Source organism: Streptomyces fuscigenes (assembly GCF_021556455.1).
In the GTDB taxonomy this organism is placed as follows: Bacteria; Actinomycetota; Actinomycetes; order Streptomycetales; family Streptomycetaceae; genus Streptomyces; species Streptomyces fuscigenes.
In genome coordinates this window covers 1-56,239 of the sequence record NZ_JAKGCV010000005.1, presented here as the reverse complement: position 1 = coordinate 56,239, position 56,239 = coordinate 1, and the positions used below count along the sequence as shown (strand labels likewise).

At 68.3% G+C, this 56,239-nt stretch carries 57 protein-coding genes, 1 tRNA gene and 1 pseudogene (1 of these 59 cut by a window edge); 24 read left to right on the top strand and 35 right to left on the bottom strand.

Annotated features, from left to right (window positions below; genetic code table 11):
* Window positions 1–404, top strand: the end of a protein-coding gene (locus tag L1885_RS01690) for a (Fe-S)-binding protein (RefSeq protein ID WP_235795120.1). The gene continues 1,897 nt to the left of window position 1, outside the view; the window shows 404 of its 2,301 coding nt (coding positions 1,898–2,301); its start codon lies off the left edge, out of view; it ends in the stop codon at window positions 402–404.
* Between the two features lie 453 nt (window positions 405–857).
* Here the strand turns inward: L1885_RS01690 and L1885_RS01685 are convergent, their stop codons facing one another.
* Entirely contained in the window at window positions 858–1,391 is a 534-nt protein-coding gene (locus tag L1885_RS01685; protein WP_235795119.1) for a ricin-type beta-trefoil lectin domain protein, read from the bottom strand.
* A gap of 192 nt (window positions 1,392–1,583) precedes the next feature.
* Between L1885_RS01685 and L1885_RS01680 the strand changes: the two genes are divergently transcribed.
* The 3 genes from L1885_RS01680 to L1885_RS01670 all read left to right on the top strand — a co-directional run bounded on the left by L1885_RS01680 (window position 1,584) and on the right by L1885_RS01670 (window position 5,375).
* Window positions 1,584–2,609, top strand: a complete 1,026-nt coding sequence (locus L1885_RS01680; RefSeq protein ID WP_235795118.1) for a Yip1 family protein — start codon at window positions 1,584–1,586, stop codon at window positions 2,607–2,609.
* 308 nt (window positions 2,610–2,917) lie between these two features.
* Window positions 2,918–3,703, top strand: a complete 786-nt coding sequence (gene thyX, locus L1885_RS01675; RefSeq protein WP_235795117.1) for an FAD-dependent thymidylate synthase — start codon at window positions 2,918–2,920, stop codon at window positions 3,701–3,703.
* Between the two features lie 238 nt (window positions 3,704–3,941).
* The gene (locus tag L1885_RS01670) at window positions 3,942–5,375 is read left to right on the top strand and encodes a recombinase family protein (protein ID WP_235795116.1); all 1,434 of its coding nucleotides are present in this window, start codon (window positions 3,942–3,944) and stop codon (window positions 5,373–5,375) included.
* Between the two features lie 151 nt (window positions 5,376–5,526).
* Here L1885_RS01670 and repSA read toward each other — a convergent pair whose 3' ends face one another.
* The 10 genes from repSA to L1885_RS01620 all read right to left on the bottom strand — a co-directional run bounded on the left by repSA (window position 5,527) and on the right by L1885_RS01620 (window position 11,184).
* Window positions 5,527–6,918, bottom strand: a complete 1,392-nt coding sequence (repSA, locus tag L1885_RS01665) for a replication initiator protein RepSA (RefSeq protein ID WP_235795115.1) — start codon at window positions 6,916–6,918, stop codon at window positions 5,527–5,529.
* A complete protein-coding gene (locus L1885_RS01660; protein WP_235795114.1) occupies window positions 6,915–7,085 on the bottom strand; it encodes a hypothetical protein in 171 nt (56 codons plus the stop codon). The genes repSA and L1885_RS01660 overlap by 4 nt, the downstream gene beginning before the upstream one ends.
* 5 nt (window positions 7,086–7,090) lie before the next feature.
* The gene (locus L1885_RS01655; RefSeq protein ID WP_235795121.1) at window positions 7,091–7,273 is read right to left on the bottom strand and encodes a hypothetical protein; all 183 of its coding nucleotides are present in this window, start codon (window positions 7,271–7,273) and stop codon (window positions 7,091–7,093) included.
* Window positions 7,274–7,367: 94 nt separating this feature from the next.
* Complete coding sequence (locus L1885_RS01650) at window positions 7,368–7,910, bottom strand: GGDEF domain-containing protein (RefSeq protein WP_235795113.1); 543 nt, start codon at window positions 7,908–7,910, stop codon at window positions 7,368–7,370.
* 5 nt (window positions 7,911–7,915) lie between these two features.
* Window positions 7,916–8,257 carry a SpdD protein gene (locus L1885_RS01645; RefSeq protein WP_235795112.1) on the bottom strand — a complete coding sequence of 114 codons (342 nt, stop codon included), beginning with the start codon at window positions 8,255–8,257 and terminating at the stop codon, window positions 7,916–7,918.
* Window positions 8,258–8,276: 19 nt separating this feature from the next.
* Window positions 8,277–8,465, bottom strand: coding sequence for a mobile element transfer protein (locus tag L1885_RS01640; RefSeq protein WP_235795111.1), 189 nt, complete (start codon window positions 8,463–8,465; stop codon window positions 8,277–8,279).
* 17 nt (window positions 8,466–8,482) lie between these two features.
* Window positions 8,483–9,163 carry a DUF2637 domain-containing protein gene (locus L1885_RS01635; RefSeq protein WP_235795110.1) on the bottom strand — a complete coding sequence of 227 codons (681 nt, stop codon included), beginning with the start codon at window positions 9,161–9,163 and terminating at the stop codon, window positions 8,483–8,485.
* Between the two features lie 67 nt (window positions 9,164–9,230).
* Window positions 9,231–9,416 carry a hypothetical protein gene (locus L1885_RS01630; RefSeq protein ID WP_235795109.1) on the bottom strand — a complete coding sequence of 62 codons (186 nt, stop codon included), beginning with the start codon at window positions 9,414–9,416 and terminating at the stop codon, window positions 9,231–9,233.
* A gap of 83 nt (window positions 9,417–9,499) precedes the next feature.
* Complete coding sequence (locus L1885_RS01625; RefSeq protein WP_235795108.1) at window positions 9,500–10,849, bottom strand: FtsK/SpoIIIE domain-containing protein; 1,350 nt, start codon at window positions 10,847–10,849, stop codon at window positions 9,500–9,502.
* A 5-nt stretch (window positions 10,850–10,854) separates the two neighbouring features.
* On the bottom strand, window positions 10,855–11,184 hold the full coding sequence (locus L1885_RS01620; protein ID WP_235795107.1) for an SCO3933 family regulatory protein: 330 nt from the start codon (window positions 11,182–11,184) through the stop codon (window positions 10,855–10,857).
* Between the two features lie 135 nt (window positions 11,185–11,319).
* Between L1885_RS01620 and L1885_RS01615 the strand changes: the two genes are divergently transcribed.
* The 4 genes from L1885_RS01615 to L1885_RS29340 all read left to right on the top strand — a co-directional run bounded on the left by L1885_RS01615 (window position 11,320) and on the right by L1885_RS29340 (window position 14,351).
* Window positions 11,320–12,186: a GntR family transcriptional regulator gene (locus L1885_RS01615; RefSeq protein ID WP_235795106.1), complete on the top strand. Its 867-nt coding sequence runs from the start codon at window positions 11,320–11,322 to the stop codon at window positions 12,184–12,186.
* Window positions 12,173–12,871 carry an HAD family hydrolase gene (locus L1885_RS01610; RefSeq protein WP_235795105.1) on the top strand — a complete coding sequence of 233 codons (699 nt, stop codon included), beginning with the start codon at window positions 12,173–12,175 and terminating at the stop codon, window positions 12,869–12,871. Before L1885_RS01615 ends, L1885_RS01610 begins: the two co-directional genes overlap by 14 nt.
* 43 nt (window positions 12,872–12,914) lie before the next feature.
* Window positions 12,915–13,211: a hypothetical protein gene (locus L1885_RS01605; protein ID WP_235795104.1), complete on the top strand. Its 297-nt coding sequence runs from the start codon at window positions 12,915–12,917 to the stop codon at window positions 13,209–13,211.
* Between the two features lie 900 nt (window positions 13,212–14,111).
* Window positions 14,112–14,351: a DUF2188 domain-containing protein gene (locus L1885_RS29340; RefSeq protein ID WP_235795103.1), complete on the top strand. Its 240-nt coding sequence runs from the start codon at window positions 14,112–14,114 to the stop codon at window positions 14,349–14,351.
* A 230-nt stretch (window positions 14,352–14,581) separates the two neighbouring features.
* Here L1885_RS29340 and L1885_RS01595 read toward each other — a convergent pair whose 3' ends face one another.
* A complete protein-coding gene (locus L1885_RS01595) occupies window positions 14,582–15,181 on the bottom strand; it encodes a hypothetical protein (protein WP_235795102.1) in 600 nt (199 codons plus the stop codon).
* A gap of 234 nt (window positions 15,182–15,415) precedes the next feature.
* Between L1885_RS01595 and L1885_RS01590 the strand changes: the two genes are divergently transcribed.
* Window positions 15,416–16,354, top strand: a complete 939-nt coding sequence (locus tag L1885_RS01590; RefSeq protein ID WP_235795101.1) for an SRA domain-containing endonuclease — start codon at window positions 15,416–15,418, stop codon at window positions 16,352–16,354.
* 776 nt (window positions 16,355–17,130) lie between these two features.
* Here the strand turns inward: L1885_RS01590 and L1885_RS01585 are convergent.
* The 3 genes from L1885_RS01585 to L1885_RS01575 all read right to left on the bottom strand — a co-directional run bounded on the left by L1885_RS01585 (window position 17,131) and on the right by L1885_RS01575 (window position 18,731).
* A complete protein-coding gene (locus L1885_RS01585) occupies window positions 17,131–17,640 on the bottom strand; it encodes a phosphoribosyltransferase (RefSeq protein ID WP_235795100.1) in 510 nt (169 codons plus the stop codon).
* Window positions 17,641–17,658: 18 nt separating this feature from the next.
* A complete protein-coding gene (gene dcd / locus L1885_RS01580) occupies window positions 17,659–18,234 on the bottom strand; it encodes a dCTP deaminase (protein WP_235795099.1) in 576 nt (191 codons plus the stop codon).
* Between the two features lie 254 nt (window positions 18,235–18,488).
* Window positions 18,489–18,731 (bottom strand): hypothetical protein, encoded by a 243-nt coding sequence (locus L1885_RS01575; protein WP_235795122.1) that lies wholly within the window; start codon window positions 18,729–18,731, stop codon window positions 18,489–18,491.
* Window positions 18,732–19,090: 359 nt separating this feature from the next.
* Here L1885_RS01575 and L1885_RS01570 point away from each other — a divergent pair.
* Window positions 19,091–19,164, top strand: a tRNA-Gly gene (locus L1885_RS01570).
* Between the two features lie 51 nt (window positions 19,165–19,215).
* On the opposite strand, the gene L1885_RS01565 is transcribed toward L1885_RS01570, so the two are convergent.
* The 7 genes and pseudogenes from L1885_RS01565 to L1885_RS01535 form a co-directional block, all read right to left on the bottom strand.
* Complete coding sequence (locus L1885_RS01565) at window positions 19,216–20,397, bottom strand: tyrosine-type recombinase/integrase (protein WP_235795098.1); 1,182 nt, start codon at window positions 20,395–20,397, stop codon at window positions 19,216–19,218.
* Window positions 20,397–20,609 (bottom strand): excisionase family DNA-binding protein, encoded by a 213-nt coding sequence (locus L1885_RS01560; protein WP_235795097.1) that lies wholly within the window; start codon window positions 20,607–20,609, stop codon window positions 20,397–20,399. The genes L1885_RS01565 and L1885_RS01560 overlap by 1 nt, the downstream gene beginning before the upstream one ends.
* Window positions 20,606–21,964: a replication initiator gene (locus tag L1885_RS01555; RefSeq protein WP_235795096.1), complete on the bottom strand. Its 1,359-nt coding sequence runs from the start codon at window positions 21,962–21,964 to the stop codon at window positions 20,606–20,608. Before L1885_RS01555 ends, L1885_RS01560 begins: the two co-directional genes overlap by 4 nt.
* Before the next feature lie 346 nt (window positions 21,965–22,310).
* Window positions 22,311–22,601: a hypothetical protein gene (locus L1885_RS01550; RefSeq protein ID WP_235795095.1), complete on the bottom strand. Its 291-nt coding sequence runs from the start codon at window positions 22,599–22,601 to the stop codon at window positions 22,311–22,313.
* A gap of 18 nt (window positions 22,602–22,619) precedes the next feature.
* Window positions 22,620–22,814: a hypothetical protein gene (locus L1885_RS01545; RefSeq protein WP_235795094.1), complete on the bottom strand. Its 195-nt coding sequence runs from the start codon at window positions 22,812–22,814 to the stop codon at window positions 22,620–22,622.
* A gap of 12 nt (window positions 22,815–22,826) precedes the next feature.
* Window positions 22,827–24,211: pseudogene (locus L1885_RS01540) on the bottom strand (FtsK/SpoIIIE domain-containing protein).
* Window positions 24,208–24,549: an SCO3933 family regulatory protein gene (locus L1885_RS01535; protein ID WP_235795093.1), complete on the bottom strand. Its 342-nt coding sequence runs from the start codon at window positions 24,547–24,549 to the stop codon at window positions 24,208–24,210. Before L1885_RS01535 ends, L1885_RS01540 begins: the two are co-directional and overlap by 4 nt.
* Window positions 24,550–24,761: 212 nt before the next feature.
* On the opposite strand from L1885_RS01535, the gene L1885_RS01530 reads away from it, so the two are divergent.
* From L1885_RS01530 to L1885_RS01515, 4 genes are all read left to right on the top strand, one after another.
* Window positions 24,762–25,502 (top strand): GntR family transcriptional regulator, encoded by a 741-nt coding sequence (locus L1885_RS01530; protein WP_235795092.1) that lies wholly within the window; start codon window positions 24,762–24,764, stop codon window positions 25,500–25,502.
* Between the two features lie 315 nt (window positions 25,503–25,817).
* Window positions 25,818–27,002 (top strand): ABC-three component system protein, encoded by a 1,185-nt coding sequence (locus tag L1885_RS01525; protein ID WP_235795091.1) that lies wholly within the window; start codon window positions 25,818–25,820, stop codon window positions 27,000–27,002.
* Entirely contained in the window at window positions 26,999–27,505 is a 507-nt protein-coding gene (locus tag L1885_RS01520; RefSeq protein ID WP_235795090.1) for a three component ABC system middle component, read from the top strand. The genes L1885_RS01525 and L1885_RS01520 overlap by 4 nt, the downstream gene beginning before the upstream one ends.
* Window positions 27,502–29,442, top strand: a complete 1,941-nt coding sequence (locus L1885_RS01515; RefSeq protein WP_235795089.1) for a DUF3732 domain-containing protein — start codon at window positions 27,502–27,504, stop codon at window positions 29,440–29,442. The genes L1885_RS01520 and L1885_RS01515 overlap by 4 nt, the downstream gene beginning before the upstream one ends.
* 312 nt (window positions 29,443–29,754) lie before the next feature.
* Here L1885_RS01515 and L1885_RS01510 read toward each other — a convergent pair whose 3' ends face one another.
* The 4 genes from L1885_RS01510 to L1885_RS01495 form a co-directional block, all read right to left on the bottom strand.
* Window positions 29,755–30,480: a hypothetical protein gene (locus L1885_RS01510; RefSeq protein WP_235795088.1), complete on the bottom strand. Its 726-nt coding sequence runs from the start codon at window positions 30,478–30,480 to the stop codon at window positions 29,755–29,757.
* A gap of 785 nt (window positions 30,481–31,265) precedes the next feature.
* Entirely contained in the window at window positions 31,266–31,586 is a 321-nt protein-coding gene (locus L1885_RS01505) for a hypothetical protein (protein WP_235795087.1), read from the bottom strand.
* Between the two features lie 22 nt (window positions 31,587–31,608).
* On the bottom strand, window positions 31,609–31,905 hold the full coding sequence (locus L1885_RS01500; RefSeq protein WP_235795086.1) for a hypothetical protein: 297 nt from the start codon (window positions 31,903–31,905) through the stop codon (window positions 31,609–31,611).
* On the bottom strand, window positions 31,895–32,446 hold the full coding sequence (locus tag L1885_RS01495) for a bifunctional DNA primase/polymerase (protein WP_268983465.1): 552 nt from the start codon (window positions 32,444–32,446) through the stop codon (window positions 31,895–31,897). The genes L1885_RS01500 and L1885_RS01495 overlap by 11 nt, the downstream gene beginning before the upstream one ends.
* 208 nt (window positions 32,447–32,654) lie before the next feature.
* On the opposite strand from L1885_RS01495, the gene L1885_RS01490 reads away from it, so the two are divergent.
* Together L1885_RS01490 and L1885_RS01485 are read left to right on the top strand one after the other, a co-directional pair.
* Complete coding sequence (locus L1885_RS01490; protein ID WP_505016769.1) at window positions 32,655–34,073, top strand: NsdA family TPR-like regulatory protein; 1,419 nt, start codon at window positions 32,655–32,657, stop codon at window positions 34,071–34,073.
* Between the two features lie 89 nt (window positions 34,074–34,162).
* Window positions 34,163–34,684, top strand: coding sequence for a hypothetical protein (locus tag L1885_RS01485; protein WP_235795083.1), 522 nt, complete (start codon window positions 34,163–34,165; stop codon window positions 34,682–34,684).
* Window positions 34,685–34,693: 9 nt separating this feature from the next.
* On the opposite strand, the gene L1885_RS01480 is transcribed toward L1885_RS01485, so the two are convergent.
* Window positions 34,694–35,620 (bottom strand): phosphotransferase enzyme family protein, encoded by a 927-nt coding sequence (locus L1885_RS01480; protein WP_235795082.1) that lies wholly within the window; start codon window positions 35,618–35,620, stop codon window positions 34,694–34,696.
* Between the two features lie 1,644 nt (window positions 35,621–37,264).
* On the opposite strand from L1885_RS01480, the gene L1885_RS01475 reads away from it, so the two are divergent.
* Both L1885_RS01475 and L1885_RS01470 read left to right on the top strand, forming a co-directional pair.
* Window positions 37,265–37,534: a type II toxin-antitoxin system Phd/YefM family antitoxin gene (locus L1885_RS01475; protein WP_235795081.1), complete on the top strand. Its 270-nt coding sequence runs from the start codon at window positions 37,265–37,267 to the stop codon at window positions 37,532–37,534.
* Window positions 37,524–37,982, top strand: coding sequence for a type II toxin-antitoxin system VapC family toxin (locus L1885_RS01470; protein ID WP_235795080.1), 459 nt, complete (start codon window positions 37,524–37,526; stop codon window positions 37,980–37,982). The genes L1885_RS01475 and L1885_RS01470 overlap by 11 nt, the downstream gene beginning before the upstream one ends.
* A gap of 327 nt (window positions 37,983–38,309) precedes the next feature.
* Here the strand turns inward: L1885_RS01470 and L1885_RS01465 are convergent, their stop codons facing one another.
* Window positions 38,310–38,945, bottom strand: a complete 636-nt coding sequence (locus tag L1885_RS01465) for a TetR/AcrR family transcriptional regulator C-terminal domain-containing protein (protein ID WP_235795079.1) — start codon at window positions 38,943–38,945, stop codon at window positions 38,310–38,312.
* Between the two features lie 83 nt (window positions 38,946–39,028).
* Here L1885_RS01465 and L1885_RS01460 point away from each other — a divergent pair, with 83 nt between their 5' ends.
* On the top strand, window positions 39,029–40,537 hold the full coding sequence (locus L1885_RS01460; protein ID WP_235795078.1) for an FAD-dependent monooxygenase: 1,509 nt from the start codon (window positions 39,029–39,031) through the stop codon (window positions 40,535–40,537).
* A 120-nt stretch (window positions 40,538–40,657) separates the two neighbouring features.
* Here L1885_RS01460 and L1885_RS01455 read toward each other — a convergent pair whose 3' ends face one another.
* Complete coding sequence (locus tag L1885_RS01455; protein WP_235795077.1) at window positions 40,658–41,422, bottom strand: SDR family oxidoreductase; 765 nt, start codon at window positions 41,420–41,422, stop codon at window positions 40,658–40,660.
* Between the two features lie 52 nt (window positions 41,423–41,474).
* On the opposite strand from L1885_RS01455, the gene L1885_RS01450 reads away from it, so the two are divergent.
* On the top strand, window positions 41,475–42,107 hold the full coding sequence (locus L1885_RS01450) for a TetR/AcrR family transcriptional regulator (protein WP_235795076.1): 633 nt from the start codon (window positions 41,475–41,477) through the stop codon (window positions 42,105–42,107).
* A 116-nt stretch (window positions 42,108–42,223) separates the two neighbouring features.
* Here the strand turns inward: L1885_RS01450 and L1885_RS01445 are convergent, their stop codons facing one another.
* Window positions 42,224–43,501, bottom strand: coding sequence for a carbohydrate-binding protein (locus L1885_RS01445; protein WP_235795075.1), 1,278 nt, complete (start codon window positions 43,499–43,501; stop codon window positions 42,224–42,226).
* Between the two features lie 789 nt (window positions 43,502–44,290).
* Between L1885_RS01445 and L1885_RS01440 the strand changes: the two genes are divergently transcribed.
* Entirely contained in the window at window positions 44,291–45,769 is a 1,479-nt protein-coding gene (locus L1885_RS01440) for an MFS transporter (protein ID WP_235795074.1), read from the top strand.
* A 174-nt stretch (window positions 45,770–45,943) separates the two neighbouring features.
* On the opposite strand, the gene L1885_RS01435 is transcribed toward L1885_RS01440, so the two are convergent.
* Both L1885_RS01435 and L1885_RS01430 read right to left on the bottom strand, forming a co-directional pair.
* Window positions 45,944–47,266 (bottom strand): peptidase, encoded by a 1,323-nt coding sequence (locus tag L1885_RS01435; protein WP_235795073.1) that lies wholly within the window; start codon window positions 47,264–47,266, stop codon window positions 45,944–45,946.
* A gap of 475 nt (window positions 47,267–47,741) precedes the next feature.
* Window positions 47,742–49,253, bottom strand: coding sequence for an MFS transporter (locus L1885_RS01430; RefSeq protein WP_235795072.1), 1,512 nt, complete (start codon window positions 49,251–49,253; stop codon window positions 47,742–47,744).
* A 74-nt stretch (window positions 49,254–49,327) separates the two neighbouring features.
* Between L1885_RS01430 and L1885_RS01425 the strand changes: the two genes are divergently transcribed.
* On the top strand, window positions 49,328–49,729 hold the full coding sequence (locus tag L1885_RS01425) for a MarR family winged helix-turn-helix transcriptional regulator (protein ID WP_235795071.1): 402 nt from the start codon (window positions 49,328–49,330) through the stop codon (window positions 49,727–49,729).
* Between the two features lie 497 nt (window positions 49,730–50,226).
* Here the strand turns inward: L1885_RS01425 and L1885_RS01420 are convergent, their stop codons facing one another.
* From L1885_RS01420 to L1885_RS01410, 3 genes are all read right to left on the bottom strand, one after another.
* Window positions 50,227–51,588 carry a C1 family peptidase gene (locus L1885_RS01420; protein WP_235795070.1) on the bottom strand — a complete coding sequence of 454 codons (1,362 nt, stop codon included), beginning with the start codon at window positions 51,586–51,588 and terminating at the stop codon, window positions 50,227–50,229.
* Between the two features lie 288 nt (window positions 51,589–51,876).
* Window positions 51,877–52,524: a DUF1707 SHOCT-like domain-containing protein gene (locus L1885_RS01415; protein ID WP_235795069.1), complete on the bottom strand. Its 648-nt coding sequence runs from the start codon at window positions 52,522–52,524 to the stop codon at window positions 51,877–51,879.
* Window positions 52,525–52,572: 48 nt separating this feature from the next.
* Window positions 52,573–52,956, bottom strand: coding sequence for a hypothetical protein (locus L1885_RS01410; RefSeq protein WP_235795068.1), 384 nt, complete (start codon window positions 52,954–52,956; stop codon window positions 52,573–52,575).
* A gap of 235 nt (window positions 52,957–53,191) precedes the next feature.
* Here L1885_RS01410 and L1885_RS01405 point away from each other — a divergent pair, with 235 nt between their 5' ends.
* Window positions 53,192–54,865 carry an esterase-like activity of phytase family protein gene (locus tag L1885_RS01405; protein WP_235795067.1) on the top strand — a complete coding sequence of 558 codons (1,674 nt, stop codon included), beginning with the start codon at window positions 53,192–53,194 and terminating at the stop codon, window positions 54,863–54,865.
* 181 nt (window positions 54,866–55,046) lie between these two features.
* Window positions 55,047–56,239, top strand: a 1,193-nt coding sequence (locus tag L1885_RS01400; RefSeq protein WP_235795066.1) for an FAD-dependent oxidoreductase, incomplete at its 3' end; no start/stop codon positions are given.

Sequence of the window (56,239 nt, the reverse complement as noted above, 5' to 3'; positions counted from 1 at the left end):
GCTACCTGGGCCGGCACAACAAGGTCTACACGCCCCCGCGCGAGATCATCGCCAAGGTGCCCGGTCTCAGGAACGAGGAGATGCACCGCCACAAGGAGCGCGGCTTCTGCTGCGGCGCGGGCGGCGCGCGCATGTGGATGGAGGAGCGCATCGGCAAGCGCATCAACAACGAGCGCGTGGACGAGGCGCTGTCGCTGAACCCCGACATCGTCTCCACGGCCTGCCCGTTCTGCCTGGTGATGCTGACCGACTCCGTCAACGGCAAGAAGAACGATGGCAAGGCGAAGGAGTCGCTCCAGGTCGTCGACGTGGCGCAGCTCTTGCTCGACTCCGTCAGGACCCCGGCCGGCCCGGAGGACGCACCGCAGGAGGCGGACACGCCGGAGCCCGAACCGGCGAAGTAGCCGGGTCCTCCGGGACGAAGCAGCCGGGCCTTCCGGGGCGCGGTCGAACGGGCCCTTCGGGGCAGGGCGAGGGCCCGCAGGCGCGCGAGACGCGGCTGCGGGCCCTCGGCGCGTCCGGGGGACACGGGGAACACGGGGGACACGGGGCACCGGGGCACCGGGACACCGGGACACCGGGACACCGGGACACCGGGACACCGGGACACCGGGACGAGCGTGGCGGGAGTGGCCCAGCGGTGCGCCAGGGGCGCCTCCCTCCGGAGGCGGCCACCGGCGGCCGCCGCCCGCCGAGCCCGTCACCCGTCGAAGGGGCCGGTCACCCGCCGAAGGGCCGGTCACCCGCCGGCGGTGCCGGCCCCTCGTCGACGGGGCCGTGACCGGACGGCGGTACGGGTCACTCGTCGGCGGGGCCGCGGGCGGCCGGCCGTACGGGTCGCTCGCCGACGGGCCCGGTCACTTGTCGACCGGGTTGAGCACCCACACCGACGAGCTGTTGTTGCTCACCTGGACGGCGGTCCCGCGGATGGCGAGGCGCCCCGTCGGAGGGTAGGCGTGGGCGATGGTGACCGGGCCGTCGGCCCAGCCCTCGATGCGCCAGCGGTCGGCCAGCGCGGCCCGTTCCGCCGCGTCCGGCGACGGGTCCTTGAGGACCGTGGAGTCGCACGCCCTCAGCAGGACGTCGGCCGGATACGTCAGCGCGTCGGGCAGCGTCAGGCAGCGCGATCCCGCTGCGGCCTGCTGGAACTGGACCGTGCCGTCGCCGTGGTTGCGCAGGCTCCACTCCGTGCCGTCGCTGCCGCAGGTGGCGACCTCGTCCCCCGCGAGACAGCGGCCGGTGGCCGCGTCCTTGACGTAGTACGCGCCGTCCACCGCGCTGCCGCTGAGGGTCGTCGCGACGGGACGGGCCGTACCGCCCCTGGCGGCGGCCGGGAGCAGCAGAAGGGGCGCGGCCAGCGCGGCGGCGACGGCGGGCCGTACGAACGACATGGGACCTCCAGGGTGGGGGAACGGGCACCGGCTGCGAACACTCGACGTAGCGGAACCACTACCACGAGCGACGGCACGCGGACCGCAACGACTCCGGAAACCCCCAGGTGGATGTCACAGGACGGACGCAATGGCGTGCCCGTTCGCCGCCTGCGGCGCTCGCGCCGCGCCGGAGCGGGTACGTTCGAGGACGTGGCTGGATTCAGGAACGGACGCGGCCGGGACAACCGCGACCCGCGGCAGCAATCGCAACCTCCCTACCCGCAGGGGCAGGGCGGGCGGCGGCAGCAGCCCCCGCAGTGGCCGGGGACCGGTGCGCCGGCCGGCCAGGGGCAGTTCGGCGGCGGGCAGCAGTACAGCGGTGAGCCGGAGTACTTCGGCGACCAGCAGCAGTACCCGCCGCAGCAGCAGTCCTACGCCCCGCCGCGGGGCGCCTCGCCCCACCCCTACCAGCAGCAGCCCCCGCACCAGCAGGCCCAGTACCAGCAGGGCGGCCACCAGCAGGGCGGGCACCAGCAGCCGCGGTACGAGCCGCAGGGGCCCGTGCCGGGGGGCATACCGTCCGCCGACCCGAACCCCTCCGACAACAACCCGGGGCACACCCAGGTCTTCCGCACGGACGACCCGTACGGCGGCGGCGCGACCTACCGCGCGGGCGCCGCGCCCGCCCCGGTCGGCCCCCGGCTCGGCTGGCGGGACCTGCTCACGGGCATCGTGATGCGCCCCAGCGAGACGTTCCTGCAGATGCGGGACCACCCGGTGTGGGGCCCCGCCCTGATCGTCACGCTGATCTACGGCATGCTCGCGCTGTTCGGCTTCGACGACGCGCGCGACGACGTCATCGGCTCCACGCTGTCCACGGCGATCCCGTACGTCCTCATCACCGGCGCCGCCTTCGTGATCGGCGGGCTGATCCTCGGCGCGGTCACCCACACCCTCGCCCGCCAGCTCGGCGGCGACGGCTCCTGGCAGCCCACGGTCGGCCTCTCCATGCTGATCATGTCGCTGACGGACGCGCCGCGCCTGCTGTTCGCCGCGTTCCTCGGCGGCGACAACGGCTTCGTGCAGATCCTCGGCTGGCTGACCTGGCTGGCGGCGGGCGTGCTGATGACGGCCATGGTGCGCCGCTCGCACGACCTGCCGTGGCCCAAGGCGCTCGGCGCCTCGGCGATCGAGCTGCTGGCCCTGCTGTCCCTGCTGAAGCTCGGCACGTTCTGACGCTCTGACGTTCTGGCGCTCTGACGTTCTTACGTTCTGACGTTCTGACGCTCTGGCGCTCTGATGCTCTGACGTTGCGGAGGTGGGCGGCCCGCGCCGCTCACCGGGCCGGGCCGGGTGGCTCACCGGACCGGCGGCACGAGCGGAACGGCGCACGGGCGGAGGGGCTTCCCTTCGCCCGCTCGGAGGACGGGCCGCGTACGCTGCGGACGACCCACCGTCCCTCGCCTCCCGCACCCTGCCAGCCCTCCCCGCCCTGCCAGCCCTCACGGCCCGCACAGCCGTCACCGCACGAAGGACGCAGCCCCATGCGCGCAGCAACCCCGCAGGTCCACCTGATCGCCCGCCCGGAACTGGACTACGACGAGGTCGCCGCGTACCTGCACGACGTCGGCGGCGCCTCGTGGCTCGAGCGCGTGGACCGGGGCGAGATGGACGACGCGCAGAACCTGGCCGAGTTCGCCGGCCGGATCTGCTACCGCTCCTGGGAGCCGGGGCTCAACCCCAACGTGCGCCGCGTGCGCACCGACCAGTCCGCGTACCTCCAGAACATCCTGGCGTCCGCGCACGGCTCCGTCCTGGAGCACGTCAACTTCACGTTCGTCCTGCACGACGTCAGCCGGGTGGTCACCCACGAGCTCGTGCGCCACCGCGCCGGCACCGCCGTCTCGCAGGAGTCGCTGCGCTTCGTCCGCCTGGACGACCTGCCGTTCTGGTTCCCCGACTGGGCCGAGGAGGACACCGAGCTGCGCGAGCGGGCCGCCGAGCTGCTGGGCCGCATGGAGGAGTTCCAGCGCTGGATGGCGGGCCACTTCGGCCTCGACGAGGAGGGCGTGAACTTCGGCGAGAAGAAGGCGAAGACGTCGTTCATGCGCCGCTTCGCCCCGGAGGGCCTGGCGACGGGTCTCGTGTGGACGGCGAACGTACGGACGCTGCGGCACGTCATCGAGAGCCGCACGTCGAAGGGCGCCGAGGAGGAGATCCGCCTGGTGTTCGGCCGGCTCGCCGAGCTGATGGCCAAGGAGGCGCCGGCGCTCTTCGGCGACTACGAGGTCGAGGACGGCGCCTGGACCCCGAAGTGGCGCAAGGTCTGACGGTCACCACCCGCCCGGGGAGCCGCGGAAGCGGCGCCCCGCACCCCGGGCGTGCCCCATGCCGGGCGCCCGCTCGCGCGTCACGGCCCGCCTCCCCCCGGTCCCGGCCCGGACCGGGCCTCAGGCGTCGAGCACCTGGCCGGAGCGCCGGACCACGGGCGGCTGGACGCTCCAGGCTGACTTGACCACATGACGGTAGTAGCCTGACTCCTGCTCAGATGGCAGCGGGAGGCCCGGCGTGGCGCGCAATGTAGGGATCTACACCCGCATCTCGCGGGACGACGAAGGTGACTCGCTCGGCGTCGCACGGCAGCGTCAGGACTGCGAGCGGCTGACCGACCTCCGATCGTGGCAGGCCGTGAAGGTCTACGAGGACAACGACGTATCCGCGTTCAAGCGCAACGTCGTTCGCGACGAGTTCGAGCTGATGCTCACGGATCTCCGCGCCGGCCTCATTGACGGAGTCGTCGCATACGACCTGGACCGGCTGGCTCGACAGCCACGGGACCTCGAACGCCTCATCGAGGTCTTCGACGACCGTCCCCGCCTTGAATTCGCGACGGTCACGAACGATGTGAACCTTGGAACCCCGGACGGTCGCACCATGGCCCGCATCATGGTCGCGTTCGCCAACAAGTCCTCCCACGACGCCTCCCGAAGGATCAAGCGGAAGCACTTGGAATTGGCCCAGCAGGGCAAGGACAGCGGCGGGCCGGCCCCCTACGGATGGCGGAAGGACGACCGGAGCAAGGTCGACGCGGCGGCAGCCGAAGTCATCCGTGAAGCACAACGCGAGGTCCTTGCCGGCGTGCGCATCGGCACCATCCGCACACGGTGGCAGGAACAGGGCTTCGGGAACCCTCGCGAGGGAACCAAGCGCATGGCTCACCACCACGTCGAGCACATCCTGACCAACCCGCGTCTCGTGGGCTACCGGACCTACCACGGCGAGATCCTTCACGGCGAGGATGGTCGGCCCATCATGGGCGAGTGGGAGCCCATCAACACCCTCGAAGAGTGGGAGGCGGTCTGCTCCGCCGTTGCCGAGCGCAAGCAGAAGCACCCCGGCAAGGCCCTGGCCAGGAAGTATCTGATGTCTGGCATTGCCCGGTGCGGACTCTGCAAGACCAAGATCCGGGGCCAGATCAACCAACGGTGGACACCGGAGTCCAAGGCGGCGAAGTACACCTATCAGTGCTCCGTGGTCAACGGGGGATGCGGCAAGGTCGGGCGGACCGGAGAACCCGTTGACAGGCTCATAGCTCAACTCGTGTTGGAGGAGCAGCGGGCCCGAGCCGCCGTAACGGCGGTGCCGGCCGAAGAGCGGTGGCCTGATGAATCCGAGTTGGAGCAAGTCACACAGGACATCGCCCAACTCGTGGAGGCGGAACGCTCGAAGCAGATCACCGTGGCAACTCTGTTGCAGCTCCTACCGGCCAAGGAGCGGTTGCGCGACGAGTTGAAGTTGAGGCGCGCTCGGTTCTACAAGGAGCAGAAACAGGCCGAGGCGAAGGGGGACACGGCGAACCTGACGGTAGACGAGTTCTTCACTCTCCCGATCGAGCGGCAGCAGGAGATCGTCTTGCACAGCTTGTCCGCCGTGATCATCCATCCGGCGGGACGCGGAAAGCGGAAGTTCGACCCCAGCCTCATCGAACCGGTGTGGCGCTGACGATCAGGCACGGCCCTGTAGAACCAGAGCACGACGCACCCACTCCTCATCCCGCTCAGGGGCCCGCCGAAGATGCAACCGGATCCACTCTTCGGTGGTCATGACCTGCCCGCCGGCCACACTTTCGCTGCCCTTTGAGCGTATGGTCTTTTCACTCATCGAATTCGCCTCCGACGGGCTCCTGACGTGCCATTTCGCGGTTGTGTTGGATGTCGCGGTGGATGTTGGCGGCGAGCCAGGATTCCCCGGGGGTGTGGCCGTGGCCGGCGTAGGTCCAGTGCGCGAGCGTGAGCGTGGTCGACTCCGGGTCGTCATCGGGATCCGGCAGGCCGAGCGCTTCGCATTGCTGGGCGGCCCGGTAGTCGGCGCGGACCTGTCGGAGAGCCCCGAGGGTGGTCGAGTACCGGCGGGACTTCGTGGAGAAGTGGCCCCGAAAGCCGAGCATGTGAGCCCAGCGCCACAGCTTCCGGTCTGGATAGGCCGGGTCGAGTTCGGAGCAGGCTTGGATGAGGCGGCGGGTGTGGTCGGGCAGGTCCGGCAGATTGTCCAGTTCGGACAGCTCCCCGATCCGCCGATCCACGGTCCCCGTCGCCTCAGCGGCCTTGGTGGCGTACTTGGCCACGTAGGAGGCCACGGCCTGTTCGGTGAGGTCTTCACCGTTACCGAAGGCCCCGATGGGCTGCACGTCGAGCTGCGTCCCCCAGCGCAGGACCCGGGCGGGGTGCTCGCCGGAGGCGGGCAGGGCGACCTCAGCGCGGGCAGCAGCGGCCCGCAGAGCGTCGGTGAGGAGGTCGATAGTGGCCCAGGCCGGGGGCGGGGTGTCGGGGCCGTCTGGTCCGTCGAAGCGGATGACGGCGTGGAAGTGGATGGCACCGCGCTTTTGGTACTCCGCGACCTTCCCGTACGAGACTCGGAGCTGTTCTTTCAGTTCGCGTTGGGTGATGCCGGCGCGGGCGGCGAGTTCGCGGGGGAGGTAGATGGTGACGTAGCGCCAGAGGTGTCCGGCGTGGTTGTTCCACAGCACGGCGCCCGCGTAGTCGTAGGTGGCCGGGTCGAGGGCGGTGCCGAGTTCGGGGGCGCCTTCGGGGTGGCGGGTGCCGCAGCGGCAGCGGCCGTTGGCGGGCCGGTTGTGGACGGGGCCGAAGGAGGGGGCGGTGAGGGTGGCGAAGACGCGGGGGTGGTCGCGCACGGTGTGCGGGGTGCCCTTGTTCGGGTCGCCGGTGAGGCCGGCGCGGATGAGGTGGTAGGTGTCCCCGGCGTAGGTCCAGGCGCAGGCCGGGCACCGGGAGGCACGCCGGTTGCCGCACGCGACCCGCAGCCGTCCGCCGGGTTCCTTGTCGGTCGAGTAGGAGTGCAGGACGGTGCCGGTGGTCGGGTCGATGGTCTTGGTGGAGCCGATGAGGTGGATGGGTTCGGAGCAGCCGCCGGTGCGGCGGATCTGTTCTTGCCAGCGCTCGAAGCCGTCCGACCCGGCCACCCTGAACAGGTCGTGGAGGGTGGTCGGGTCGAGGCCCGCCGCCGCGAGGGTGGCGGAGGTGTTCACTGCTGGTTCTCCTTCGGGGTGTGGGCGTCGAGCCAGGCTTCGGCGCACACCTTGTGGACGGGCTTGCCGCGGTCGGAGCGCAGCGGGGTGGGCTTGTCGCACAGCACGCAGGGCTGGTCGCCGGTGTGGTCGTAGTGCTCCGGGGAGCGCCAGTCGAGGAGGGCCATGGGGCTCACCGGCCGGCGCGGGCGAGGGCGGCGGCGGGGAGGGTACGGCCGGTGCCCTGGCAGGCCGGGCAGACCGCCGGGAGGGTGGCGCGGGTGCCGTCGGGGCGGCGGGTGCCGGTGGTGATGTGGACGGTCGGGAAGCCGTCGCAGTGGTGGCAGATGGGCAGCATGGGGGCGTGGTCGGGCATCATGGGGTGTCCCTTTCGGGTCTGTGTGGCTTGGAAGGGGTTGCAGGCGCCCGGCGCGGCGGAAGTTTGGCGACCGAGGCCGCGCCGGGGGCCGTTATCGGTTGCGGCGTCCGTGGCCCTTGGCCACGTACATGGCGGCGTCGGCGGCGGACAGCGCGTCGGTGAGGCGGGGCAGAGCGAGGTCGGTCAGGCGGCAGACGCCGAGCGAGGCCGACACGGGGAGTACGCGGCCGTCGTAGAGGACCGGCCGGCACAGTGCGGCCGTGAGAGCGGGAAGCCCAGCGGTACGCGACTCGGCGGTGACCAGCGCGGCGAACTCGTCTCCACCGAGCCGGGCAGCGACGCCATGTCGGCTGACCCAGGAGGCGAGGCGGAGCCCGGTTGCGGCGATCACGGCGTCACCGGCGGCGTGGCCGTGGTGGTCGTTGATCTGCTTGAAGTCGTCCAGGTCGACCAGGACCGCCACGGCGCCGGGCGAGCGGCGGATGATCCGTTCGGCCCGCGCGGTGAAGCCGCCACGGGTGTGCAAGCCGGTGAGGGGATCGCGGCGGGCGGTGGACAGGCGGCGGGCGAGCAGGCTGCCGTGCAGGGCCCATCCGGTGACCGGGGCCACGGCCGCGAGGAACATCGGGTCCATGGGGCTCACCGGGCCTTGTGCTGGCTGTTGAGCAGGGAGCGGATGACGATGGCGCACACGGCGACCGAGGCCCCCGTGACCGCGACCGCGAGGAGCATCGAGACCAGGACCGTCCCGACCACCAGGACGGCGGCGGTTCCGCCGGCGGCAAGGGCGACGAGGGCGCCGGGCGTGAGCTGAACCGTGGGCCGGGTGGAGACCGGTGCCGGGGTGGGGGTGGTCGGGGTGTGGGTGTGGCCGCAGGTGCAGGCCGGGGTGTGGCCGTCCGAGGTGGGCACGAGGGCGGCCGGCGGTACGACGGTCGGAGCGGGGGCGGTGTCGGGGCGGGGGTACTTCGGCGTGAACACGATGTGCCGTCCTTTCGGGTCAGGGGTTGCAGCGGTGGGCGCGGGCGGCGAGCTCGGCGCCGGCGCGGTCAGGCTTGTCGGTGGAGAACTTGCAGCCGGGGGCGGTACAGGTCGCGGTGTGCTTGGTGCGGCCGTGGCCGTCGTAGTGGGAGCCGACCTGGACAGGGCCGATGCGGAGCAGGTCGTAGAAGCGGCGCGGACGCGGCATGGCGGGGTCCTTCCAGGTCAGGTCAGTTGGGCTACGAGGGAAGCGGCGAGGGGGCCGGGGACGCCGAGGCGGGCGCGCAGGGTGTCCGCGTCGATCGGCCGACCGGTGCTCTCGCGGTGGGCATCAGCGGTCTTGCGGGCGTAGTCGAGGAGCGCCGGGGGCACCGGCGCCGGGTCGGCGGCGGGCAGTTCGGCAGCGGGCGGGGCCGCATCAGGCTCGCGTTCGAGACTGACTTCGGGCGTCGGGATGGGTTCGGGCTCCTCGATCCCCGCCGCCAGGGTGGGTTCGCTGGCGGGGTCGATGAGTTGGTGGACCTGCCGCATGAGGGCGCCGAAGGCGAGCAACGCGGCGGAGGGGGGTACGGCGGCGACGACGTAGTGGAGGAAGGGTTGGCCGGAGCCGACGCCGGCGACGTTGAGGCCGATCGAGCCGAGTGATCCGGCGACGGTCAGGCCGACCGCCCACCAGTCCGTCACCCGCCGCAGGGCGGCCCGGAACATCAGGACTTCGCCGGCCACGATGAACAGGTCGAGCGTGGCGGGCCATGCCCAGGTACGGGCAGTGGACTGGGCCAGGCCGTTGGTCTTGGCGACAGCGGCCAGGTGGGCGTAGGACAGCCAGAACGCTGCCCCGGTCAGGGCCAGGATGACCGCGCCCGCCACGAGGATCGCGGTCCGCTCTACCTCCTGCTTCGTCATCGTCGGGTCCTTTCTCGTGAGGAGGGGGCCGGGCGGTCGAGGGGTGGGCCGCCCGGCGCCCGGGTGGTCAGGTGTTGGGGTCGAGGCCGGAGCCGAGGCAGGTCAGGCACAGGCCCTCCTGTTGGCCGACGACGCGCTGCCGGCGGCCGACGCGGACAGTCCGGGCGACCTGCCCCGAGCCCGTGCACGAGGGACAGACAGGCGGTTCGGCCGGCGCTTTGGCCTTGGTGCGGGTGGTGGTTTTGCGGGCCATGGCGGTGCTCCCTTCCGGTTTCAGGCATGCGGGGGGTAGGGACCTGGCGCGAGACGGTCACGCCAACCGATGGAGCAGGGGTGTTAGTCGGTGATGGGCCGGGGCTTGATCAGCGAGGGGCCCTCGACGGGTGCCGGCGCGTCGGCGGGCACGGTGGGGCGGAACGGCTTGAGGAAGGGCAGTTCCGGGGTGAGGTGGGCGAAGGCGCGGCAGGTGGCAGCGGCTTCGGTGGGGGTGGTTTCGGGGGTGCGGATGCGGGACCAGCCGCCGGAGGAGTCGCCCGCCACGGCGATGCCGGGGCGATCGGCGGGGATGGCGGTGGCGGCGAAGACGGCTTCCGGGGAGATGTCCCCGAGGCCCATCTCTGCGGTCTGCTTGTCGTTGACCCGGTGCACCACACGGCCGGTGAGCTGGGCACGTAGTGCGGTGGCTCCCTTGCCGAGGTCGGAGCCGAAGCGCTGCCCGCACACCTCCAGGAAGATCCCGACCGCACGCGACATCTGCGCAAGACGGACCATCTGCGTCACCATCCGATCCCGCCGTTCCTCTTCCTTGCGGACGGTGGTGAGGAAGAGTTCCGCGACCTCATCCACCAGCACCACCAACGGCACCGGCCGCACCGTCTCCGGCAGCTCCCACAGGTCGGAGACGCCGTGCTCGCTCAGCAGATCGAAGCGGTTCTCCATCTCCGTCACGAGGGCATCGAGCAGGCCGGCCGCCTCATCCCGATTCGTCGCGAGGGCGGACAGGCGCGGGGCGTAGGGGCGCTGCTCGACCCCGCGCTTGCAGTCGATCCCGACCAGGCCGACCGGGTGCTTGGCGAGGCCGGTGACGAGGTTGCGCTGATACATGGACTTGCCCGACTGGTTCGCGCCCAAGGTCAGGTTGTGCGGGATCTTGCGGTAATCCCGCACGAACGCCGACCCGTCCTCCCGCAACGCCACCGGAACCACCATCGGACCCGAAGGGGCCCGGCGGGGCATGCGGACTCGCCGGAGTACGTCGTAGCCCGTCATCCGCAGTTCCACGAAGCCGGGCTTCGTCGTGGTGACGTGCACGGAGTGGACTCCCCAGGCGTGGCGCAGACGCTCGGAGGCAGCCGCCACGTCGGCAGGCTCCAGACCGGCCGGCAGACGCAACGTGACCCGCATCCCCGTCGACGTTCCCCGCACCTGGCGGACCTTCGGCGGAACCGGCTGGACCTCGGAGCGTCGGGCGACGTTGCGGACCAGGAAGGCCCGCAGCCGGGAGGGCTGCACGGTCAGGCCGCACACGTCCATCGTCGAGGAGTAGGTGACCGTGAAGCGGCCTATCGCGATCGGCAGGCCGACCAGCGACCAGTACGCGCGAGGAGCGCGAACCTTCGCATAGCCGATCCCACCCGCGCCGGCCGCGACGCCGGACAGTTCGAGCAGCGTGGACACGTCCGTCACGAGGATCAGACCCCCGCCGTGACCGCAGCCGCCCGGAAGGAGATCCCGTGCCGCTTCTGCCCGTTGAACTCGTTCTCCCAGTCCCGCGCCTTGAGTCCAACCACCGTCACCGGCATACCCGGGGCCAGACCCTCCGGCAGGCCCGTCGACGGCACGGTCACCTGGTAGAGGTTGCCCTCACCCTCGTCCGAGATCAGCAGACCCACCGTCGCGAGCTGCGCACCGGTCTCCCGGTCCACCGCGATCTCACCGGTCTGCTTGTTGACGAGCTTCGGCGTCGGCGCAGTCGCCACGAACACCACAGCGGTCGAGACATCGATCTTGAAGGACGGCATTACTGTCTCCTGAAGTAGGTGACTGTCTTGGCTAGCCATCTGGCTACATGACCAAGGTAGGCATCCTGGCTAGCCATGTCAACACCTGACTGTCCTGGCTGTCCCAATGAGAGTCCGTGCGCGTACGATCGACCCATGACCTTCGTCCCCGACCCGCTTGACCCTGACGACGACCGGCCGCCCTATGAGCAGGTGGCAAGCAGCCTTGGCGCGGCCATCCGGACCAGGAAGTTCGCACCTGGTGAGAAGTTGCCATCGCATAAGGAACTGACGGACGGCTATGGGTTCGCGCGCGCGACGATTCAGCGGGCACTACGCGAGCTGGAAGACGAGGGACTGGTTGTCTCCCGGAAGGGCAGCGGTGTCTTCGTCCGAAACCGCACCGAACGGCCGGCTGGCCTGAGGCCGTACGTTGAGCAGGCGTTTTCCAGTCAGGAAGTCACCATTGACTTCGCCGGATTCTCCAGCGAGACCCTTCACGGCGCGCTGCAAGAGCCCCTGGACAAGATCCGGGTTGGACGACTGACCCCCTCGCGGATCGCGGTTCGCATCCTCGTCCCTGACATGTCGGTACCGCAGGCGGCACCTGTTCGCCGTGAAGATGGCGCGGATGACGAGCGGCTGCGCCAGCGCATGCACGACATCATGCTTGGCTACACGCGAAGCATTCGTGACTCCGTCGCGGAACTCGGTCACCTTGGCTTGGTGCCCGACACGGGGGTTGACGTGCGCGTTCACAGCGGCACCCAGTTCTTCAAGCTGTACGTGATCAACGGAGTCGACGCGTTCTTCGGGTACTACCCGATCAAGCCGAACAGGGTCGTGGCTCAGGGGGAATCCGTCGAGATCTACGACCTGGTCGGGCGAGACACGGTGCTCTTCCATCACTCGGTCAACGACGGCGACTCGTCTGGTGGAGATCAGCAGGTACAGCAGGCCCGCATGTGGTTCGACAGCGTGTGGGAGACCATCGCAAGGGACTTCGACCTTGACAGCCACTGATGCGCTGCGCGAGCCGCTGACTAGTGCCTCCGTCGTTCTCTTCGACTTCGACGGACCCATTTGCGACGTGTTCGCGGGAATGCCGGCGCACCAGATCGCGGTTCGCCTTGCCCAGTTCGCACCGTCAGATCAGTCAGTGCTCAGGTCGAAACTCGCGGGAACTGATGACCCGCTCGAAGTGCTCCGCCTCGCGTACGCCGCTGACATCGAGCTGAGCCGAAAGGTCGAGCAGGCCCTCACTACCGCGGAAGTGGAAGCGGTCCAGGTGGCAGGTAACCCGACCCCAGGAGCAGTCGCGGCACTCACCGGTGCGCGAGCGGCAGGGCAGCGTGTAGGGGTAGTGAGCAACAACTCGGCCGAGTGTGTCCGGGCTTTCCTGGCGCGACACGACCTGTCGGAGTACGTCGAGGAGATCATTGGGCGACCGCAGGAGCGGCCGGACCTGATGAAGCCGCACCCACACTCGCTCATCCGGGCCGCCGAGCTGTTCGGGGTCCCTGCATCTTCGTGCGTCCTAATCGGCGACTCCGTCACGGACATCGAAGCCGCGCACGCGGCGGGGAGCCTCGCAGTCGGCTACGCCAACAAGCCCGGCAAGGCCCGCGCTTTCTCGGACGCCGGCGCAGATGCGATCACCGACGACATGCATGCCATCGCAGAGGCGCTGAGCCGTTCGGGCGGCTGATATACCCGCCTTCGAGCTCTTTCGCAACACTGGGGGCAGCGCAGTGGCCATCTTCGTTCCGTCCACTCTTGACGGGGCTTCAGTCGAGCTGCTCGCAGGGGTGGGGGAAGCTCAGCGAGCTACCCGCCGGACTCGCCACTCAGTCAACGGGTTCGAGGAGCGCGCCGCCAACTTGGCGATTGTGCGTTACAGCGACGATCCCGGTTACTACCTGTTCTACTGCTCTGTGGACTGGGAAGTCCTGACGGACACGTATCACGCGGCGGCACAGGAAGCCGTGAACCAAGCCAACTACGAGTTCGATAACCTCCACTTCCTGCCACGCGCTGAACAGCCCTGATCGCGGCCGGGAGCCAGAGCCGCGCCTTGCGCTGCCCGGAGGTCGCTATGTTGGAATGCCTGCCTGTCGGGCTCGTATAGGCGAAGTGTTACAGGTTTCTCTACCTCATCAAGGCACCCGGCTGCGCTCCGCTCCGCCGGGCGCGCTTCCCGGCTCCGCTCCGGGCGCCGCTCCTGCCTTCGGCCCGCTCCGCCCACGCTGCGCCGACGCGCGCCGACGAGGGGAAGGGGCCGAGGCCATGAAGACGAGGTACCCGAAGCGCCACGGCCGGCCACCGACAGAACATGCCTCCGGCGGGGGCGCTCATGCGTCCGGGGCGGGATGGCCCGTCCTGCGGGTGCCGGCATCGTCGGGGAGAGCGTGGAGGGCTCCCATCCCGACCACCTTCGACCCAGGCAGAGCCGAGCAGACGCGGCCCAGGGCGTCCAGGTCGTTCGTACAGTGGCGCGCTCCACCTGGACGCCCTGAACCACGCCCGCTCCACGGTGTGTGGGTCGAAGGCGGACGGGATGGGAGTAGGTTCGAATGTGGTTTAGGTCACACTCAAAGCCCCAGCCGTCGAGGATATGGGGGCAAGCTTCGCAAAATGGCTGTGGACAGAGCTGTGGAAGCGGGCTACGTAGCTGTGGAAATGCCTGATCACGCTTGGTGTACTACATGTAGTGGTCCTGTGGAAGGCTGAGCACCACATCTTGGGGTTGGCGCATTGCGCTGTGTTGCCCCCCAGTGCTTCACTAAGAGTGCTCAAAGTGAGCAAGCCCCTACCCGGGGCTGACACAGAGCTGTGTCCTCACCAGTTAGGGGCCTGTTTGCGTTTGGCTGCGCGACAGTGACCCTACCTCTACGGGGGAAGAACCCCAAGGGGGAATCTGGCCGAGGCACGCTCGGAATCGAGACTTCATGCCTCAGCCGAGGACGTACCACGTCACCCAGCGACCGGACGGCCAGTGGCAGGCCAAGGCCGCCGACGGCACGAGAGCGTCTGCGGTGGCTCGCACTCAGGCCGGCGCCGATCGACGCGCGGCGGAGATTCTCAGAAACAACGGTGGTGGCGAGCTCGTCAAGCACGGGCGCGACGGCACCATCGTGGACAAGCGCACCATCGCCCCCGGGAACGACCCGTTCCCTCCTCGTGGTTGAAGGTCGGTTGTCAAGCCGAAGCTGATGGGTGACACCAGAGGCTGACACCAACAGCGGCGATCAACGCCGGTCGGCAGCGGACGCGGACACACGCCCCATGTGGGTAGCGCGAGCGCCGACCGGCACCGGGTGGATCGAATGATCGACCTGATAAGGATGAGGCTCTAGCTAGTTCCCCGAGGGGGCGCCACTTGCGTCAGAGTGGTGCCCCTTCTGGCTTTACTCAGCCGCTAAGACCTCGCGAGACCCGTGGCCAGGGGCTCGTGGTGATGCCAGATGAGGTATCGATCTTCTCGACGCAGCTCTGCGGCGCCCCATTCCAGTCGGATCACGCCGGCGTTCATGGAGCAGGCGTAAGCGACGAGGACCAGGCCAACTTCCAGAGGGAGCTGACCGAGGTCCCTGTGGGCTTCGGATTCTTCGAGTTCTTCTAGCCCTAGGTCCAACTCCCCCTGCATGGGTTCTGGCCCGTGGCGTCGAATGAGGTCAGCACGTAGGCCCGTGGCTCGTCGGAGTCTCGCCGCGGTGACAGGTACGTCCGTCTTGGCGTAGCGGATCGGGTAGATCACGTGGTCCGCGACGATCATGACGGTTCGGGCTTGGAGGCGGACCGCAGTTGCGCCTGGGAGGTGTTCGAGGCCGGCGGCGAGCTCCTCGTACTGCACGGCGTGGAGGCCGTGCCCGTACGCCTCCAGTGTTTGGGTGTGCACACCTTGGTGGCCGTTCCGCGCCCGTTCGTGTGCCCGCGACAAGCACGCCGGTATGGCCTCAGCCAGCGCCCCCGCTACCTCACCGAAGGTCTCCTTGGCCCACGGACTGACCATGCCCATCGCCTACCGCCCCTTCCCCCGAGCATCTCGCCCGCCAAAGCAGTACGGCGCCCACCGTCCCGGCCCAGACCTCGAAGCGGTAGTGCGCATCGGGGCGCATCCATGCACAGAGCAGGCGTACAAGCCTTCCGTAAGCCCAAATCGGATGCGGAAATTTGACATCCGATTCGGATGCTTGCATGATCCTTACGGTCGCATGTCGCTGTGAGGTGCGGCAGCTCTCGAAGGAGACCCATGAGCGAGACGCCATCGGACACCGTGGAGTGGCAGCTCAAGCCCGGCGATCAGATCGAACGCAAGGCTCTGCACAGCGCGTTCGGGGGACGGACGCAGGGAGGCATCGGGCCGTCGGCCAAGACGCCCAACGTCTTCGTCTTTACGGACCCCGTCGCCGGCGAGAGGCATGGCTACTACGACGACTGGATGCCGGACGGCCGCTTCCACTACAGCGGCGAAGGCCAGTACGGCGACCAGCGGATGATCTCCGGCAACGCCAGCATCCTGAACCACCAGACTGAAGGACGCGCGCTCCGCGTCTTTCAGGGCGCCCGCGGAAAGGTCACCTACCGCGGCGAGTTCACCGTCGACCAGGAGAACCCCTGGTACTCCGCGGATGCCCCCGAGACCAACGACGGCCCTCTCCGTAAGGTCATCGTCTTCCGGCTCAACCCGGTAGACACCGCCCCCCAGGAGCCCTCCACCAAGCTCGGCCGGCTGCTCGTCTCACACCCCAACCAGGTGGACGACCTCCCCTTGGAGAGGAACGAGAGCGAGACCACGTTCGTCAACCCGAACCAGGAGCCCTACGAGGCCGACCGCAAGGAAGCCCGGCTGGTGAAGGCCTTCGCCGACTACCTGACCAGCAACGGCCACCAGTCCGGCCGGCAGCGCATCCTGCCCCCCGGCGAAAGCCGCCCCCTCTTCACCGACCTCCACGCCAAGGGACTCGGCCTCCTGATCGAGGCCAAGGGCAGCGTCACCCGCGAGAACATCCGGATGGCCATCGGACAGCTCGCGGACTACAGCAGGTTCGTCAACCACACCATCCGCGCCATCCTGCTCCCCTCCGAACCGCGGGAAGACCTCCTTGCCCTGGCCAAGGCCCAGGGCTGCGCCGTGATCTGGCCCGCGGGCAAGGGATTCACCAGCACTAACCCCATGGCCCTCCCCTAGCGGCGAATCTTACTGTGACCGTGCCCTAACCACCGTGCCCAAGGTTCGCATCGAGGCGCGCCGGCATGCCGCACCAGTTCAGAGGGGGGCACCTCCGGATTTCCGGAGTTGGGAAGCGTCGCGCACAGGATTGTCCAGGGAAGTCAACGTCAAGACGAAGACTGTCAGACACCGGCTTGGACCGGCAGAGGGCAGCTCAGACCGGGAGAGGCCAGTTCGGACCGGCTAGGACCGGCTAGGGCCCCGGGCTATAGTCTGGGCTATAGACCTGCAAAATGTAGCTTCCACTTTGGGGCCTCGCTCCGAACGAAACCGCAGGTCACAAGGGCTGGCTCTACGCACAGAGGCCCGACCCTGGTCTTCCCACCAGGATCGGGCCAGTGCATGGAGTCGTTGAGCGGGTCCCGGCCGACTACTACTTGGCCGGGGCCCGCTTCGCTGCCCCTGCCATCGTCCGGCTCACCGCCCTACATCGACGCTCTAGCGCGCCAGCTGCTCCACACAGCCTGCGACTGCCGCGATCGCGGTGAGCAGTGCGATCAAGATCTCGGCCTTGGGGGGCCGTCGCCTTGGGTCGCGCTCCTGCTCTTCTTGATCATCGGGCTTTCGCAGATCTGCCATGTCCTCTTCCGATCCGGTGAAACCAACCCCCCAGACTGGCGGGATCTTCGGCTCGATAGTCCGAAGCTCGGGATGGACCGGAAGTGGACGGCAGAAGCATATCGGTCGGCACCGACAACCCGGTCTCCCGCCAGGTACGGCGCCCCCCAAGTCCCTTAAATTGCCTCCGTGTTCTCCTTGGCCGCATCGCCAGACCTACGTACTACAGGCAAGGTGCTCCACGGGAAGTTGATCCACTCGTCCGTGCGCTTCCACACGTACTCGCACTTGACCTGCGACTGCGACTTCTCGTAGATGACGGCGCTGCGTACCTCGGCGACGTGCTCCACACAGAAGTCGTGCACCAGCTTGAGCGTCTTGCCGCTGTCGGCCACGTCGTCCGCGATCAGTACGCGCTTGTTGCTGAAGTCGACGACGTTCGGCACCGGCGCCAGCATGACCGGCATCGCGAGCGTGGTGCCCACGCCGGTGTAGAACTCCACGTTGACCAGGTGGATGTTCTTGCAGTCCAGGGCGTACGCCAGCCCACCGGCCACGAAGACACCGCCCCGCGCGATGCTGAGCACTATGTCGGGCTCGAAGCCGTCGTCGGCGACCGACTGCGCCAGCTCACGCACGGCCGTGCCGAACTGCTCGTAGGAAAGCTCTTCCCGGGACTGGCTCACGCGTGGCACTCCAAAAACTCAGACATCGGTCCGATGGAAATTGAGATACGACCGCGAGGCCGTCGGCCCCCGCTGGCCCTGGTAGCGCGACCCGTACCGCTGCGACCCGTACGGGAACTCGGCGGGCGAGCTCAGGCGGAACAGGCACAGCTGCCCGATCTTCATGCCCGGCCAGAGCTTGATGGGCAGGGTCGCCATGTTCGACAGCTCCAGCGTGACGTGCCCCGAGAAGCCCGGGTCGATGAACCCGGCCGTCGAATGCGTCACGAGCCCGAGCCGGCCCAGGCTGGACTTGCCCTCCAGCCGCGAGGCGATGCCGTCGGGCAGGGAGATCACCTCGTACGTCGAGGCGAGTACGAACTCCCCCGGGTGCAGGATGAAGGCGTCGTCACCCTCGGGCTCCACGAGCCGGGTGAGGCCGGTCTGCTCCACTGCGGGGTCGATGTGCGGGTACAGGTGGTTCTCGAAGACCCGGAAATACCGGTCGAGCCGCACGTCGATGCTCGACGGCTGCACCATCGAGGGGTCGTACGGTTCGAGGCGGACGCTGCCGGAGTCGAGCTCGGCGCGAATGTCCTTGTCGGAGAGAAGCACGCCCCGAGGATACGCAAAGTGCGCGGGCCGACCCGAACCGGCCGCCCCGCGCACCCTCCGCACACCGCGCGCCCTGCCCTCCCCTGTCCCTGCCCCCAGCCTCGGGGCGAGGAAAACTCAACGAGGGCGGACGGGGCGACGCGCAGCACCACGAGGCCAGGCTGAAGACAGGAGGCGCGAACCATCAGATCTACGGCCTCAGATCCACGGCCTCAGATCCGCGGCCTCAGATCCGCGGCCTCAAATCTGCCGCCTCAGATCTGCTGCTGCCCCAGGGCCAACGCCCCGGCCACGGGCGGCAGGGGCGCCACCTCGGGCGTCGGAGCCGGCACGGGCACCGGGACAGGCACGGCATTGCGCAGCCGCGCGCACCGCGGACACCGGATGAGCCGGCCGGGGCCGATCCTCCCCGCGTCGAGATGCTGCATCGGGAACGATGCGGTGCTGAACACATGGCCTTCGGCACAGCGGACGACAGTGCGCTCCATCAAATCCATCAGGTCCCTTCCCCAAAACGCGGACGAACGCCACATTAGGGGATGATCAGGGCAGGACCGCGCCCGGCACTCCGAGAGCCCAACCTACGCCCAACTCCCGGTCACCACAGCCGCGTCCACCGCTCCCCCACAGCGGATCACCCCCCGAACACCCCTGCCCCCGCACCGCCGCCCCACGGCAGACCGGACGCCACAGCCCTACCCGTACCGCCCCGGCTACCCCAAGATCCATCCGGCACTCGCGGCTGCCCCGACCCACGACAAAGCCCCCACGACGAGCCACAAGAGGGCTGCGCCAGGGGGCAGAGGATGGGGTACAGTACACATCGATACGGCGCCGGAGTCATCGGGCGCCGAGTGCGGGTGTAGTTTAATGGTAGAACATGAGCTTCCCAAGCTCAGAGCGCGAGTTCGATTCTCGTCACCCGCTCCACGACAAACCCCCAGGTCAAAGACCCGGGGGTTGTTTGTTGTCTAGACCTCTCTAAGCGTCGCGTGCCAGATCCGTGCCAGATGCACTCTGAGGCCCGTCCGCCGGCTGTTCCCGGGCGTCCTTCCTCCGCTCCTTCACCAGCCGATCGAGTCCGGCCGCGACCTCCTGCTGACGCTCCACGTCCGAGTGCTGGTACATCAGCGCGGCCCGCTCCGAGGACTGACCGGCGCGCACCATCGTGTCCTTGAGCGTGGCCCCGGATCGGGTGGCGAGAGTGTGTCCGGTGTGGCGGAGGTCATAGAAGCGGAACGTGTCCGGCAGCCCCACCGCGATCCGCGCCTTCCGCCACTTCCGCCCGAAGGTGGACCGCCGGAACGGCTTGCCCTTCTCCCCCACGAACAGGAGTCCGTCAGCCCCCTCCTGCGCATACCAGTCGAGATGCCGCCGTAGTTCGATGTGGAGGAAGGCAGGCAGGACGACGAGCCGCCGACCGGCATCGGACTTGGTGGGGCCCTCCGCCCGACGCCCCGTGGCCAGCTCCGGAGCCGCCCGGCGAACACGAACGGTCATCGCGTCCAGATCGACGTCACGGCGCCGCAACTCTGCCTGTTCTTCCGGCCGCAACGGACCGTACGCAGCTAGGTAGACCATCAACCGCCACCGCGGTCCGAGGGCAGCGGCCAGCGCGTCGACCTGGTCGACGGTGGCAATGGACCGTTCCGCCGCCGACTCCTTACCCGCGCCCCGGATGCGGCACGGATTCCGGCGGATCAGCTCATCCTCAGTGGCCGTCTCCAAGATCGCCTTGAGAAGCCGGTAGCTCTTCGCCACAGTCGTCTCAGCGCCGGTCGCGTCGAGCCGTTCGGAACGCCAACTGCGCACCTTGGGCGGGGTGATCTCGTCAAGGCCCAGCTCACCGAAGGTGGGCAGGATGTGGAGGCGTAGGAGGCGCCGATACAGCTCATCCGTGGTCGCCGACAGCCGCCGTTCCTTGACCCACCGAAGCGCGTACTCCTCGAAGGGCACGGCGCCCTCGTCCGGGTCCTTCCAGTCCCCACGCCGCATCTCGGTTCGCATCTCCGCCAGCCAGTCGTCAGCCTCACGCGACGTCGCGAAGGTCTCGGGCGCCGACCGCATAACGCCATCCGGGCCCGGATACCGCGCCTGGAAACGCCCAGAGGGCAATTTGCGGATAGCGCCGAAGGTGCGCCGCTTGCCCTTGTTGTTCGCCATTACGCGGCCCTCCTGCCGTGAGTCCTGCGACGCTGTGCGGGCGAAACGGTGTTTCGGGTGATGAACTCAGCCAAAGCCCCTTCTGGGATGCGCACGTGGCGGCCGACCTTGACGAAGACGATGCGCCGCTCGGCGACGAGCCGTCGGGGGAAGCGCACCGAGGTACCGAGGCGATCGGCCACCTGCGGAATGGTGAGAAGCCGGTCGCTCATGCTCGCGCCCCTTCCTTCGAGACGCGCACGCCCGCCGCGATCAGGGCCTCATCTGGGGTGTAGCCACGACCGGCGAAGCGCCACCGGCCGACGCTGACGATGGACCGATCCGCCAGGCCGAGGGCGGTCCGTTGCTGCTCGGCGCGATGCTCGGCCCGCGCGGTACGCAGGGCAGTCAGCGTGGTCGAGTAGCGGCGGGACTTGGTGGAGAAGTGGCCGCCGTAGCCGAGCATGTGCGCCCACTTCCGCAGGCCAAGCGGCTCGAACTCCGGCAGCGCACCGAGCCACCAACACGTGCTGATCATGCGCAGCGTGTGGTCCCGGACCGGCAGCGTGGCAAGGTCGGTCGCCCTTCGGATGCGGGTGTCGACGGCGCCGGCCGCCTCCGCTCCCTTGGTTGCGTACTTGGCGATGTACGCGGCCACGGCCGCTGACGTCAGCCGCTCGCCCGCGCCGAACTCCGCGATGGGGCGTACGTCGATCTGCTGGCCGAAGCGCAGCACGCGCGGTCCGATGACGTCCCCGCCGGGTGCGACCAGTCGGACCCGACCCACGGCGTCGTGCACAGCGTCGGTCAGGAGTCGGGTGGTGGCCCAGCCGGGCGGGGGTGAGTCGGGTCCGTCCGGTCCGTCGAGTCGGATGACGGCATGGAAGTGGATCAGGCCGCGCCGCTGGTATTCGGCGACCTTGGCGTACGAGAGCCGCAACAGTCGGGGCAGTTCGGTACGGCTGAGCCCCGACCGTCGGGCAATCTCACGACGCAGTTCCAGGGCGAAGCGATGCCAGAGTCGGCCCGCGTGTGCCTGCCAGAGCACCGCGCCCGCGTAGTCGTAACAGCGCGGGCACATGGCCTCCCCGAGCCGCCGATCACCGTCCGCGTGCCGGATCAGGCAACCGGTCGACACACCATGCGGGCAGTACTCCCCCGCACGCCGAGGACGACATGGACGAGCACGCCCACCCTGCTCACGGCGCCTGTGGACCGGGCCGAAGCCCGGCGCGGTGAGCGTCGCGAACACACGCGGGTGCCCGCCAACTGTCGTCGCGGTGTCCTTGCCACCGACGAGTCCCGCACGGATCAGTTGGTATGTGTCCGCCCGGTAGAGGCCGGCGCAGGTTGGGCAGACGCTCGCACGTCGATTTCCACAGGCTGTGAGCAACCGTCCGCCACGCTCGGCCGAGGCGAAGGAGTGCAGGACCTCACCCGTACCTGCGTCGACGAGGGCAGCGTTACCGACCAGGTGAATCGGGTTGGTGCAGCCGCCCAGGCGGACAATGCTGCCGCACCAGGAACCGAAGTTGCCTTCCGACGCGCGGCCGACGAGAGCGGTTACGGCTTTCGGTGTGGTGTTCATCGGCCGCCTCCGAAAGCCTGGGCCATGACGGTGGCGATGGCTTCGGGTCGGGTCTTGGCGCTGAACCTTAGGGTCGGGTCGGTCAGCCACAGGGCCGCCGCGTGGGCCGGGCAGAGTCGCTGCTCAGCGCCGTCCCGGTCGACCAGGACGACTTCCACGCGCCCGACGCAGGTCGGGTTCTCCGTCTCACGGAGGGCGCAACGGGGCTGTGGAGATTTGCGCCGATGGGTGAGGGTGGTCAAAGTGTGAGTGCTCCTTTCACTGCTGTTCTGGCGGTTGGAGTGGGTTCCTGGCGGGGTCGGGTTTGGCGACTTCGCGCCCCGTCGGGAGCCCTTGATACGGGCGGTCATGGCGTGTCCTTGGGCGGTACAGCCGTCACGCTGTACTCGATCGGGCCGAACCACCTGCGCGCGCAGTAGAAGCCGCGGCCCAGGTCCACGACCGGTGCACCGAGCGGCGCGGCAGCGAACTCCATTCCTTCTTCGCGTGCCGGGTCAGATTCGGCGTCTACGAACACGGTGCAGGCCGGGTGGCGAGGGATGACGACGTCCGGGTTCGCTGCCAGGAAGTCGGCAAGCTCTCGCAGAGCGCCGATGAACTCGGCTCGGTCACCGGACTTGATCACGTACGAGGTCACGTGTGTTCCCCCTTTCGTTCAGAAGCGGAAGAGGCCGAGGACGCCGCCGATGCCGTCGAGGACCGTGCGGACGACCGGAGCCGCCGCTGTGGTGGCGACGAGGAAGCCGAAGACGCCGGAGAGCAGGAAGTCGACCCACCGCAGGTAGCGGATACGCAGCAGGAACCAGATCAGGAGGCCGAGCAGGAGCACGGCCGACATGGTGATCAGCACGGCGGTTGCCTCTCATTCGGTGTCGTCGTCGGGGCGGTCGACCCGTTCGAGGGTCACGGTCAGGCCGGCGGACGGGCCGCCGAGAGCATCGACCAGTTCGGGGATGTACGGGGTCAGGTGCGCGTACTGGGCTGCGGTGGCTTCCGCCTCTGCCTCCGAGACCAGGTGGGAGCGGGCGCGTTCCCAGCCGTCTCCGGAGGCCAGCACGGCCGTCCCGGCCTGTTCAGGTGTGATGGCCTGCGCGGCCTTGAGCGCGTCCGGGTTGAGGTCGCCGAGGGCCATCTCTGCCGTGCCGGGGTCGGCGACCCGGTGACAGACCCTGCCGCCGAGTTGGGCCCGTAGCGCGGTGACGCCCGGTCCCAGGTCGGAGCCGACCCGCTGTCCGGCGACGACGAGGAACACACCGAGCGCTGCGCCGAGTTGGGCCAGCCGGATGAGTGCGGTACCCGCAGCTTGCGCTTCGTCCTTCTCGCCGCGGTTGGCGATCAGGAACAGCTCCGCCAGCTCGTCGACGATCACAACCACGGGTATCGGACGCTTGCCGTCGGGCAGGCCCCAGATGTTGCGGACGTGAGCAGCCCGGCACACCGCCATGCGGCCGAGCGTGAGATCCACCAGCGCGCCAAGGAGCTTCACCGCCTGCCCGCGGTCGGTGGCCAGCGGGAGAGCCGGGGCCCGTACAAAGACAGTTCCATGCCGCCCTTGCAGTCGATGCCCACCAGCGCGACCGGTTGCGGGGCCAGGCCCGCCACCAGTGCGTTGATCAGCGTCGACTTGCCAGACCGGGTCGCGCCGACGATCAGCCAGTGCGGCACCCGCCGCAGGTCGACCACCCACGGCGCCCCCGTCTCCACAGCGCCGACCACGACGCGCAGCAGGTGTCCGGGCCCGCGTTGCTTGGGGATGCGCGGTTCCTTGAGTGGGTCGGCCGCCGAGGCAGTGATGCGGACGACGCCGGGCCGGTACGGGGTCACCCGCACCGCGTGCACCTGCCAGCTCTCCGCCATTGCGGGCGCCGCCTTGACGAAGCTCTCCGGCACCTGCCCCGGCAGCAGCCGCACCAGGAACCAGAAGCCGCCCGGGGTGGGACGTATGAAGCTCCGCCACGGCACACGCGGTTGTGGAGGTGGTGCGCCCTTGCCGACCAGGCCGGAGACCACGATCAACGCAGCCTTACGGCTCACGGCCAGGCCGCACCCGGCCATCAACGGCCGCCAGGTACGCGAGACCCGTACGCAGGCGAACGGGAAGCCGAGCACGAGCCACCAGGCCACGGGGTAGCGGCGGCGCAGCGCCGGGCCCGCGATGAGCAGGCCCAGCACCAGCGCAACGGCCACCACGAAAGCCCAGCCCAGCCAGGTTGTCCCGGGCGCGGGGGTGGAGGCCAGGAGGGTCACTGTCCGGCCCCCTTGCCCGCCGGAGCGTTGAGGGGCTTGATCTCGGCAGCGCGGAAGGCGACGCCGTGCCGACCGTCGTTCTCCCACGGGGTGGCCACCAGGTCGCGGACCTGGACGGGCATCCCGAGCTGAACGCCGGCCGGCTCACCGGCCACGCTCACGTTGACAACCTCGGCCGTCGCCCCCGCCATGAGGCACAGGCCGACCTGGAAGACCGTCTTGCCAGTGTCGCGGTCAACGCGGAGCTGACCGGTTTCCCGGTTGGCGACGCGCGGAGCCGGAGGGACGGCACAGATGATCCCGGTGAACTTGCTTGTGTCGATCGGAAGGCTTGCCACTGCTTGAACTCCCTTGCCGTGACGACCCGAAGGGCATCCCTTCGGGATGACTACCACCCGTAGTACGGGCGTGAGTCACAAGAGTGCAACCCGTAGTACGGGTTGTCAAGCAGCTTGGAGTGAGGGACGCTGTCCCTGCCTACGGAAGAGCGCCCAGGCGCCCGTCTCCGTAGGCAGCCGAGGGACCGACGACGCCAGCCACGGAGACTGAGATGCCGCCTGAGAAGGCCCAGGCCAAGTACCGCCAGATCGCCGAGCACCTACGCCAGGGGATCTTGGACGGCACCTATCCAGCCGGCCAGCCACTGCCATCCGAAGAGATGCTGGCCCAGCAGTTCGGAGTCTCGCGACCCACGGTCCGTCAGGGCATCGCGGAGCTCCGCGCCTCAGGGCTCGTCGAGGTCATGATGGGCCGCGGCATGTTCGTACGCTCGCCCCAGACCCGACCGAGCATCCTGCGCCCTCGCGGAGTGCGCCGAGAACCCGACGGCCGCTACGTCGAGGCCGACGGCCTGCTATGGACGGACAGCGAGGACGCCACCGTCACCCGCACCGACGCCCCGCTGGCTCTCGCGGATCTCCTGCGCATCCCGCCAGGCGAGCCAATGTTCACCCACGACGCCCTACAGACAGCCGACCGCGGACGCCTGCGCCAACTCCACCGCACCTACGTGCCGTTCTCGGTCCTCATCGGCACCAAGTACGAGGAGGAGGCACCGCCGAGCGCGCCGCACCTCTACGCGGCACTCGCCGAACTGGGCCACGAACTGCACTTCACCGAGTACCTGAGCACCCGCATGCCCCTCCCCGACCAGGCCCAGGCCCTACGCATCCCCGACGGCGTGCCCCTACTCCAGATCATGCGCGTCACCCTCAACGCCGACCGCAAGCCGCTCGCCCTGGAGGAATTCCAACTCCCCGGCGACGACCTGGAGATCAGCTACCCCCTCTGAGGGAATGGCTCAAAGTTTCTCTACGTCTTCAAGGCGGCTCGCTATCGCTCGCCGCGCGCGGCCCAGCCGGCCGGGCCTGCGCTCCTGTCTCCGCCCCGCTCCAGCCCGGCTGGCGCGTGCCGCGCCATGAGGAAGCAGCTACTTCCGATCGTCGGGAGGCGCAGCACAGTTCAGGCGGACGACTCATCAAGCTCAAGCGCATCGACAACACGGCGCACCTCGCATCAGACCGCACAAGTGGCTTCACAAGGCACAATCTCCCTCGCTACCATCGCTGATAATTCAAGTTGCTGGCTGCACTTACCGGGGGGCCGCGTGGCCGACTACTCTGCCAACGAATCCATGCTTGGCTACCTGTATCAGGCCAGATATGCGCTGCATGCCGCGTTGAGCCGGATCCAGTCCGGCTCAACCGCCAACGTACGAATCGAACAACTGGACGACGTTAGTTTCGATGCACCCGGGACGCCGACGGAAGTACTGCAACTCAAGTACCACACTGATCCCTCTACGACCATACCTAACGCCTCAGCGGACATCTGGAAAACGTTCAGAATTTGGCTAGATCAGCCAGCAGGATATTCTTTTTCGCAGGAATCTCCCGTTTGTCGATATCTAATTACGACCGGCAGGGCGGCGACAGGTTCTGCAGCCTACTATCTGCGCGATCAGGACCGCGACTTGAGCAAAGCGGCCGAGATTCTCACGAAGACTGCAGAAACCTCCAAAAACGACAAGCAGCAAGACGCATACGAAATGTTCCTTAAGTTGGAGTCAACGGAGAGGGCTGCCCTTGTTTCAACCGTCATCGTGATTGACAGCGAGCCACTCCTAGATGACCTCGAATCCGATCTGCAGAAGAAGCTGTACTTCGCAGCCTCTTCGGATAAACGACCAGCTTTCCTTCGGCGCCTAGAGGGCTGGTGGTTTCAGCGATGCGTGCAGCATCTCAGAGATAAAACTGCCCCACCCATCACGGTCGCAGAGATTCAAGAAGAGCTTGAATTGATAAGAGAGGAATTTAGGCGCGATAACCTACCCATCAATCCTGAGATTTTCGACATCGTTGAAGAAGAAGGAGGTGACAGCGCCTACGTCCGTCAGCTCCAGCTCATCAATGTGACTGGTCCACGACTAGCAGGGGCAGTGTCGTGCTACGTTCGCGCTTTTGCACAGAGATCAGAATGGCTTCGAGATGACCTACTTGCTCCGGGTGAACTTTCTCGGTATGAGGAACGCCTAAAGGAAGCGTGGCGGGTAAGATTCTGGGAATCACGAGAGGAAATTGGCGAATCCGCCGCAGAAGCAGAAAAGCTAAAAGTCGCCCGAGCACTCTACAAGTGGATTGAGCAAGAAGCCGATATTAGAATCCGAGAAATGTGTCGCGAATCCTTCGTTATGCAAGGAACTTATCATGGCCTCGCCGATCAGCGTATAGTTGGATGGCATCCCGATTTTGAAGCGAGATTGGCGTCTTTGCTTGAGAGCGAGCCTGCATGAGCCAGTGGCTGCAACAGTTCACTAGCCAGGAAGAATCAGCGCTCTTCAATCCTGCCTTTCTTTCCGTCGTCATCCGGAAGTCTGCCGAATTTTACGAGTCCGAGGCCAATGAGAAGATGCCATTGTCCTTGGCTTTTTTGGCCGTCCCCGCCGCCATGAGTAAACAAATTCGTGACACTTTTCCGATCACAAAGACCACGTCTCTTCTGGTCTGGATGGAAACGCATGAGAGAGAGCGCCTAGTACTGCAGAGAAATACGCCCGCGCTGGCGCCGGCAGTGAGAAAGGCACTGATTCTCGGCGCGCGAGCCGGTCTGTTCACACTGGAACATTCCAGGGTTGGCGCTACTCCCTCACGCAGGATCAGGAATCTGCGGTCACTATCTCAGGGATCCCCTGAAGTGAAAGACATTCTTAAGGTCGCTGAGCGACTAGGGAAGAGTTTCGCAAGATCAGGTGATGCCGCCTCGATCTTTTCAATTTGGGGAGTTGCTGCAGGATGATGCAGATTCGCGAAATCGTACTCTACTCGTGGACCGGAAAAAGGCGCAGGCTGCCGCTAAGGTTGAACGCGGTCAACATCATCACTGGAGATTCTGCAACTGGTAAGACAGCTCTTACCGACATCATTGACTACTGTCTCGGTAGTGGGACGTGTGATGTACCACGGGGAAAAATTACAGAGACTGTTGCATGGTATGCACTGCTTCTGCAAGTGAACGAATTCCAAGTATTCGTTGCCAGGCAGGCCCCGGAGGAAGACGCGCAGTCGTCTCAGCGAGTCTTTGTAAAACAAGGCGCGTCAGTTGGGGTCCCCGATTACGCGGAACTCACGCCTACAACGAATGCCGATGGCCTCATTAGTCTCCTGTCGCGACTGCTCTCGTTCCCTGATACGGGAAATGCAGAGTTGCAAGGGCTCCCTAATTACTCCGTTACCCTCCGTCATGCTGCGTTCTTCCTGTACCAGCAGCAAGACGAAATCATCAGTCGGCAAAGACTTTTCCATCGCCAAGGAGAACCGTTTGTCTCGAACTCTATCCGGGAAACCCTGCCTTTTTTCCTAGGCGCTATCACGGCGGAAGACGTTCGGGTTGCGCGTCGCATCAATCGACTCAAGAAAAGGATTCGGGACACTACTAGAGAGATTACTGACCTAGAAGCAGCAGCCGACCGGGGCGGTACGCGAGCGCGACAGCTTCTAGCGGAAGCAGCTAGTGCAGGACTGACTACTGCCAATGCCTCTGGAGAAGATTCATCGAATCTCGATGCACTGGCAGAATTGCGAGCTGTTTTGGCATTGCGTCAGAACGCTAGCGGAAGATCCACAGAAACGGACAGTGCGCAGCTCGGCGATACTGAAAACGCGCGCCAAGGTCTACTCCAAGAACGTGACCTTATTCGGAGGAGGTCTAAGCAAGCGCAGAGTTCCCTTGAGTCTATCGCTACCCTTCTGAACGACCGGAGAAACTTTGAAAGGCAAGCGGCTGAGCAACGGTCCAGACTTGCCTTCGTTCAGCTAATTCCTGACGCCGGAATCGAAGAATGCCCTCTATGCGGTTCCCACGTGGACGGACAACAGGAAGAGATCAACGAGCTGCGTGAGCACTTCTCCTCTCTGAGCCGTATCCCTCAGGCATTGCCATCTGAGTCTCCCCGGTTGAAGGCTCTTGCTGACACCTTGAAGCAGGAGATCGAAGAGTGCCAGCAAGCGATCAGAAGCACCTCTGCCCAACTGGAGGCAATCCAGCGAGCGAGCGAACGCGATAGAAACTTGGCGTTGCAAGAGAACGTGCAGGCAACCGTAGTCGGCCGCATCGACTTTTACCTTGAGGGAGTGGGAAGCGATGAACGGCTGAGGCTGCTCAAGCAAGAACTGGAATCCCTTCGCGTTCAGCTGGAGGCGGCCGAGAATGAGGTTGACTCCGATCTGATCCGTGACAGGACGCTTTCTATCTTGTCCAGACTGAATCAACTGATGACCAACTGGTCTAGCCAGCTCCCTATCGAACATTCGTCTAATCCTCTCAGGTTTGACATTAAGAAACTGCAGATCATTTTGGACACCCCGTCTGGGCCCCTAGCGATGCCGCAAATCGGAAGTGGTCAAAGTTGGGTTGCCTATCACGTGCTAGTACATATGGCACTCCATGAATGGTTTGCCGAGCACGACAGGCCCGTGCCAGGGTTCGTGTTTTTTGACCAACCGTCTCAGGTTGGTTTCCCTGCGGACTCAGAGTACCGAGATAATGATGCAGTTTCGGGTGACAGGAATACGATCGCGGAGACTTTCCGTTTCATCATTGATGCTGCCGGTCGGGCAGTAAAGCCCTACCAAATTATCATTGCTGAACACGCAGACTTCGACGAACGATGGTTCCAGGACTGTGTACGAGAGAAGTGGCGGAACGGTAAAGCTCTCATTCCGCAAGACTGGTGACCACTCGTTAAAAGCAGCGCAGTTGAAGCTTTGGTCACGAGCCGGAATCAACACGTTCGATGTGTCACGGCCAGCCGATATCGGCTCGTTCTAGCGGACGACAACCATAACGTTGCTGAGGCCAGCCGGGGTACAGCGAGGCACACGCGCGCCCGGCCAGTCGACGCACCCGCCATCGTGGCTGACTGTCGTCGGCTGAGGTCGTGCCACAACCACGCCAGAAATAGGAGCCAGCCACGGTCAACACCCGTGTCACATGGTCGAGCAGCCGCTCGCTTCCTAAACCGACGAAGCCAAAGATCAACCCGCAGATCACTCTGCCTCTCTCCTAAAGTGGTGCCCAGCTTCGCCCTGCAGTGCGCTACTGATCTCCAGAAGGCGCTCTTCTGGTAGTGCGAAGGCGTTGCTTGGGTTTCGGTAGGAGTGCGTACCGTCGTTGATCCAGACGCCTCCTGCCGATCTCCACCGAGCGGGAGCCCATTGGCCCTGGTTCTCAAGGAGCGCCTTTGCCACCGCGACGGGCTCTTCGATCAGGGTTAGAGCCGCGAGCGCAGTGGTGAGAGCCACAGCTGCATCGGCAGGAAGCCTCGCGTCGCCGAGTGTGGGAAAGAGCAGCAAGAGTCGGGCGTCGGCATCAGCCGTGCCTTCTACTCCCGGCTGCCGAGCGGCGGACAGCAGCTCTGTCCAGGCCATACCGGGCCCCATGAAGTGACCGTCGTCCACAGCGAGGGTTTCCGCTTCGGACCAAGCCGGCTGATGGATCAGATAGTCCACGCCCCCTTCGTCCACGAAGTTGCGGTAGACGACGTAGATGGTGTGACCGGAGCGCAGCGGCACGCTGAACACCGGCCACGCATGCTCGGCGGACAGTCTGCGGTACAGCTCCATGGCCGCATCCCAGTCGGCACCGAACGCGGCTCGTTGCGCGTCCTCCCCACGCAGGCGGGAGCCAAGATGCACAGGCCAGAACAGCGGGTCGTCCAGGTAGGCGCCGCCCTGGACCAAAGGGCCGCCTTCGTATCCGGGAATCCTGAGCACGTGCAGATGATGGCACGGCGGACAGTCACCGCGTCGGGAGCGCGGCTCGACCCTCTTACGTCTCAGTTTCCGTCTCATTCAACGCCGTTCGACGACGTTCAGAAGGGACCGAAGCCCGTAGCAGCTCCGTCGACCAGCTGACCGTGAACGCAGGTGAAAGGCCCTGTACACGGCCCCGCGAGGCACCACCACAGTTGGAAAGCGTGGCCACGTGTTGAGGGGAGTGGCGGTCCGAGGCTTAATTGTGATCCGCCTCGTGGACGTCACGCCGTCGCTTCCCGCTCAATGCGGGCAAGCATCCGATCCGCTGCTGTCTTCTCCTCGTGCGCCAGGACGTACGGACGGACGAGCGGCGTCATCTCAGCCCCTCCGGCGCGCATCCGACGGCGGTAACGTCCCGCCGCGGTGTCCAGGGGTGGATAAAAGGTCACGGCGCAACGCACGGTCGGAGTCGACACGTAGTGCGTAGTCGACGGCGCGGGGGCTGCATGCCAGCCACGTCGGCGGGGGGTGAGGACATGGAGGAGGGCAGCAAGTACCTTGTGCACGTCGATCGCTCCCTAGAAGCGGTTGGCCACGCCCGGGGGGTGTTCCAGCACCCGCCCGGGTCCTTTGGTTGTGGGGTCGGTATGGCTCAGTGGTTTGTCCCTGCGGCTCGTCCGGGCTGCGGCGCTGGGGCGCCGGTCCCGGCCGGGCCGCAGGGCATAGTCCGTAGCCGGCGAGCGCATATGTAGGCCCCGTCGCGCGATCGTGGAGGAGTCGACAGGGTCTACCGGAGCAGACCGTCAGGCTGCTGAGGCGTCCGGAGGAGCTGACACGTCCCTCAGCCCGGCGCACTCGGCCATCTCCATAGCGAGACCGGATGCGGGCAAGCGCGCCAGCAGCTCGGCCGCAGCCGGGCGGATTGGGCCGAGGCAGACCAGGCCGTCGCCGAAGACGGAGACATCCGCCTTGAGGCCCAGGAAGTCCGAGGACAGACCAGCCGCTCGCAGTTGATCGGCCAGGCTGTCAGCACCGCGCTTCGCCTCGGCCCAGCCACGGACGTACGGCACAGTCGGCGACAGGTTCTCCGCTCGCTTCGCCACGACGCGGCGCGGGTCGCTCATGTCTTCCACCTTCTCTGGTCAGTCAGTTCTGGGTACGCCCGTTGGCGTCGTCAGCGTGCTCGGAGTCGTGGGCGCCCTGTACGGCCCGTCGAAGCAGCTCCGCCAGCCGCTGCGCGGTCTCAGGGGAGACACGTCCCAGCTCGATGAGCCCCAGGCCGAAGGCGTTCAACTCGGCGCGCAGATAGGGGAAGTCCTTTGCCATGCCCGCAGCCGTCAGTACGTCACGCAGGGCGGTGGTGGCGTTGCGTGCGGCGTACCACTCGTCGGTTTCCAGAGGTGACCAGTGAGCTGCGTCGCCCTGGCCGTCCTCAGCGTGCATGGTCGACTGTCTCCTCGTTCTCCTCGGCCCACATCGCCGCTGCACTCGGGTACTGCTCGTTGTAGTGGTCCGCTCGTGCGATGAGTTCGGCGGTCGCGGCGAGCATCACGGCAAGACACGCCGTTCGCAGCGGAGATGTCTCAGGTCGTCGGATGGGGGCCCGAAGCCACTGGTGCCGGTCCGTCGCGAGGGGCATCGGGCCCGGCACGACGATGAATGACCCATGCTCCATGTACCGGTAGGGAGGAGAGGTGCTGGTTTCGCGGGCAAGGCAGCGTTCGAACCGTGACCGGGAGTTGGTGGGCAGGAAGAAGCCCGCTTGCTGGGCTGCACGGTCAACCGCAACCGGGCCGAGGGCCATCTCTCGTCGTTCCATCTGCTCGAACACCTCAGTGCCAAGCCTCAGGTTGACCACGACGACATCGAAGAGCCGGCCGGTGGCCAAGGCGTACGGTTGTCGCGGATCGTCCGCCCACCGCGCTCGGCACATCTCCGGATCATCCGCGCCCGCGGAGAGCCATTGGACACCCCGCCTCGTCATCCACTGCACGTCATCCCACCTCGCTCTGATACGACCGACGGCCCATCAGGCGCCGTGAGCACAGATTGGCCCGCAAGCCCCTGAGCTGGGCAGATGACGAAAGCTGACGGGGGATGACAAGCAAGGCGACGGCACGTCATCCCCCGTCAGCCCCACATGCCGCTGCACATTCCGAAAGACCTGGTAGCCGGACGGGTGTGTTCCGTACATTGGGTGCCAGCAGCAACGTCCAAGGCCACCACGGGAGGCGATCACCACGCCTGCGGAGCAACCGATCGGTGTCCTACTGCGCGAGTCACGCAAAAAGCGCGGCTGGAGTCAGCCGCGACTGGTGAGCGAGCTGCGCAGGGTTGCCGCGCGCCACGGCCAGAACCTGCCGGCGGACGCCAGCGTGAAGCGCCGCATCGCGACTTGGGAGAACGGGCACAGCGTGCCCGACGAGTTCTACGGCCCCCTGCTGTGCGAAGCACTCGGACTCACGGCCGCGGAACTCGGGCTGAACCACCACACGGGGCAGGACTCGGCTCTTCTTGACGCCAGCTACCCGGAGAGTCCCGAAGCCGCCATTCAGACCGTCGACCGCCTGTGGCGAGCGGATCTCAACGGCTACGAGCCGCTGCTCCAAGCCGATCCGTCGGAGGCGGCGTGGAGTGAAGCGTCTCTGCGGTGGCTCGTCGCCCCGCAGGCATCCTTCCCCGAGTCCGCGAGCAATCGAGGGACACGGGTGGGTCTTGCCGATGTCGCCATGATCAAGTCGACCAGCGACCTGTTCGCCCAGCTCGACGACCGGTTTGGAGGCGACCACGCCCGCCAATCCGTCATCCAGTACCTCAGCCGCGACGTCGCTCCCCTCCTCAGCGGCCAGTACACCGAGGCAGTCGGCCAGGCGCTGTTCTCCACCGCTGCCGAGTCGACGCTCCTGGCCGGCTGGATGTCCTACGACGCCTGCCACCACGGTCTCGCCCAGCGGTACTTCCTCCAAGCCCTACGCCTCGCTCAGGACAGCAACGACCGACGTTTAGCGGGCAGCATCCTGTCCGCGATGAGCCACCAGGCCACCTTCCTCGGCCAGTACACTCACGCGGCAACACTCGCCCGTGCAGCACTCATGGGCATCTCGGCGGTTGCGACACCGACGCTCCGGGCCCAGTTCCACGCCATGGAAGCCCGCGCGCTCGCTCGCACCGGCGACAGGCGAGGCTGCGAAATGGCACTCGCCGAAGCGACGAAGGCCCTGGAGAGCCGTAATAGCGACGACGAGCCCGAGTGGATCACCTACTTCGACGAAGCCGAACTGGCCGCCGAAGCCGCGCACTGTTTCCGGGACGTCCGCAGCGCCCGCCAGGCCGTAGCCCACGCGGAGAACGCCATGAGTGGCAGCCACGTCCGCAGCGACTTCTTCGCCACCATGGTCCGGGCAGACGCCCACCTCCACGGCGGAGACCCGGAGGAGGCGTGCCGCGTGGCCCTGGACGCCCTGGACCTCGGCGAACAACTGAAGTCGTCACGGTGCGTGGCCTACCTCGCAGAGTTCCGCCAGAACCTAGACCAGCTCGGGTCATCGTCGATCGTCCAGGACTTCCAGGAGCAAGCCGCCGACCACCGTCTGTGGCTCGCCACAGGTTGACCGGCAACTTCTCAGGTGAGGAACAGGCGTGCTGTCGAAGCACGGCCGTGGCACGATGCCTCCCCGGGCCGTAGACGGTGAGGGCAGCGGTGACCGAAGAAGAAGCACGGCGACAGATGAAGCAGCTTGCTCACGAGCGAGCAATCGAAGGACATGTTGGGGCTGACCGCCTCATCCAAGCCGGTCTTGACGCACTCATGGCGGGGGTCGATACGCCCTCGTTGCCGCTGCTGGCCGGGCTGGGACACCGGGAGGAGCCCGAAGCGGGCGAGTTGTTTACTCAGGTCGTGCAGGAGTTGGGCTGGCACATCGAGGCTCCAGCGAACTCGGCAGCCGCTGCATGGTCCCGGATCTACTGGCTCGCGGAGCAAGTGGTCGACGGTTCTCTTGATGCCGCCACCGGCGTCGATCGCATGTGGCTGCAAATGTTGACAGAGCTCAATATGAGCTGGCCATACACAGAAAAATTGCGCCAGATCGCTATGTGCGCGAGCAACCTGGAGGACTGGGACGAGAGCTGGTCCATCTCCCTGGAGGCGCTCAAAGCCCAGGCGTTGCAGGCGGCCCATCACCTCGTGCGTAATCGTCCGTCCAAGCAGGAAGCCACGTGACGCGAACGATTAAAACGGCCCCCACTCGCGCCGACTGCCATTCGTACGCAGCGAAGCTACCCGCCGGGCGAACTCCGCCGCGGACTTCTCGCTCGTCGCCACCTGTTGTCCCAGCCAGAGAACCATCATCAGCTCGCGCACGTCGGCCAAGACGGAGTAACCCGGCCAGTTCATGATGTCGAAGCCGTAGTGATGCACGAAGGCTTCGTACTCCTCGCGCGTGTGCCAACCGAAACGGTCGTAGAAGAGCGCCGTCTGAATGAGGTCCCACTCCCGCGGCGCCAGCGTGAACCCGTCCAGGTCGATGAGGATGGCGTGCCCGTCGCGATGCCGCAGGATGTTGCCGATACTCGCATCGCCATGAATCATCCCGAAAGGCAGCACGAAGTCCAGGCGGTCGTACTCCTTGCTGAGACGTACGACCCGCTGCTCGAGGAACGCCGCATCCTCCGACGGGGCCCCGTCGAGAGCCCGGAGTGACGCCCAGAGCTTGCCCACCGGGTCGAAGTACGACAGGTGCAGCGACTCCGGCTCTTCGAGCCAGTGGAGTCGTCGCAGGAGGTCTGCCAGTTCGGCGACCGTTGCGTACTCCTCGCGATCCTGAGCGCTCTCCCAGAACGTCACGACCCGACCACCTGCCGTCAGCGGCTGCTCGACGGTAGGCAGAACCCGCGTCGCCGGGAAGTTCTGCGTAGCCAGCCACCGGGCCACGGCAACCGCTCGTTTCATCTCAGCCGCTGCGTCAACGTCCCGCGCGATACGGACGATCACCGGAGCAGCGGGCAGACGGTAGACAGCGTTGGAACCGAGCCGCAGGAGCTCCGCCCCGGTCGGGTAGATGCCAGCAACCGCGCATGCCTCCCGCAGGGCAGCACCGGCCGTCTCCTCCGTGAACTGCTGCCGCTTGTCCGCCCCGCCGACCGCCTCCGAGATCATGCCGTTGACGGTACTCGTCGTGCCAGATCCGTGCCAGAACACCGGATAGGCTGCCTGTCCGAGCGAAGGGCTGCCGCCAGTCGTGCAACATCGCGCCAGCCCCCGGGTGCACAGGTCATCCGCTCATGTCTGGCTGGACCTGTATCAGGTCCGTCGGCAGGTTCTGCTCAGGTACTACGTCGCGAGACGGCTCAGCGCTTCTTGGTCTTCCTCTTCTGCTTCGGAGCCCACTCCCCGCGATGATCCTGGCAGCGCGAGTAGCCGATCATCGCCGGCCTCTGACAAGGCCTACCGGTCTTGGTCTTCGTCGACCCACACTTGACTTGGTACCCCATACCTTCTCCTGACGACAGCAGAGTCGGACAAGCCATCGTCGCGAGACAGCATGTGGTTACGGTGCGGTAGTTCTGAGAGAGGCGAATTACTGACCATGACCGTCCGAATTCGATAGGCGGCCTCTGCATTCCAGATGAAGGAGAAATGTCGGCGGTAGTTGTGACACGGGTTGAGCTATGAGCCAGTTGCGTTTTCAGCTCCTTCAATCTCCCCCAACCGGACAGACCGGTATCCCAGCAACTGCACTGCGAGGGCCCCTGCCCGGCCTACGTGGCCCTCGTCTCGGCGCGAACGACCGGGGAAGACAAGGTCGCTCGCAGCAAGGTATGTCATGAGTTCGGCGGCGTGATCCCGGTCGACCTCTACGAGCGCATCAGCGACCTCTGTTGGCGAGTCCGGACCACTTGCTCCAGGTACGGCATACCGCTCCCAAGCACGCTCGGCCTCCACGACGAGACGTCGCACCTGCTCCGCGACCGACCCGTCTGTCTCGGAAGCCACATGGGCGAAGACACCGTCTTCTCGCGCCAGGGATGTCATCAGCGCGCGCAGCTGCCACCCGATGTCCATGGGCAGATGTTCCCAGTTCGGCGGTTGCTGCCCGTGCCAGATTCGTGCCAGAACGACCGGAGAACCATGGGCACCACCGGTCATTTCAACAATCCGGCAGCCTCCCGACTCCAGGGCGTTTCAGCACGTCAGGGCCCTACTTAGAGTGGACGGGCCGTTGATTCCCAAGCTCAGAGCGCGAGTTCGATTCTCGTCACCCGCTCCAGAGAAAAGCCCCAGGCCGGCGGCCCGGGGCTTTTGTGTTGTCCAGATCTCCCCAAGCGTCGCGTGCCGGATCCGTGCCGGATTGGCCGTCCGGCTTCTCCCGTGCAGCTTTTCGCTGCCGCTGAACCAGCCCGTCGAGTCCGGCTGCAACTTCCTGCTGCCGCTCCACGTCCGAATGCTGATGCATGAGCGCGGCCCGCTCACGCCCGAGCCACACGCGCCCGCGGTGTCCGCAACGACACCAACGGCCCCTCCACCGAGGCTGACGGACCGCGCTGGACAGACGCTGAGGGACCCGCGGTCACGCAAACCGACGCCCCGCCAGCGCTCGGAGACCTGCTGTACATCCCGCCCCGCGAGCCCATGTACACCTATGTCGCGTCGCAGACCGCCGACCGCGGCCGTCTCCGCCAACTCCACTGCACACATGTGCCGTTCTCGGTTCTCCTTGACACGAAGCATGAGGAGGAAGCACCGCCGCCAGCCCCGCAGCTCGGGGGGGCACACGGTGCTACATGGTGCTACCGTGGAGGAATGTCAACTCAGCCCCAGATCACCCAACGCGACCTGCGCAGCCGGTCCAAAGAGATCATGGATGCCGTCCAGGGTGGGCAGTCCTTCACCGTCACGCGTGACGGGCACCAGATCGGGGAGTTGATCCCGCTGCGTCGGCGTCGGCGGTTCGTTCCGCGCTCGGAGTTCACCGCTATGTCCCGCACCGCGTCGGACGTCTCATTGGAAGCGTTCCGGGCCGACCAGGACGCCACCGCCGAGCAGGAGACGGACGACCCCTATGCCCGCTGACTACGACCAGGGTCTGCTCGACACCAACATCGTCATCCTGCGCAAGTGGATCGACCCCGCGGAACTGCCCGCCGAGGTCGCGATCACCGCGATCACCCTGGCGGAGCTGTCCGCAGGGCCACACGAAGTGCGCAGGAACGAGGAGCAGGGCGACTACGACGAACACGCTGAGCGCGGCCGGCGCCTCGACATCCTGCAGCGCGCCGAGAACGAGTTCGACCCCATCCCCTTCGACACCGACGCCGCCCGCATTTACGGGAGGGTCTGCGCCGCCGTGATCGGAGCCGGGCGAAAGCCACGGCGTCGCGTCGCGGACCTCATGATCGCAGCCGTCGCCGTCGCCGAAGAGCTGCCCCTTTTCACCACCAACCCCGACGACTACAAGGGCCTCGGCGACCTCCTCACCGTGGTCCCCGTCAGCCGGCCCACCGTCCGACACGACCGGTAGCGCCTGCTCGGCGCACCGAGCCGCACCTCGCGCAGCGGTACGGCTCGGTGCCACGGCAGCGGCCCAGGGGCGCTTCGGAGCCCATACGCGCCGCTGACCAGCACAGACGCCGACAAAGCCCCGTGATTCCGAAGCTCGGAGGGCGGGTTCGATTCTCGTCACCCGCTCCACGACAAACCCCCAGGTCAGCGAGCCGGCGATTTTCTGTCGTCCAGACCTCTCCAAGCGCTCCGTGCCCATCACGTGCCTGCCGGGCGCCCGGCGGAGGCGCTCGCTCCGCATCCGGTATGCCGGGCGCGGCCCCGGACCTGCCGGATGCGCGGGGGGCTACTCGCCCGCAGCGCCGACCAGCGTGCGCAGCCCGGTCAGCATGATGGCGAGGCCGTGGCGGAAGTCGTCGTCGGGTGTGTCACCGGCGGCATGACGTTCGCGCAGGGCTCGCGCGAGGACCGGAAAGGGGAAGTCCGGGTCCGCGATCGTCTCGAGTTCGGCCGAAGCGTCCGGCCGCGACTGCTCCTCGATCGTCCTGCCGATGACGAAGTGCACCAGCGCTCCCGCGGCCCGCGACGCGTCGCCGAGTCCGAAGCCCGCTGAGTGCAGCACGTCGGTGCCGCGCTCCACGAACGCGCCCAGCGCGACCGCCCGGGTCAGATCCGCCCCGGAAGCGACACGCGCACCGTCGCGGTGGACGAGCAGAGCGCTCCGCAGCCGTCCGAGCGTCTCCTCCAGCCACACCCACCACGGCCGGTCGCCCGGGGGCCTGTCCAGCATGGCGGCGGCGGGGGCCAGCATGGCGTCGGTCATCCGGTCGAGGAGTGCGCGCTTGCCGTCGAAGTGCCAGTAGAGCGCGGGCGCCTGGACGCCGAGCTCGGACGCGACCTTGCGCACCGTGAGCCCGTCCATGCCGTGTTCGTCCAGCAGCCGCAGCGCCGCTCGCGCCGCCTCGTCCTTCGTGATGGCCATGCCCGCCTCCAGCGTCCCTTGACAGATTAACAAGTTAAGGAGCACGGTGAGAAGAGGAGCTTAACTTGTTAAGGAGAGTGCTCATGACCACGGATGTACTCGTCGTCGGGGCCGGGCCCGTCGGCCTGCTGCTCGCCGCCGAACTGCGCCTGGCCGGCGCCTCACCCCTGGTGCTCGAGCAGTCGACCGCGCCCTCGGGCGAGCGCAGGGCACGGGGAGTGGGGCCGCTGGCCGCCGAGGCACTGCAACGCCGGGGCCTCGGCCCGCTGCTGGCCGCCCACCATCCGCGGGGGGATGCCGAGAGAGCCGCCGACCACGGCAGCGAGAAGCATCACTTCGCGTGGATCCACAAGATCGATCCCGCGCTCCAGGAGGAGCCGGGCCGCCGGGGCGTCCTCATCCGGCAGCCGGATCTGGAGGCGATTCTCCGCGAGTACGCCGCCGGGCTGGGAGTCGCCGTCAGGAACGGCCATGTCGTGACCGCACTGGCTCAGGACGAGGAGGGCGTCACCGTGACCGCCGACACCCCTGGGGGGATCCGGCGGTTCCGCGCCCCGTACGCGGTCGGGTGCGACGGCGGCCGGAGCACGGTCCGCAAGCTTGCGGGCTTCGAGTTTCACGGCACCCCGCCCACGATGATCGCCCGTCACGCCGAGGTGGATCTCGAAGGCGCCGAGAGCCTGCCCCCGTCCGGCCGGACCCCGGCGGGCACGCTCTTCCACACCCCGGGCCTGGTCGGCACCTTCGACTTCGACCTCGGGGACGCACCTGCCGACCGCACGGCTCCGGTCACCCGCGAGGAGATGCAGGCCAGTCTGCGGCGGGTCTCCGGCACCCGCGTCACCGTCACCCGGATCGGCTCCGCGCTCCGTGTCAGCGACCACGCCCGCCAGGTCAGCACTTACCGCAGGGGGCGGGTCCTGCTCGCCGGTGACGCCGCCCACGTCCACTCCCCCAACGGTGGACAGGGCCTCAACCTGGGCCTGATGGACGCTGCCAATCTCGGCTGGAAACTGGCGGCCGAGGTGCGCGGCGAGGCGCCGGAGGGCCTGCTGGACAGTTACACCCGCGAACGCCGTCCGGTCGGTGCCGCCGTCCTGCACAACACGCGGGCGCAGTCGGCGCTCATGCGGCCGGGCCCGCACACGGACGCCCTGCGCGACATCGTCTCCGACCTGATGGATCTCCCCGAGGTCAACCGCTACTTCGGCCGCATGATGTCGGGGCTCGCCACCCGGTACACCTTCCCGTACATGCCGTCGGACGCTCACCCACTGGTGGGCCGGCACTGCCCCGACCTGGAACTCGCCGCCGTCACTCCACGGGCCTCCCGGACCGTGCGGCTCAGCCGTCTCACACCGGGCGGCGGGACGGTGCTCCTCGCCCCGGCGGGCAGCCGGGTCCTCGCCGATGCGGCGCCGTGGCAGGACCGGCTGGCGATCGTCGAGGCGTCCCGCGTCGACCGCGACGACCTGTCGGCGGCCCTCATACGCCCCGACGGCGTCGTCGCCTGGGCGGCCGCGCCGGACCTGTCACCGGACGGCTCGGCTCTCACCGCCGCGCTGGGCACCTGGCTCGGCGCCCCGCACTGATCAGTGGTCCCACGCGATTCCCCCCGCCGCCCGGACGGGTCGAAGTGACCCTGGCCGGACAGAGGCCCGTCGCACCGGGCGGCCGTCCGGGCCCGACACGCTTTGCGATGCCCCTTCAGCTCATACGCGTGGGCCGAGGAACAGGCCACCGCTCGCGTCGACGACCTGGCCGGTGATCCAGCGAGCGGCGTCGGAGGCGAGGAAGGCGACCACGTCGGCGACGTCATCCGGCCCGCCCAGCCGGTCGAGCGCCGTCATGCCGGAGATCTGCTCGGAGAGGCCCGGCACCGCGAAGACAGCTCCGTTGGTCTCCGTCCTCGTGGCTCCGGGGGCCACCGCGTTCACCGTGATGCCGCGGGCCCCCACCTGGTTGGCCAGGGTCCTGCTCATCACCTCGACCGCCGCCTTCGTCATCGCGAAGGACGTCTGGGCCGGGTTGGCCATCCGGGTCGCCACGGACGAGATGCCGATGATCCGGCCGCCGTCACGCAGCAGGGGAAGCGCACGCTCGATGATGAAGTACGGTGCTCGCACATTCACCGCGAGCAAGTGGTCGAATTCGGCCCGGGTCGTCACACCGAGCGGACCGGCCGGCGCCGCGGCCGCGTTGTTGACGAGTATGTCGAGCGGACGACCGGGCACAGCGGCGTCCATACCGGCGAAGAGTGTCTCGACGTCGCCGTCCACCCCCAGTTCGGCCCGGACGGCGACGGCCGCCCCGCCGGCCCGTTCGATCCTCTCCACGGTCGTCGCCGCCCCGTTCTCGTCCGTCCCGAAGTGGACGACGACCAGGGCCCCTCCTGCCGCGAGCCGAACCGCGATCGCCTGCCCGATGCCGCGTGACGCGCCCGTCACCAGCGCCGTCCTGCCGACCAGATCACCCATGACGCCCACTCCCCCAAATGTTAGTCACTAACATGTAGGTAGTGTGTACCACATGAATGAACGGAACCCCACCCTGCGGGAGCGACAGCGCGAGGAGACACGGCGCGCCATCCAGACCTGCGCCGTGCGGCTGTTCACCGACCGCGGCTACGACAGGGTGACGGTCGCCGAGATCGCCGAGGCCGCCGGCGTCTCCTCCATGACCGTCTACCGGCACTTCCCCACCAAGGAGGACCTCGTCCTCGTCGAGCAGCCCGTTCGCCACATCGCCGAACTGGTCGCCTCGTCGCCCGCGTCGTTTCCCCTGGTGCGCCGTGTCGGCAGCGCACTCGTCGACGCAGCCACGGCGTTGACCCGTCGCGAGGTGGACGAACCGGCGGCGGGCGAGCGGTTCCTCCTGGACTGCCTCCGGCTCATGATCGCGACTCCGGCGTTGCGCGCCAGGCACCTGGACAGCCAGTACGCGATGCAGCAGGCCATCGTCGAGGCCCTCGGGGAGGACGCGGCCGATCAGGACGACGCATTCCTCGCCCGGGCAGCGATCAGCGCGTGTCTGGCCGCGATGCACATGGCACTGACTCGCTGGGCCGAGGACGACGGACGCACGCCCCTGCCCGATCTGATCACGCGTGCGCTCACGGCGTCCTTCGGCGACACCGCCGTCGTCAGGCGTCCGGGCAGCTGACGCGGAGGCGCGGGCGTGCCCGGTACGGAGCGCCCGCTCCCGGCCTGGCGTTCCCGGACAAGAAAAAGGGCGGGCCCGCACGGTGTCCCGTGCGGGGCCCGCCCCCGGAGCCTTCGTCAGTGACCGAGGTCCGTCAGGAACTTCTTGGTGTACTGGAGCGGGGTGGAGCTGGGGACCGAGTTGCAGGTCGGGGAGGCGTAGGTGGCGGAGCAGGGCGTGTCCCGGTCCAGGGACCAGAAGTGCAGCCCGGCAAGGCCGTTGCTGGTCGCGTACGACGACAGCGTGTCCACGTCGGCGGCGGTGAAGATCTCGCTGGTGGAGTCGTTCATGCCGATCATCGGCGTGACCGCGATCTTGCTCGCCGGGACCCCGTAGGTGTGCTCGAGGTTCTTCACCGCCTGGATGGCCGACTGCGCCATCTCACAGCTGCCGGACTGGACCACGCACACGGTGTTGGAGGTCGAGGAGCCGTAGTCCATGGTCATCAGGTTGATGACGTACTTCTTCAGGCCGGAGCCGAGCACGGCCTTGACGACCTGGTCGCCGAGCGAGTTGACGCCGCCGTAGCTGCCGTCGGACGCTCCCAGCGTGGCGAGCGTGAACGAGAACTGCAGGTTCGGGTACTGGGCCTGCGCCCCCGCCGCCGAGGCCACGAGGTTCTGGATGTCCGACGCGCTCTGGCCGCCTTCGATGTCGAAGTCGATGCCGACCAGGTTCGAGCTGGCGTAGCGGGCGATGAACGAGTCCATGCCGGCCGTGGAGGCGCACTTGAAGGTTCCGGCCACACCGCCGGTCGACACGACGTAATTCATGTTGGCGGAGTGCAGCTGCGGCACGTTCGCGGCCGCCCAGTTGGCGCCCGAGACACCGCCCCAGGTCTCGGTGCCGCAGGATCCGGTGGCGAACGCCAGCGTGAGCGCGGGGAGTTTCGGCACGTACTGCGACACCAGGCTGCCGGAACCCACCACCGGCTGCACGGATCCGCCCGCGGCCGATTGCATCTGGTTGGTGTTCCAGTTCATGTTGATGGTGACGTCCTTGTACGGGCTGAAGAGCAGGCCGCTCACCGAACCCGTGCCGGTGCCACCGGTGCCGGTGCCGCCGCCTCCACCGCCCCCCGAAGAACCGCCGGTACAGGCGCCGTTGGACGTCCACGGTTGTCCGGTGCCGCTGCCGCCGTTGCTGGTCGCCGGGTCGTTGCCCTGAGTCCAGTAGTTGGCGGTGTAGTTGGTCCCGTTCTCGCTGACCTGCTGGCCGCCGGTGTAGGCGGTGGAGGAGTTCCAGGCGGCCGCGCAGGTGGTGGCGGCCTGGGCGGCCGGCGCCATGGCTGCCGCGAACGCCGTGCCGCCGAGGGTCAGCCCGAGGGCCGAGCCGGCGATGAGAGCTTTGCGCATAATGCGTTTTCCGACTCGCATGAAACCCTCCAGGGTTGAAAGGAGCAGTTGCGAACGCGGCACCCCGCTGAGCCGGCGACGTGGCCACTTTCCGTACGCGGACGTGGGCGAACGGAGTGGTCTCGACCACTTGGGGGATTGGTCGAGACCAATCTGACGGGCAGCGGAACAGCCGGTCAAGCCTTCAATAAAGTTGCATAATTAGTTTTACTGAATCGAGTAACTGCCCTGTCGGCCAGGAACATTCGCAAAAGTCGCCTCATGTCGTGACGAACCATTGGCGAAGCCACTGGGCTTTGGCTGCGCATGCTTCGTTTGCCCCGGATTCGGTGGAGCTTCGATCCTTTGGGTGGGCCCGGGTGAGGCCCGATTCTCCGCGTGCGGCCGAGGTGCGGCATCGCGCAGTGCACTCGTCGCCGAGACGGTCGCCCACGCCCTTCCCGCCTCTTGCCGCGACCCGCGATGTCGCGAGGGCCGTCGGACGGGGGAGGCGGAGCTCCCCGGAGCCGGGGGCCGCGCGTCTCGGGACCGGGCCCGTCGCTCCCGCGGGAGGTTCTGCGCGGCATCGAACACTGGCCAAAGCCTGACGCCGAGCCCGCGGACCCGCGGAAGAGGAGCCGGCCCCACCGTGACAGGCCGCAGGGCCCCACCCCGCACAAATCATCGGGGCCACTCCTGTCCGCAGGGGCCTTTCCTCGCACGGCTACGCCTTAACATGAGCGAGAAAATGGGTGTTATGCGACAAAAGGGGCACCGGGCGTGGCTCGCAAGTGGTGGACTCTCATCGCCGTGTCAGTGGCGACCTTCATGCTGTTGCTCGACATCACGGTGGTCAATGTGGCGCTGCCGTCGATCCGGCAGAAGCTGAACGCCAGTTTCACCGACTTGCAGTGGGTTCTGGACGCCTACTCGCTGACACTGGCCGCGCTGGTGCTCACGGCCGGATCGCTGGCCGACCGCCTGGGCCGGCGCAGGGTCTTCGCCTGGGGATTGGTGATCTTCTCCGTGGCGTCGCTGCTGTGCGCGCTGGCGACCGGCCCCACCTTCCTGAACGTGGCGCGGGCGATCCAGGGAGTCGGTGGAGCGGCCATGTTCGCCGTGTCGTTGGCCCTGGTGGCGCAGGAGTTCACGGCAGGCAGGGAGAGGGGGGTGGCGATGGGCCTGTACGGCTCGACGATCGGGATCGCCGTGGCGATCGGCCCCCTGATCGGCGGGGCGCTGACCAGCTGGCTCGGCTGGGAGTCGATCTTCTACCTGAACGTGCCGATCGGGGCCGCGGCCCTGGTCGTGACCCGCCTGCGGCTGCGTGAGAGCCGTGATCCCGACGCCACGCGGGTCGACTGGGCCGGGGTCGTGGCGTTCAGCGGATCCCTGTTCCTGCTGGTGCTGGCCCTGGTGAGGGGGAACGACGAGGGGTGGGCGAGCACGCTGATCCTGTCGCTCCTGGCGGGGTCCGCCGTGGTGATGGCCGCCTTCGTCTGGATCCAGCTGCGGGTGCGCGAGCCGATGCTGCCACTGGCGCTCTTTCGGCGGCACGCTTTCACCGGCGTGCAGATCGCGGCGTTCGGTGTGTCGAGTTCGCTGTTCGCGCTGTTCCTCTACACCACGCTGTACTTGCAGAACTATCTCGGGCTCACGCCCTTCGAGACCGGCTGGCGCTATCTGCCCATCACCGCGTTGGCCTTCCTGGTCTCGCCGATCTCCGGTGCGCTGCTGTCACGGGTGCCCGCCCGGGCGATGCTCGGCGTCGGTCTGGCGGCGGTCGGGGTCGGCCTGTACCTCATGGGTGACATCGCCCCGCGCGACGACTGGACGACGCTGCTGGTCGGCTTCCTGATCGCGGGTGTGGGCGTGGGGCTGATCAACCCGGTGGTCGCGGACGTGGCCGTGAGCGTCGTACCCAAACGGCAGAGCGGGATGGCGGCAGGGATCAACGACACGTTCCGGCAGGTGGGGATCGCCGTGGGCATCGCCGTTTGGGGAGCGATCTCCGTCGGACGGGGTGCGGCGAAGTTCCGGGAGCTGGCGGCCGGCACGCCCGCGGCCGTCGGCGACCGCCCTCGTGAGCTCGTCGAGGCGGCGTCCTCGGGAAACCTGAAGCAGGTGCTCGCCGCGGTTCCCGCGCAGTCCAGGCGGCAGGTCGCCGCCGCCGCCCGCGACGGCTTCCTCGCCGGGTTCAACGACGTGCTCTTCCTCGGCTCGCTGGTGTGCTTCGCGAGCGCGGCCCTGGCGCTGTGGCTGGTCCGGGAGCGCGAGATCGAGCGTTGACAACGGGCGCCCGCTCCTCGGCCGGAGCCCGCACCGGACACTCGCCGGCTGAACCCCGCACCGGACGCCGGGCCACGCCCTCCGGCACCCGGCCGACGGGCCGCGCGCTCCCGCCGGCCGCGGAAGTCCGCCGGCCGCCGAGGGCGCGGGCTCAACGTACCCGCTGAGGGACCGTCAGGATCGCGAGCCCGCCCTGCGGCGACGCGCCATGACGGCGGCGCCTCCGCCGAGCACCAGCGCCGCCGCGGACGCCGCGGCCAGCTGCGGGAGGGCCGAGGGCGCGCCGGTGCTGGCGAGCACGCCGGTGGCCGCCGGGGTGGGGGAGTCGATCGGAGTGGTGGCCGCGCCGCCCTGCGGGCTGGTGTGCGTGGCGGGCGGAGTGGCCTTGCCGGTCTTGCCGGGCTTCGGGGCGCCGGTGCTGCCCGGCTTGCCGCCGGAGTCCTTGGCGGCGAGGAGCTTGAAGGCGTACTCGGTGGAGAGGTTCCCGCCGCAGCTCTTGTCGTCGTTGACGTAGCTGCCCGCGACGAACGCGACGCCGTCTCCGGCCGGTGCGTCGGCGTCGACCTTGAGGCGCAGCTGTACGTCGGCGTGCGCGCCGGCCTTCAGCGGGCTGATGGAGCCGGCGTCGCCGTCGGCGTCCACGTCCTGCCAGAACGAGGAGGCGGCGGTCGACCACTGCAGGTGGAAGGCGTCGTCGAGGACCTCGTGACCGCTCTTGTCCGTGGCGTGGAAGTACAGGTGCGGCGAGACCTTGCCGAGCGCCTTGTCCGTCCCGTTGGTCACGCGGACCGAGAAATCGGTCGTCGAGCCCGCCTCGATGGTGGAGGGCAGTCCGACGAGGACGGTGCTGAGCTTGCTCGCGTACACGCAGTCCGGATCAGCGTCGTCCTGGGCGGCGGCGAGGGCCTTGTCGGCGGCCTCCTTCGCCTTCAGGGCCTGGTTCGTAGCGTCCTGGACGACCGAGTACGCGTGGGCGGCGGCGACGCGCGCATCCTCCCGCGCGGTGCTCGCGGCCGCGGCCTTGGCGTCGGCGGCGTCCTTGGCGGTCCCCGCGCTCGCGGCAGCCGTTTTGGCGTTTGCGACGGCCTTCTCGGCGGCGGCCTTCTCCTCCGCGGTGGCGGTGTCGGGCAGTGCGGCGAGCGCGGCCTGGGCGTCGGCAACTGCCTGGTCGGCCTGCGCCTTGGCGGTGGCGGCGTCCGCGGCCGCGTCGGCGGCGTTCTTCGCCGCCACGGCGAGCGGCGCGTCGTCGGAGAGAGCGGCCTCCAGGACGGCCCGCGCGGCCCGGTCGTCGGCCAGGGCGTCGTCGTACGCCTTCTGGGCCTTCGCGGCAGCCTGCTGGAGCTCCTCCAGGGACGGCTTGTCCTGCTCGCCCTGCTGCTGCGCCCGCGAGACGGTCGACGGACCGTCGGCGGCGAGCGCCTGCGTGGCGCAGAGCATGACGACGGGAGTGGTGACGGCGGCGGCGACTGCCGTCGCGAGGATGCGGCGAATCTTCAACGGAGTCCTTCACAGTCCGGCAAACGACTTCAGAACACGACTTCAGAACACGGCTTCGGCAAACGGCTTCAGATCACAAGAGAGGACGACCGCTGCGGCAGCACCCACGCAGGGCCGTGCCGGCGATCGTATGACCGTCGGCACCGTTGTAGGAAGTGTGTAAAAAGAGTGGCCAACGCGGCACATCAGTGCCGTGCCGCACACAATTGCCGCACAGGCGGACAGTTGCCTCCTCCGCGCCGGGCACTTCAGTGATACATGTCATGTACGTGAGGTACGCCGCGATCGCCCCGCGCCGGCGGCCAGTGGCGAGTTGTCGCGATGCGATCTCAAGTTGCGCTGAAAAAAGACCCGTTGACGAGATGGCCGCCGAGGACGCGCCCAGGACCCGGTCCACCGCACCAGCGCCGGGGAACGCCAAGGGCCCCCCACCGCGGTTGCGGTGAGGGGCCCGGGCCCCGGACCTTCGCGGTTCCTATCGGGCGCGGTGGCGGACCAGCCGGACGGCGGTCATGAGCAGGGCCGCGAGGGTCACGCCGGCCGAGATGCTGATGGCGGTGGACATCCCGGGCAGCAACTGGTGGTGCACCGGGGCAGAGCCGGAACCGCTCAGGACGGCACTGGCGATCGCCAACACGATGGCGCCGCCCACCTGGAGGCTGGTGTTGAGCAGCCCGGAGGCGAGCCCCTGCTCGTGGTCGGCCACCCCGTTGGTGGCCTGCGCGTTCACCGAGGGGAAGCACAGGGCGAAGCCGATGCCGAGGAGCAGCATCGTCGGCAGCATGAAGTCCGCGTAGGACTTGGTGGGTTCGACGCGCAGGAACAGCACGTACGCGAGGATGAACGCGAGCAGGCCGAAGAAGATGAGCACGGTGGTGTTCACCCGGTCGAGGACGGCCTCCATCTTCGTGGCGCTCGCCACCACCAGCACACCGGTCGGCAGGAACGCCATCGACATCGTCAGCGGGGACCACCCGAGCGAGTCCTGGACGTAGAGCGTGACGATGAACTGGAAGGCCGAGTAGCCGCCGAACATGGCCGCCGCGGACAGGTTGGCGTGCACGAGCGCCGAGGAGCGGAGGATGCCGAGCCGTACGAGGGGACGCGGGTGCCGCCGTTCGATGGCGACGAACGCGGCCATCAGCACCACGCTCAGCGCGAGGAGCCCGAGCGTCTGCGCCGATCCCCAGCCCTGCGACGGGGCCCGGACCACCGTGAAGACCAGGATGAGCAGGGAGAGGGTGCTGGTCACCGCTCCCGGCAGGTCGAAGTGGTGCAGCCTGACGCGCGCCGTCGGGGCGTGCGGGATGACCCTCAGGCCGAGGAGGACGAGGACGATGGCGACGGGCCCCGGCACCAGGAAGGTCGCCCGCCAGCCGATCTCGGTGAGCAGCCCGCCGGCCACCAGGCCGAGGGAGAAGCCGCTCGCGCCGCAGACGGTGTAGAAGCTCAGCGCGCGGTTGCGCGCGGGCCCCTGGGCGTAGGTCGTGGTGATGATCGACAGTCCGGCGGGCACGGTGAAGGCGGCGGAGGCGCCCTTCACGAAGCGCAGTGCTATCAGCGCGAAGTCGTTGCTGAGGAAGGCGCTGATCACGGAGGCGGCGCCGAACACGGCGACCGCGGCGAGGAAGACCTTGCGCCGTCCGAGCAGGTCGGAGGCGCGTCCTCCGAGGAGCAGCAGGCTGCCGTAGCCGAGGATGTAGCCGCTCACGATCCACTGCAGGGAACTCGCGTCCATGTGCAGGTCGGACCCGATGGAGGGCAGGGCGACGCCGACCATCGAGAGGTCGAGTCCGTCGAGGAACAGCGCCCCGCACAGCACCACGAGGAGCAGCCAGGTGCGTGCGGACCAGTTGAGGTCGCGCACCTCGGGCGCGGCGGCGGGGGGTGCGGGGGTCTCGGCGGCGGGCGGGTCGATGACGAGGGTGCGCGGAGCGGCGGTCGCTTCCGCTTCGGTACGAGGCACATCGGTACGAGGCGAAGTCACGGAGGCATCATATGCACATGCATCTAATGCGTGCGCATCTTATGCTGACGCATCTCACGTGCTAAGATCGCTGTGTGTCGAAGTCGACCCATGAGGATGAGCTCGCAGCGCAGTGGCATGACGTGATGGGCCTCTACCACCGCGTGACCTGCGCCCTCGACCGCACGCTCATGGAGCGGCACGGCGTCTCGGTGAGCGACTTCGAAGTGCTCCAGCAGCTGCACGCGGCCGACGAGTCCGGCACCACGGTGCGGATGAGCGAACTCGAAAGCGCCGTCCACCTCAGCCAGAGCGCCCTGTCCCGGCTGATCAGCCGCCTCGAGGGCACCGGCCTGGTGCAGCGCTCGATGTGCCACGAGGACCGCCGGTCGATGTACATCGGCATCACGCCCGAGGGCTCCCGGCGCTTCGCCGAGGCCCGCCCGACGCAGCGCTCCACCCTGCGGGACCTGATGACACCGGCCGCCGGGCGCTGATCCGCCGGCCGGGCCGCCGGAGCCCGCGAACCTCTGACGAGGTCTCGCGCGTGATGCGGTCGAACGGCGACGCAGAGCTGCTGTGGATTGTCCGCCGGGAAGGCGTGACGAGGTTGGGGGGCGCATGGACGAGGACAGGGTGGTCGAGCCGCCGCGCGGGCAGAGCCGGTGCGAATCTCCGCAGAGCAGGTGGCGCCACGTCGCGGAACGCGCCGGCCTCACGCTGGTCGAGGCTCCCCCACCGAAGAGCGCTCCCGCCGTGGGCCCCGCCGTGTGGGCGGTGACGGGTCTCGAAGTCGAACCGACCGCAGCGATTGCCAGGTCGGGCCGCCGCGCTGCCGAGGACCTGGACGCCGCTTGGGACCGCAACGCCCGCGCGGGCCTTCTGTACGACGACGAGGGCGCGTTCCTGCTCCTCCCGCCCGTTCCCGGCGGTCACCGCCTCGGCTGGGCGAGGTGCGGCCCGAGCCCGGAGCGGGCCCGGGCCGCGCTTCGCGTCAGCGGGCCAGGGCGCCCATGGGGTCCCAGGACGGGAGGACGATCGGGTCGCCGTCGAGGGCCGCCGCCAGGTCGGCGGGCAGGGCGGAGCGGCGGACCGCGATCTCGAAGACGTGCTCGCCGAACCACGAGTCGTTCATCGTCCAGAAGCCCTTGTCGGCGTTCTCGCCGCCCCAGCTGTTCTCCACGCGCCAGCGGCGCGGGTTCCCGTCGACCACGTCGACGCCCGTGAAGAGCATCGCGTGGGTCATCTCGGTGTCGTGGTGCAGGAGCCGGTCGGCCTTGTCCATCGTGAAGGACGCGTCGTAGACGCCGGCGTAGTCGAAGAGCGCCGCGTCCCAGACGCCGACGTCGGAGCGCATCATCTTGGCCACGTCGCAGCCGAACCACACCGGTTCGCCGCCGACGATCGAGTCCATCGCCAGCTGCTTGAGCTGGTCGATCCCGGCGTTGAGGTAGATCACCGGCGGCGCGTCCACGATGTTGCCGAGGTACTCGACGGTGAACGTGCGGCCGACCGGGCTCGACTCGCGCGGGTCGTGCACCAGGCAGACGTACTCGTCGATCGGGAGCTGCACGTAGGCGTCGGCGAACTCCTTCGGCGTCAGCCAGCCGTCGCGGTGGAACTCCTTGTCCTTGTCCTCCCACTGCCACAGGAAGCGCCGCGGCGGCGTGCCGAGGTGGATGCTCAGCACGCGGTGGACGGCGGCGAGCACCTCGCGCTTGCACTCGCGCTGCGCCTCGGGGCCCTCGGCGGCCAGACCGCGCACGTCGCGGGCGCCCTGGCGGAGCAGGGTGCCGAGGGCGCGGTTCATGGCCCGGGTCGCGGAGGAGCTGTCCGTCTCCGGCATGGCCGACTTCGGGACGAGGCCGTGCTTGGCGACGAGCGCGACGAACATGTTCCACTGCCCGCCGTCCCCGATCGGGTCCTTCAGCAGGCCCGCCACCGTCCGGTCGTCCACGTCGCGGCCGGACGTCTCGACGACGGCCTCGAGGAAGTGGTTCGCGCGCTCGAACTTGTCCCACCAGAGGAGGTAGTTCTGCGAGAACTCGAAGTCCTTCACGCCGAGCTTCTCCGCGGCGCCGACGCGCAGCAGGTTGAGCCCCGCGAACATCCAGCAGCGTCCGCTCTGCTTCTGGTTGGTGGCCTTCCAGTCGTCCAGGTGGTGGGAGACGGAGTGGTCGATCCCGGTGAGGACCCGCCGGTCCAGGGCCACGTCGTCGACGGAGGTCTGGGTGACGGCGTTCTGCATGAGCTGGTTGGCCGGGCGGGAGGCGAACGCCTTCTCGAAGAGTTCGACCTCGTCCGGCGTGAGGTTGCGTGCCATGGCCGGTCGGGTGTCGTCGTTTCCGGTGGTCACAGCCGTTTGCCTCCAGTTTTCAGGGCCCGTGGACGGAGCGCCTTCCACCGTCGCACGACCGTTCGGCCGCCGTCAACGGAGTAACGCGAGCACGCGCGTAGCGCCGTCGACGGAGCAGCACGGGCACGCGCGTACCCCCGTGTCCACCGGGCAGCGCGGGCATGCGGGTGCCCCGTCGACCGGGCAGCGCGGGCATGCGGGTGCCCCGTCGACCGGGCAACGCGGGCATGCGGGTACCGCGGGGGCCCGAGTCCTGCCCGGCGTCCTCGCGGCCCTACCCGCGACGCCTCAGGCGGTGAGTTCCGGCGTGGTACGGGGGCGGCGGAACAGCCATGCCCAGAAGCCGCGGCGCGACGGCTTGGGAGCCCGCACGCCGATGGTGCCGCTCTGCACCTTGCCCGACACGTGGACGCGCAGGCGCACGGGCGCCGTGGGCGACAGCCGCGCCTGGTTGCGCACGCTGCCGCTGCGGACCGTCACGTCGTCGACGTCGACGAAGACGTCCGGCGGGACGATCATGGTGATCGCGCCGCTGCGCACCGACGCCTCGATCTCCAGGGTGGGCAGTGCGATCAGGGCGCGGGTGAAGTCCAGGACGACCGAGCCGCTCCTGGCTTCGATCTCCAGGCGCTGCGGCACCACCCAGGGGCCGTCGCGCCGGGTGGTCGCGCTGACGACGGCGATCCGCGCCACGTCCTTGGGCGAGACCCCGGCGAGGCTGCCCGGGTCGCCGGCGCCGGTGGCCGGCAGGTCGACGACGAGCGACTCGAGTTCCTTGTAGGTACGGGCGGTGAGCGCGACTTCGAGGCGCTCCTCCAGCTCGTCCGCGGTCAGCCGGCCGTCCCCGGCGGCGATCCGCAGCCGGTCGACGAATCGGTCGCGGTCCTCGTGTGAGGCGCGCAGCTCGCTGCGATCGGGCACCAGTTCACCGGACATGCCTTCACTGTAGGCGGTACGGGCCGTTTGGTCTCGGGGCCGGCGGCCTCAGTGCCGCGCCGGCGTCCGCGCCGTCCGCAGCACCACGAGGGCGGCGCCCGAGGCGACGGCTCCGGCCGCGCCGGCCGCCAGGAGGCCCCGCGAGGCGCGCCACGACAGGACGGACCAGCGCGAGCGCGCCGAGAGCACGGAGCCGGTGCTCAGCCAGGAGCCGATGGACAGCACCGACGCGGACGAGCCGATCGAGCCCGCCGCCAGGGCGCTTCCGATCGAGCCGACCGAGAGGACCGAGCCGACGGAGCCCACGGACAGCACCGAGCCCGCGGAACCGATCGACAGCACCGAGTCCCGGGACCACAGCGAGAGCACCGAGCCGGAGGGACCGCGACCGGTCCGGCCGGCCTGCCGTACGGGGGGCCGCAGCTTCGTCATGGGGCCATCCTGCCGTGCGCGGCCGCCCGGCGCAGGTCCGTCGCCGCCTCCGGCACGGTCGTCGCCCCCGACCCCCCGACCCCCGGCCCTCGATCCCCACCCCCACCCCGACATCGATCCCGACTCCGCCCCCGTCGCCACCCGTCGCCACGCGCGCGCGTCCTTCCCGCAGTTCCGACCGGACAGTTCACCAAGGGGCAGCCCTTTGTTCATCGTTGAACGACAGGTTCAGCACATGACTCCAAGACCTCGCTCTCGCAAGCGCACCCGGATCGCCGTCGCGATCGCCGTCACCGTCGCCGTGGGCGGCGCCGGGACGGCCGCGGCCCAGGCGCACGGCTGGCTGTCGGCCCCGACGCACGACTTCCGGGCGTCGGCCGACTCGTTCTCCGGGCACGGCAGGGTGACGGGTGACGTCCTGCGGAACGACACCGGCGGGACGGCGGTCGTGCGGCACACCGACCCGTCCCACGGAACGGCGACGGTCGACGCCGACGGCACGTTCACGTACACGCCGAAGCCCGGCTTCACGGGCACGGACACCTTCACGTACACGGCGACCGACGCCGTGCAGCTGTTCAAGGACACCCAGGCGAACGGCTCGCCGCTGGCGCCGCTCGGGAAGGTCGCCGGCCCCGGCGGCACCACCACGCAGATCTCCGGTGAGGGTTTCGGTTCGTCGCTCGCGCCGGTGCCGGGCAGGCCCGGGTACTTCTACGGCCTGACCGACCGCGGTCCCAACGCGGACGCCCCCGACGGCAACAAGTCCGAGATGATGCTCGGCTTCACGCCGGAGATCGGCGAGTTCAAGCTCGTCGGCGGCAAGGCCGAGCTCCGGAAGAAGGTGACGCTGAAGGGCCCGAGGAGCCTCGGCGGCACGCCCTACAGCGGCCGTCCCCCGCACGACACGAGCGAGGTGATCGACGACGTCGCGGCGACGAACGCGCACGGCGGCACGCCGACGCCCGTCGCCAAGGACCCCTACGGCTACGACTCGGAGGGCCTGGTGGCGCTGCCCGACGGCACGTTCTGGGTCTCCGACGAGTACGGCCCGTACGTCACGCACTTCGACGCGAACGGCTACGAGCTGGGCCGGCTGACCCCGTACCGCACCAGCGAGGACAACAGGTTCCACAAGATCGTCGGTTACCTGCCGCCCGAGTTCGCCGACCGCCTGAAGAACAAAGGCATGGAGGGGCTGACCGTCACACCCGACGGCAGGACCCTCGTCGGTGTGATGCAGTCCGCGCTGCAGCAGCCCGACCTCGGCAGCACCAAGGCGTCGAACGTGGCGCCGGCCCGGATCATCACGATCGACCTGCGCACGTTCAAGACCAAGCAGTACCTGTACCTGCTCGACGACCCCGACGACACGGGCAACGCGAACAGCGAGATCACCGCGCTGTCCGCCACCAAGTTCCTCGTCGACGAACGGGACGGGAACTACGAGCCGTTCGCCAAGAAGACGCTCTACCAGGTCGACATCAACGGCGCGACCGACGTCAGCGGCCTCACGCTCGGCGGCAAGTCGCCCGAGGCGCTCGTCGGCAAGGACGGCACCGACGAGGCGCTCGCGACGCTGACGGCCGCCGGTGTGAACGTCGCGCAGAAGCAGCCGTACCTGAACGTCGGCACGCTGGTCAGCCAGCTCGACCCGACCGGAGCGTTCTTCGCCCACGACAAGATCGAGGGCGTGGCGACGGCCGACGCGGGCAGGACGCTGTACCTGTCCAACGACGACGACTTCGGCATCGACACCATCGCCGTCGACCCCGACGGCACGTGGACGGTCCACCAGAAGGTCCTGCCGCCCACGGGCAAGCCCGACAACGGCGAGATCCTGAAGGTGGACACGACCAAGCTCCCGGCGGTCCTCAAGACCGTCACGGTGACGGTCCACGTGCGCTGAGACGCCTGCCCGGGTCCCCGGCCCCCGGCCGCACGGCGCCCGCGACGCGGGCCGCCGCCACGCCTGCGAACGCCCTTTCCCGGAACGTCGTACCGGGGAGGGGCGTTCTTCCCTGTGCGAGCGCGGCCCGGCCGGGGCCGTGCGCGGACGGGCGGAGTACGGCGTGGCGCGGAGTGCGGGCGTGGGGCGGACGATCGTCGTCGGGGGCGGGATCGCCGGTACGGCGACCGCGCTGGCCCTGCACAAGGCGGGCTTCGGGGTCGAGGTGCACGAGGCGCATCCGCACGGGGCGGAGGACATCGGCGCGTTCCTCACGCTCGCGAGCAACGGGATGCGGGCACTCGCCGGGATCGACGCGTCCGCGGCCGTCACCGCGATCGGCTTCCCGCTCACCCGGATGCGCGTACTGGACGCCTCGGGCGCCGAGTTGGCGGACCGGCCGCTCGGCGAGGCGGACGACCCGCTGCTGCGGTTCCGGTGCGTGCGCCGCGGCGCGCTGAACGCGGCCCTGCAGGCCGAGGTCGCTCGCCGGGGGATCCCCGTGCGGCACGGCGCCCGGCTGGTCTCCGTCGAGGAGGGTCCCGACGCGGTCACCGCGCGCTTCGCCGACGGCACCGAGGCGTCCGGGGACCTGCTCGTGGGTGCGGACGGGCTGCGTTCCACCGTGCGGCGGCTCGTCGCCCCTGCCGCCCGGCCCCTCCACGCAGGCCAGCGGGTCTTCTACGGATACACGGCGGACGCGGCCCCGGCCGGGGAGTCGGACACCATGACCATGGTGCGCGGCAGCGCCGCCGCCTTCGGGTGCGCGGTGTCCCCGCAGGGCGAGTCGTACTGGTTCGCCCGCGTCGCGGGCGGGGCGCTCGGCCCCGAGGAACTCGGGGCCGGCGCCTCCGGGAGGTGGCGCGACCTGCTCGTGCCGCTGCTGCGCGAGGACGCGGCCTTCGCCGCGGAGACGGTGGCCGCGACGGGCGGGATCATGGCGACCGACGCGACGGAGATGCCCCTCGGCACGGCCTGGCACTCGGGCCGGACGCTGATCGTCGGCGACGCCGCGCACGCGGCCTCCCCGGCGACCGGGCAGGGGGCCTCGATGGCGCTGGAGGACGCCGTGGTCCTCGCGAAGGCCCTGCGGGACGCTCCGGACACCGCTGCCGCGCTGGAGGTGTACGAGGCACTGCGCCGCCCCCGCGTGGAGCACAACATCACCGTCAGCGGCGCGATGTCCCGTGCCGCCTCGGCGCCCCCGGCGCCCGGCCGGGACGGGCGCGCCGCACCGGGGCCCGGCGGGCGGGGAGCGCCGCCCGCGCGGCCGGGCGAGGACGAGCTGGCCCGGGTGCTGGAGTGGGACGCGCCCCTGCCCGCCGGGACCGCCCG

Coding starts and splice junctions, on each gene's coding strand:
- L1885_RS01685 (WP_235795119.1), bottom strand. CDS start 1,391: ATGTCGTTCGTACGGCCCGCCGTCGCCGCCGCGCTGGCCGCGCCCCTT.
- thyX (WP_235795117.1), top strand. CDS start 2,918: ATGCGCGCAGCAACCCCGCAGGTCCACCTGATCGCCCGCCCGGAACTG.
- L1885_RS01660 (WP_235795114.1), bottom strand. CDS start 7,085: ATGGCCCTCCTCGACTGGCGCTCCCCGGAGCACTACGACCACACCGGC.
- L1885_RS01655 (WP_235795121.1), bottom strand. CDS start 7,273: ATGCCCGACCACGCCCCCATGCTGCCCATCTGCCACCACTGCGACGGC.
- L1885_RS01650 (WP_235795113.1), bottom strand. CDS start 7,910: ATGGACCCGATGTTCCTCGCGGCCGTGGCCCCGGTCACCGGATGGGCC.
- L1885_RS01640 (WP_235795111.1), bottom strand. CDS start 8,465: ATGCCGCGTCCGCGCCGCTTCTACGACCTGCTCCGCATCGGCCCTGTC.
- L1885_RS01635 (WP_235795110.1), bottom strand. CDS start 9,163: ATGACGAAGCAGGAGGTAGAGCGGACCGCGATCCTCGTGGCGGGCGCG.
- L1885_RS01630 (WP_235795109.1), bottom strand. CDS start 9,416: ATGGCCCGCAAAACCACCACCCGCACCAAGGCCAAAGCGCCGGCCGAA.
- L1885_RS01620 (WP_235795107.1), bottom strand. CDS start 11,184: ATGCCGTCCTTCAAGATCGATGTCTCGACCGCTGTGGTGTTCGTGGCG.
- L1885_RS01615 (WP_235795106.1), top strand. CDS start 11,320: ATGACCTTCGTCCCCGACCCGCTTGACCCTGACGACGACCGGCCGCCC.
- L1885_RS29340 (WP_235795103.1), top strand. CDS start 14,112: ATGCCTCAGCCGAGGACGTACCACGTCACCCAGCGACCGGACGGCCAG.
- L1885_RS01595 (WP_235795102.1), bottom strand. CDS start 15,181: ATGGGCATGGTCAGTCCGTGGGCCAAGGAGACCTTCGGTGAGGTAGCG.
- L1885_RS01590 (WP_235795101.1), top strand. CDS start 15,416: ATGAGCGAGACGCCATCGGACACCGTGGAGTGGCAGCTCAAGCCCGGC.
- L1885_RS01575 (WP_235795122.1), bottom strand. CDS start 18,731: ATGGATTTGATGGAGCGCACTGTCGTCCGCTGTGCCGAAGGCCATGTG.
- L1885_RS01565 (WP_235795098.1), bottom strand. CDS start 20,397: ATGGCGAACAACAAGGGCAAGCGGCGCACCTTCGGCGCTATCCGCAAA.
- L1885_RS01560 (WP_235795097.1), bottom strand. CDS start 20,609: ATGAGCGACCGGCTTCTCACCATTCCGCAGGTGGCCGATCGCCTCGGT.
- L1885_RS01555 (WP_235795096.1), bottom strand. CDS start 21,964: ATGAACACCACACCGAAAGCCGTAACCGCTCTCGTCGGCCGCGCGTCG.
- L1885_RS01530 (WP_235795092.1), top strand. CDS start 24,762: ATGCCGCCTGAGAAGGCCCAGGCCAAGTACCGCCAGATCGCCGAGCAC.
- L1885_RS01520 (WP_235795090.1), top strand. CDS start 26,999: ATGAGCCAGTGGCTGCAACAGTTCACTAGCCAGGAAGAATCAGCGCTC.
- L1885_RS01515 (WP_235795089.1), top strand. CDS start 27,502: ATGATGCAGATTCGCGAAATCGTACTCTACTCGTGGACCGGAAAAAGG.
- L1885_RS01505 (WP_235795087.1), bottom strand. CDS start 31,586: ATGAGCGACCCGCGCCGCGTCGTGGCGAAGCGAGCGGAGAACCTGTCG.
- L1885_RS01500 (WP_235795086.1), bottom strand. CDS start 31,905: ATGCACGCTGAGGACGGCCAGGGCGACGCAGCTCACTGGTCACCTCTG.
- L1885_RS01495 (WP_268983465.1), bottom strand. CDS start 32,446: ATGACGAGGCGGGGTGTCCAATGGCTCTCCGCGGGCGCGGATGATCCG.
- L1885_RS01480 (WP_235795082.1), bottom strand. CDS start 35,620: ATGATCTCGGAGGCGGTCGGCGGGGCGGACAAGCGGCAGCAGTTCACG.
- L1885_RS01475 (WP_235795081.1), top strand. CDS start 37,265: ATGTCAACTCAGCCCCAGATCACCCAACGCGACCTGCGCAGCCGGTCC.
- L1885_RS01470 (WP_235795080.1), top strand. CDS start 37,524: ATGCCCGCTGACTACGACCAGGGTCTGCTCGACACCAACATCGTCATC.
- L1885_RS01465 (WP_235795079.1), bottom strand. CDS start 38,945: ATGGCCATCACGAAGGACGAGGCGGCGCGAGCGGCGCTGCGGCTGCTG.
- L1885_RS01460 (WP_235795078.1), top strand. CDS start 39,029: ATGACCACGGATGTACTCGTCGTCGGGGCCGGGCCCGTCGGCCTGCTG.
- L1885_RS01455 (WP_235795077.1), bottom strand. CDS start 41,422: ATGGGTGATCTGGTCGGCAGGACGGCGCTGGTGACGGGCGCGTCACGC.
- L1885_RS01450 (WP_235795076.1), top strand. CDS start 41,475: ATGAATGAACGGAACCCCACCCTGCGGGAGCGACAGCGCGAGGAGACA.
- L1885_RS01445 (WP_235795075.1), bottom strand. CDS start 43,501: ATGCGCAAAGCTCTCATCGCCGGCTCGGCCCTCGGGCTGACCCTCGGC.
- L1885_RS01415 (WP_235795069.1), bottom strand. CDS start 52,524: ATGTCCGGTGAACTGGTGCCCGATCGCAGCGAGCTGCGCGCCTCACAC.
- L1885_RS01410 (WP_235795068.1), bottom strand. CDS start 52,956: ATGACGAAGCTGCGGCCCCCCGTACGGCAGGCCGGCCGGACCGGTCGC.
- L1885_RS01405 (WP_235795067.1), top strand. CDS start 53,192: ATGACTCCAAGACCTCGCTCTCGCAAGCGCACCCGGATCGCCGTCGCG.